Source organism: Micromonospora humi, from assembly GCF_900090105.1.
GTDB classification, from domain to species: Bacteria; Actinomycetota; Actinomycetes; order Mycobacteriales; family Micromonosporaceae; genus Micromonospora; species Micromonospora humi.
In genome coordinates, this window is the sequence record NZ_FMDM01000013.1 from 111,810 (window position 1) to 167,923 (window position 56,114).

Annotated in this window: 50 protein-coding genes and 2 pseudogenes (2 of these 52 cut by a window edge); 30 read left to right on the plus strand and 22 right to left on the minus strand. The window is 74.3% G+C overall.

Features of this window, described 5'->3' with window-relative positions; translation table 11 throughout:
• From GA0070213_RS23310 to GA0070213_RS23335, 6 genes are all read right to left on the minus strand, one after another.
• Positions 1-69, minus strand: partial view of a hypothetical protein gene (locus GA0070213_RS23310; RefSeq protein ID WP_091068783.1) — the 5' portion only. Its footprint begins 627 nt before the window's first position; the window shows 69 of its 696 coding nt (coding positions 1-69); the start codon lies at positions 67-69; the stop codon falls past the left edge of the window.
• A 47-nt stretch (positions 70-116) separates the two neighbouring features.
• Positions 117-296, minus strand: a complete 180-nt coding sequence (locus GA0070213_RS23315; RefSeq protein WP_091068787.1) for a DUF6104 family protein — start codon at positions 294-296, stop codon at positions 117-119.
• Positions 297-360: 64 nt separating this feature from the next.
• Positions 361-4,101: a multifunctional oxoglutarate decarboxylase/oxoglutarate dehydrogenase thiamine pyrophosphate-binding subunit/dihydrolipoyllysine-residue succinyltransferase subunit gene (locus GA0070213_RS23320; RefSeq protein WP_091068790.1), complete on the minus strand. Its 3,741-nt coding sequence runs from the start codon at positions 4,099-4,101 to the stop codon at positions 361-363.
• A 258-nt stretch (positions 4,102-4,359) separates the two neighbouring features.
• Positions 4,360-5,184 (minus strand): ABC transporter permease subunit, encoded by an 825-nt coding sequence (locus GA0070213_RS23325; protein WP_091068794.1) that lies wholly within the window; start codon positions 5,182-5,184, stop codon positions 4,360-4,362.
• Positions 5,181-6,119 carry an ABC transporter ATP-binding protein gene (locus GA0070213_RS23330; RefSeq protein ID WP_091069092.1) on the minus strand — a complete coding sequence of 313 codons (939 nt, stop codon included), beginning with the start codon at positions 6,117-6,119 and terminating at the stop codon, positions 5,181-5,183. The genes GA0070213_RS23325 and GA0070213_RS23330 overlap by 4 nt, the downstream gene beginning before the upstream one ends.
• A gap of 139 nt (positions 6,120-6,258) precedes the next feature.
• Complete coding sequence (locus GA0070213_RS23335) at positions 6,259-6,915, minus strand: hotdog family protein (protein WP_091069097.1); 657 nt, start codon at positions 6,913-6,915, stop codon at positions 6,259-6,261.
• 159 nt (positions 6,916-7,074) lie between these two features.
• On the opposite strand from GA0070213_RS23335, the gene GA0070213_RS23340 reads away from it, so the two are divergent.
• The 8 genes and pseudogenes from GA0070213_RS23340 to GA0070213_RS23375 all read left to right on the plus strand — a co-directional run bounded on the left by GA0070213_RS23340 (position 7,075) and on the right by GA0070213_RS23375 (position 15,661).
• Positions 7,075-7,854, plus strand: coding sequence for a GNAT family N-acetyltransferase (locus GA0070213_RS23340; RefSeq protein ID WP_091068797.1), 780 nt, complete (start codon positions 7,075-7,077; stop codon positions 7,852-7,854).
• An 80-nt stretch (positions 7,855-7,934) separates the two neighbouring features.
• Positions 7,935-8,795, plus strand: a pseudogene (locus tag GA0070213_RS23345) (lysophospholipid acyltransferase family protein); the annotation flags it as partial.
• A gap of 241 nt (positions 8,796-9,036) precedes the next feature.
• Positions 9,037-9,876 carry a DUF4097 family beta strand repeat-containing protein gene (locus GA0070213_RS23350; protein WP_091068801.1) on the plus strand — a complete coding sequence of 280 codons (840 nt, stop codon included), beginning with the start codon at positions 9,037-9,039 and terminating at the stop codon, positions 9,874-9,876.
• Positions 9,873-10,496: a PadR family transcriptional regulator gene (locus GA0070213_RS23355; RefSeq protein WP_091068804.1), complete on the plus strand. Its 624-nt coding sequence runs from the start codon at positions 9,873-9,875 to the stop codon at positions 10,494-10,496. Before GA0070213_RS23350 ends, GA0070213_RS23355 begins: the two co-directional genes overlap by 4 nt.
• Positions 10,497-10,560: 64 nt before the next feature.
• Positions 10,561-11,262 carry a response regulator transcription factor gene (locus GA0070213_RS23360; protein ID WP_091068807.1) on the plus strand — a complete coding sequence of 234 codons (702 nt, stop codon included), beginning with the start codon at positions 10,561-10,563 and terminating at the stop codon, positions 11,260-11,262.
• Positions 11,259-12,803, plus strand: a complete 1,545-nt coding sequence (locus GA0070213_RS23365; protein ID WP_091068810.1) for a sensor histidine kinase — start codon at positions 11,259-11,261, stop codon at positions 12,801-12,803. Before GA0070213_RS23360 ends, GA0070213_RS23365 begins: the two co-directional genes overlap by 4 nt.
• Positions 12,804-12,865: 62 nt before the next feature.
• Positions 12,866-14,377, plus strand: coding sequence for a S1C family serine protease (locus GA0070213_RS23370; RefSeq protein ID WP_091068813.1), 1,512 nt, complete (start codon positions 12,866-12,868; stop codon positions 14,375-14,377).
• A gap of 222 nt (positions 14,378-14,599) precedes the next feature.
• A complete protein-coding gene (locus tag GA0070213_RS23375; protein ID WP_175441462.1) occupies positions 14,600-15,661 on the plus strand; it encodes a glycosyltransferase family 4 protein in 1,062 nt (353 codons plus the stop codon).
• Between the two features lie 7 nt (positions 15,662-15,668).
• On the opposite strand, the gene GA0070213_RS23380 is transcribed toward GA0070213_RS23375, so the two are convergent.
• Complete coding sequence (locus GA0070213_RS23380) at positions 15,669-17,129, minus strand: serine/threonine-protein kinase (RefSeq protein ID WP_091068820.1); 1,461 nt, start codon at positions 17,127-17,129, stop codon at positions 15,669-15,671.
• 176 nt (positions 17,130-17,305) lie between these two features.
• Between GA0070213_RS23380 and GA0070213_RS23385 the strand changes: the two genes are divergently transcribed.
• The 4 genes from GA0070213_RS23385 to GA0070213_RS32575 are packed head-to-tail and all read left to right on the plus strand — an operon-like array spanning position 17,306 to position 23,200.
• Positions 17,306-18,139 carry a patatin-like phospholipase family protein gene (locus GA0070213_RS23385; protein WP_091068824.1) on the plus strand — a complete coding sequence of 278 codons (834 nt, stop codon included), beginning with the start codon at positions 17,306-17,308 and terminating at the stop codon, positions 18,137-18,139.
• Positions 18,139-19,161: a 1-acyl-sn-glycerol-3-phosphate acyltransferase gene (locus GA0070213_RS23390; protein WP_091068828.1), complete on the plus strand. Its 1,023-nt coding sequence runs from the start codon at positions 18,139-18,141 to the stop codon at positions 19,159-19,161. The genes GA0070213_RS23385 and GA0070213_RS23390 overlap by 1 nt, the downstream gene beginning before the upstream one ends.
• A 56-nt stretch (positions 19,162-19,217) precedes the next feature.
• Positions 19,218-19,538, plus strand: coding sequence for a divalent-cation tolerance protein CutA (cutA, locus tag GA0070213_RS23395; protein WP_091068832.1), 321 nt, complete (start codon positions 19,218-19,220; stop codon positions 19,536-19,538).
• A 47-nt stretch (positions 19,539-19,585) separates the two neighbouring features.
• Entirely contained in the window at positions 19,586-23,200 is a 3,615-nt protein-coding gene (locus GA0070213_RS32575) for an SCO7613 C-terminal domain-containing membrane protein (RefSeq protein WP_091068836.1), read from the plus strand.
• A gap of 5 nt (positions 23,201-23,205) precedes the next feature.
• Here the strand turns inward: GA0070213_RS32575 and map are convergent, their stop codons facing one another.
• On the minus strand, positions 23,206-23,988 hold the full coding sequence (map, locus tag GA0070213_RS23405) for a type I methionyl aminopeptidase (RefSeq protein WP_091068840.1): 783 nt from the start codon (positions 23,986-23,988) through the stop codon (positions 23,206-23,208).
• Positions 23,989-24,042: 54 nt separating this feature from the next.
• Here map and GA0070213_RS23410 point away from each other — a divergent pair, with 54 nt between their 5' ends.
• Entirely contained in the window at positions 24,043-24,309 is a 267-nt protein-coding gene (locus GA0070213_RS23410) for a helix-turn-helix domain-containing protein (protein WP_091068843.1), read from the plus strand.
• A gap of 132 nt (positions 24,310-24,441) precedes the next feature.
• On the plus strand, positions 24,442-25,494 hold the full coding sequence (locus GA0070213_RS23415; protein ID WP_091068846.1) for a fatty acid desaturase family protein: 1,053 nt from the start codon (positions 24,442-24,444) through the stop codon (positions 25,492-25,494).
• A gap of 52 nt (positions 25,495-25,546) precedes the next feature.
• Here the strand turns inward: GA0070213_RS23415 and GA0070213_RS23420 are convergent, their stop codons facing one another.
• Entirely contained in the window at positions 25,547-26,317 is a 771-nt protein-coding gene (locus GA0070213_RS23420; RefSeq protein ID WP_091068850.1) for a hypothetical protein, read from the minus strand.
• 177 nt (positions 26,318-26,494) lie between these two features.
• Between GA0070213_RS23420 and GA0070213_RS23425 the strand changes: the two genes are divergently transcribed.
• A complete protein-coding gene (locus GA0070213_RS23425) occupies positions 26,495-27,646 on the plus strand; it encodes an FHA domain-containing protein (RefSeq protein WP_091068853.1) in 1,152 nt (383 codons plus the stop codon).
• 61 nt (positions 27,647-27,707) lie between these two features.
• Here GA0070213_RS23425 and rocD read toward each other — a convergent pair whose 3' ends face one another.
• The 6 genes from rocD to GA0070213_RS23455 form a co-directional block, all read right to left on the minus strand.
• The gene (gene rocD, locus GA0070213_RS23430; RefSeq protein WP_175441463.1) at positions 27,708-28,922 is read right to left on the minus strand and encodes an ornithine--oxo-acid transaminase; all 1,215 of its coding nucleotides are present in this window, start codon (positions 28,920-28,922) and stop codon (positions 27,708-27,710) included.
• Entirely contained in the window at positions 28,922-29,737 is an 816-nt protein-coding gene (ddaH, locus tag GA0070213_RS23435) for a dimethylargininase (protein ID WP_175441464.1), read from the minus strand. Before ddaH ends, rocD begins: the two co-directional genes overlap by 1 nt.
• Positions 29,738-30,154: 417 nt before the next feature.
• Complete coding sequence (locus GA0070213_RS23440; protein ID WP_245716522.1) at positions 30,155-31,111, minus strand: thrombospondin; 957 nt, start codon at positions 31,109-31,111, stop codon at positions 30,155-30,157.
• Between the two features lie 172 nt (positions 31,112-31,283).
• The gene (locus GA0070213_RS23445) at positions 31,284-32,741 is read right to left on the minus strand and encodes an RICIN domain-containing protein (protein WP_091069105.1); all 1,458 of its coding nucleotides are present in this window, start codon (positions 32,739-32,741) and stop codon (positions 31,284-31,286) included.
• Between the two features lie 5 nt (positions 32,742-32,746).
• The gene (locus GA0070213_RS23450; RefSeq protein WP_091068862.1) at positions 32,747-33,490 is read right to left on the minus strand and encodes a cellulose binding domain-containing protein; all 744 of its coding nucleotides are present in this window, start codon (positions 33,488-33,490) and stop codon (positions 32,747-32,749) included.
• Positions 33,491-33,734: 244 nt separating this feature from the next.
• On the minus strand, positions 33,735-34,001 hold the full coding sequence (locus GA0070213_RS23455) for a hypothetical protein (RefSeq protein WP_139128718.1): 267 nt from the start codon (positions 33,999-34,001) through the stop codon (positions 33,735-33,737).
• 151 nt (positions 34,002-34,152) lie between these two features.
• On the opposite strand from GA0070213_RS23455, the gene GA0070213_RS23460 reads away from it, so the two are divergent.
• Both GA0070213_RS23460 and GA0070213_RS23465 read left to right on the plus strand, forming a co-directional pair.
• Positions 34,153-34,650: a hypothetical protein gene (locus GA0070213_RS23460; RefSeq protein ID WP_091068870.1), complete on the plus strand. Its 498-nt coding sequence runs from the start codon at positions 34,153-34,155 to the stop codon at positions 34,648-34,650.
• 25 nt (positions 34,651-34,675) lie between these two features.
• Positions 34,676-35,485 carry an Fpg/Nei family DNA glycosylase gene (locus tag GA0070213_RS23465; RefSeq protein ID WP_091068873.1) on the plus strand — a complete coding sequence of 270 codons (810 nt, stop codon included), beginning with the start codon at positions 34,676-34,678 and terminating at the stop codon, positions 35,483-35,485.
• Between the two features lies 1 nt (position 35,486).
• Here the strand turns inward: GA0070213_RS23465 and GA0070213_RS23470 are convergent, their stop codons facing one another.
• Positions 35,487-36,362, minus strand: coding sequence for an aminoglycoside phosphotransferase family protein (locus GA0070213_RS23470; protein WP_091068877.1), 876 nt, complete (start codon positions 36,360-36,362; stop codon positions 35,487-35,489).
• 99 nt (positions 36,363-36,461) lie between these two features.
• Here GA0070213_RS23470 and GA0070213_RS23475 point away from each other — a divergent pair, with 99 nt between their 5' ends.
• Positions 36,462-36,977 (plus strand): SigE family RNA polymerase sigma factor, encoded by a 516-nt coding sequence (locus GA0070213_RS23475; protein ID WP_091068880.1) that lies wholly within the window; start codon positions 36,462-36,464, stop codon positions 36,975-36,977.
• Between the two features lie 2 nt (positions 36,978-36,979).
• Positions 36,980-38,203 (plus strand): hypothetical protein, encoded by a 1,224-nt coding sequence (locus GA0070213_RS23480; protein WP_091068883.1) that lies wholly within the window; start codon positions 36,980-36,982, stop codon positions 38,201-38,203.
• A gap of 68 nt (positions 38,204-38,271) precedes the next feature.
• Here the strand turns inward: GA0070213_RS23480 and GA0070213_RS23485 are convergent, their stop codons facing one another.
• Positions 38,272-39,642 carry an FAD-dependent oxidoreductase gene (locus GA0070213_RS23485; RefSeq protein ID WP_091068889.1) on the minus strand — a complete coding sequence of 457 codons (1,371 nt, stop codon included), beginning with the start codon at positions 39,640-39,642 and terminating at the stop codon, positions 38,272-38,274.
• Between the two features lie 41 nt (positions 39,643-39,683).
• Positions 39,684-40,832, minus strand: coding sequence for a carboxylate-amine ligase (locus GA0070213_RS23490; RefSeq protein ID WP_091069109.1), 1,149 nt, complete (start codon positions 40,830-40,832; stop codon positions 39,684-39,686).
• A 215-nt stretch (positions 40,833-41,047) separates the two neighbouring features.
• Between GA0070213_RS23490 and lysX the strand changes: the two genes are divergently transcribed.
• The 4 genes from lysX (at position 41,048) to GA0070213_RS23510 (ending at position 47,072) form a co-directional block, all read left to right on the plus strand.
• Complete coding sequence (lysX, locus tag GA0070213_RS23495) at positions 41,048-44,359, plus strand: bifunctional lysylphosphatidylglycerol synthetase/lysine--tRNA ligase LysX (protein WP_245716523.1); 3,312 nt, start codon at positions 41,048-41,050, stop codon at positions 44,357-44,359.
• Positions 44,360-44,402: 43 nt separating this feature from the next.
• Positions 44,403-44,678 (plus strand): DUF6412 domain-containing protein, encoded by a 276-nt coding sequence (locus GA0070213_RS23500; protein WP_091069113.1) that lies wholly within the window; start codon positions 44,403-44,405, stop codon positions 44,676-44,678.
• Positions 44,679-44,828: 150 nt separating this feature from the next.
• Positions 44,829-45,572 carry a YidC/Oxa1 family membrane protein insertase gene (locus tag GA0070213_RS23505; protein ID WP_091068895.1) on the plus strand — a complete coding sequence of 248 codons (744 nt, stop codon included), beginning with the start codon at positions 44,829-44,831 and terminating at the stop codon, positions 45,570-45,572.
• A gap of 75 nt (positions 45,573-45,647) precedes the next feature.
• Positions 45,648-47,072: a carbohydrate-binding protein gene (locus GA0070213_RS23510; protein WP_091068900.1), complete on the plus strand. Its 1,425-nt coding sequence runs from the start codon at positions 45,648-45,650 to the stop codon at positions 47,070-47,072.
• A 69-nt stretch (positions 47,073-47,141) separates the two neighbouring features.
• Here GA0070213_RS23510 and GA0070213_RS23515 read toward each other — a convergent pair whose 3' ends face one another.
• A complete protein-coding gene (locus tag GA0070213_RS23515) occupies positions 47,142-47,804 on the minus strand; it encodes a DedA family protein (RefSeq protein ID WP_091068902.1) in 663 nt (220 codons plus the stop codon).
• Positions 47,805-47,883: 79 nt separating this feature from the next.
• Positions 47,884-48,477 (minus strand): DUF1349 domain-containing protein, encoded by a 594-nt coding sequence (locus GA0070213_RS23520; RefSeq protein ID WP_091068906.1) that lies wholly within the window; start codon positions 48,475-48,477, stop codon positions 47,884-47,886.
• Positions 48,478-48,530: 53 nt separating this feature from the next.
• On the opposite strand from GA0070213_RS23520, the gene GA0070213_RS23525 reads away from it, so the two are divergent.
• Positions 48,531-50,183, plus strand: coding sequence for an alpha-amylase family protein (locus GA0070213_RS23525; RefSeq protein ID WP_091068909.1), 1,653 nt, complete (start codon positions 48,531-48,533; stop codon positions 50,181-50,183).
• 58 nt (positions 50,184-50,241) lie between these two features.
• On the plus strand, positions 50,242-51,000 hold the full coding sequence (gene fabG / locus GA0070213_RS23530; protein ID WP_091068912.1) for a 3-oxoacyl-ACP reductase FabG: 759 nt from the start codon (positions 50,242-50,244) through the stop codon (positions 50,998-51,000).
• Here the strand turns inward: fabG and GA0070213_RS23535 are convergent.
• Positions 50,973-51,439, minus strand: a pseudogene (locus tag GA0070213_RS23535) (hypothetical protein). The gene fabG and the pseudogene GA0070213_RS23535 overlap by 28 nt on opposite strands.
• A complete protein-coding gene (locus GA0070213_RS23540; protein ID WP_091068918.1) occupies positions 51,432-51,827 on the minus strand; it encodes a hypothetical protein in 396 nt (131 codons plus the stop codon). Before GA0070213_RS23540 ends, GA0070213_RS23535 begins: the two are co-directional and overlap by 8 nt.
• A gap of 149 nt (positions 51,828-51,976) precedes the next feature.
• Between GA0070213_RS23540 and GA0070213_RS23545 the strand changes: the two genes are divergently transcribed.
• The 5 genes from GA0070213_RS23545 to GA0070213_RS23565 all read left to right on the plus strand — a co-directional run.
• Complete coding sequence (locus tag GA0070213_RS23545; protein ID WP_091068921.1) at positions 51,977-52,873, plus strand: Gfo/Idh/MocA family protein; 897 nt, start codon at positions 51,977-51,979, stop codon at positions 52,871-52,873.
• Between the two features lie 80 nt (positions 52,874-52,953).
• Positions 52,954-53,583 carry an ECF RNA polymerase sigma factor SigK gene (gene sigK, locus GA0070213_RS23550; RefSeq protein WP_091068926.1) on the plus strand — a complete coding sequence of 210 codons (630 nt, stop codon included), beginning with the start codon at positions 52,954-52,956 and terminating at the stop codon, positions 53,581-53,583.
• Positions 53,580-54,338 carry an anti-sigma factor gene (locus GA0070213_RS23555; protein WP_091068930.1) on the plus strand — a complete coding sequence of 253 codons (759 nt, stop codon included), beginning with the start codon at positions 53,580-53,582 and terminating at the stop codon, positions 54,336-54,338. Before sigK ends, GA0070213_RS23555 begins: the two co-directional genes overlap by 4 nt.
• An 87-nt stretch (positions 54,339-54,425) precedes the next feature.
• Positions 54,426-55,061 (plus strand): fasciclin domain-containing protein, encoded by a 636-nt coding sequence (locus GA0070213_RS23560; protein ID WP_091068935.1) that lies wholly within the window; start codon positions 54,426-54,428, stop codon positions 55,059-55,061.
• Positions 55,062-55,090: 29 nt separating this feature from the next.
• On the plus strand, positions 55,091-56,114 hold the 5' portion of the coding sequence (locus GA0070213_RS23565) for a molybdopterin-dependent oxidoreductase (protein ID WP_091068938.1). Its footprint extends 614 nt past the window's final position; only the first 1,024 of its 1,638 coding nucleotides appear in the window; the start codon lies at positions 55,091-55,093; its stop codon lies off the right edge, out of view.

Sequence of the window (56,114 nt, forward strand, 5' to 3'; positions counted from 1 at the left end):
TCCGACACCGAGGCGCAGGTGGCGTACCGTCACCGCGTCCTGCGGTGGTTTGTGGCTCCGGGGGTTCATACCTCAACAGTGGACGTCACGCAGGGGAACTAGTCAAATGCGAAGCGTCACTCATCGTCCTCGTCGTCGAGGCGGGCCAGCCAGGTGGCGAACCGCTCGACCGGGGTCTCGAACTCCGGGTTCAGGTCGACGAAGTCGCGCAGGCGCTCGCCCAGCCACTCCAGGCTGACCTGCTCGTCGCCCCGGCGCTCGACCAGCTCCTCGATGCCACGGTCGGTGAAGTACACGATCGTCCTCTCGTCGTACGGCAGCGGCCCGCCCCGGTGCCGGGACGGGCCGCTGCCGGCAGTGTCACGGGCGGGGGAGAGCCGCCTCGATCAGCGCGTTCTGCTCGACCTCGTGCATCTTCGCCGAGCCGACCGCCGGGGCGGCGGCGGCCGGGCGGGAGATGCGACGCAGCCGCACCTCGGGCAGGTGCTCCAGCAGGTTGAGCGCGACGAACGACCAGGCGCCCTGGTTGGCCGGCTCCTCCTGGACCCAGGCGAAGTCCTCGGCGTTCGGATACTGCGCCAGCGCGGCGCGGACCTCGTCCACCGGCAGCGGGTAGAGCTGCTCCATCCGGAGGATCACGGTGTCGGTGACCCCCCGCTCCTGCCGGGCCTGGAACAGGTCGTAGTAGACCTTGCCCGAGCAGAGCAGCACCCGCTTCACCTGCTCCGGCGCCGGGGCGCCGGTGTCGGCCAGCACGGGCTGGAAGGTGCCGGTGGTGAAGTCCTCCACCGACGACACGCAGAGCTTGTGCCGCAGCAGCGACTTCGGCGTGAACACCACGAGCGGCTTGCGCTTGGGCGACAACGCCTGACGGCGCAGCAGGTGGAAGTAGTTCGCCGGGGTGGTCGGGATGGCCACCCGCATGTTGTCCTCGGCGCACTGCTGGAGGAACCGCTCCGGGCGGCCGGAGGTGTGGTCCGGCCCCTGGCCCTCGTGGCCGTGCGGCAGCAGCAGCGTGACCGCCGAGCGCTGGCCCCACTTCACCTCGCCGGAGGAGATGAATTCGTCGATCACCGACTGGGCGCCGTTGACGAAGTCACCGAACTGGGCCTCCCAGGCCACCAGCGCGTTGACGTTCTCCACCGAGTAGCCGTACTCGAAGCCCATCGCGGCGTACTCGGAGAGCAGCGAGTCGTGCACGAAGAAGCGGGACCGCTCGCCGTCGGCGGTGAACGTCTTCAGCGGCAGGTAGTCGTCGCCGGTGCGGGCGTCGACGATCGAGGCGTGCCGCTGGACGAACGTGCCGCGGCGCGAGTCCTGCCCGGCGAGCCGGACGGTGACACCGTCGTGCAGCAGCGCGCCGAAGGCGATGATCTCGCCGAAGCCCCAGTCGATGTTGCCCTCGACGGACATCTTCCGGCGCCGCTCCAGCAGCTGCTGGATCCGCTTGTGCGGGGTGAAGCCCTCGGGCAGGTTGACGTGCGCCTCACCGATCGCCTTCACCACCGAGGCGTCGGTGGCGGTGTCGACCTGCGGCTCCGGCTCGTCCTCCCGCTTCGGGCGGCCGAGCTGGCGCGGCGTGGTGGCGGCGTCCCGGGTGGCCTTGAAGACGCGTTCGAGCTGGGCCTGGTAGTCGCGCAGCAGCTCCTCGGCGTCCTCCACGGTGATGTCACCGCGCCCGATCAGCTCCTCGGTGTAGAGCTTGCGGACCGACCGCTTCGAGTCGATGATCTTGTACATCTGCGGGTTGGACATCGACGGGTCGTCGCCCTCGTTGTGCCCGCGCCGGCGGTAGCAGACCAGGTCGATCACGACGTCCTTGTTGAACGCCTGGCGGTATTCGAACGCGAGCCGGGCCACCCGGACCACGGCCTCGGGGTCGTCGCCGTTGACGTGGAAGATCGGCGCCTGGATCATCCGGGCCACGTCGGTGCTGTAGAGACTGGACCGGCTGTATTCCGGGGCGGTGGTGAAACCGACCTGGTTGTTGACCACCACGTGCACGGTGCCACCGGTGCGGTAGCCGCGCAGCTGGGACAGGTTGAGCGTCTCCGCGACCACACCCTGCCCGGCGAAGGCGGCGTCACCGTGCACCGCCAGCGGCAGCACGGTGTAACCCTCCAGCTTGAGGTCGATCCGGTCCTGCTTGGCCCGGACGATGCCCTCCAGCACCGGGTCGACGGCCTCCAGGTGCGACGGGTTCGCCACCACCGACACCTTGACCGCGTGGTCGCCGTCCGGGGTGGTGAACTTGCCGTTCTGGCCGAGGTGGTACTTCACGTCGCCCGAGCCCTGCGTGGAGCGCGGGTCGAGGTGCCCCTCGAACTCGGAGAAGATCTTCTCGTACGGCTTGCCGACGATGTTGGCCAGCACGTTGAGCCGGCCCCGGTGGGCCATGCCGATGACGACCTCGTCCAGCCCGGCCTCGGCGGAGGACTCCAGCACCTCGCCGAGCAGCGGGATCAGCGACTCGCCGCCCTCCAGCGAGAAGCGCTTCTGGCCGACGTACTTCGTCTGCAGGAACGTCTCGAACGCCTCGGCGGCGTTGAGGCGGTTGAGCACGTGCTTCTGCTCGTCGGAGCCGGGCTTCTCGTATTTCCGCTCGACCCGCTCCTGGATCCAGCGCCGCTCCTCCGGGTCCTGGATGTGCATGTACTCGATGCCGACCCGGCGGCAGTAGGAGTCGCGCAGCACGCCGAGGATCGAGCGCAGCTTCATCCGCTGCTGGCCGGCGAAGCCGTTGACCGGGAAGACCCGGTCCAGGTCCCACAGCGTCAGCCCGTGCTGGAGCACGTCCAGGTCGGGGTGCTTGCGGATCTCGAACTCGAGCGGGTCGGTGTCGGCCATCAGGTGACCGCGCACCCGGTACGCGTGGATCAGCTCGTGCACCCGCGCGGTCTTGTTGATCTGGCCTTCGCTGTCGACGGCCACGTCGCGCATCCAGCGCACCGGCTCGTACGGGATGCGCAGCGAGGTGAAGATGTCGTCGTAGAACCCGCGCTCGCCGAGCATCAGCTCGTGCATCACCTTGAGGAACTCGCCGGACTGCGCGCCCTGGATGATCCGGTGGTCGTACGTGCTGGTCAGCGTGATGACCTTGCTGACCGCGTTCTCGGCCAGGGTGGCCTCGCTCATGCCCTGGTAGGGCGCGGGGTATTCCATCGCGCCGACGCCGATGATGGCGCTCTGCCCCTGCATCAGGCGCGGGATCGAGTGCACCGTGCCGATGCCGCCCGGGTTGGTCAGCGAGATGGTGGTGCCGGAGTAGTCCTCCATGGTCAGCTCGTTGCGGCGGGCGCGCCGGACCACGTCCTCGTACGCCTGCCAGAACTGCCGGAAGTCCATCTGCTCGCAGGCCTTGATGGACGGCACCACCAGGTTGCGGGAGCCGTCCGGCTTGGCCAGGTCGATGGCGATGCCCAGGTTGACGTGCTCGGGACGGAGCATCGCCGGCTTGCCGTCGACCTCGACGAAGGAGTTGTTCATCTCGGGGTGCTCGATCAGCGCCCGGACCATCGCGTAGCCGATGAGGTGGGTGAAGCTGACCTTGCCGCCGCGGCCCCGGGCCAGGTGATTGTTGATCACGATGCGGTTGTCGACCAGCAGCTTCGCCGGGACCGCCCGCACGCTGGTGGCGGTCGGGACGGCGAGCGAGGCGTCCATGTTCTGGACGATCTTGGCAGCCACGCCGCGCAGCGGGGTGGTGCCGGCGGCGCTCGCGGCCGGCGCCTTGGCGGCCGGCTTGGCCGGGGCCGCCTTCTTCGTCGGGGCCGGCTCGGCCGCCTTCGCCGCCGGTTTGGCGGCGGGCTTCTCGGCCGGCTTGGCCGGCGCGGCCTTGGCGGGAGCCGGCTTCTCGGTGACCGTGGCCACCGCCTCCTGCTGCTCGGCGGGCTCCGGTGCGGCGGCCGGCTTGGCCGCCGGCTTCTCCGGACGCGGGGTGGCGGCGCCGGGTGCCGGCCGGTAGTCGGCGAAGAAGTCGTGCCAGGCCGAGTCGACGCTCGATGGGTCGGCGAGGTAGCGCTGGTACATCTCCTCGACGATCCACTCGTTCGGGCCGAAACCCGCCAGTGGGTTCTCCTGCGATGTCTGCTGGGTCGACACGGCCGCTAATCGCCTCTTTCACGCGGTTGTGAATGTCACGCGGTGGGCTCCCGCGCCCGGTTCGCCGGGGCACAGGAGACGGATCCCAGGCTACGCCGTGCGATTGCCGCAGGCATTCTCGCCTCCGGCTGGTGGCCCGTTTCACAGAAGATGCCAGAACTTCGGCAAACGCTGCGTGTTCCGCCGACTCCTGCTAGATGACGACGGGCCCCGCCCGGTGACGCAGGGTCACCGGCCGGGGCCCGGTCGGGTCGTGACTCAGGAGATGTCGCGCCGCCGGATGGTCAGCACGCCGATCACGCCGGTCACCACCGCGTAGCCGATCAGCACCGCGGCACCCGCCCAGCGCGGCGGGTTGCCGGGAATCTCGGTGCCGCTGACCATCAGCGTGGAGGCCAGCGACGGGACCAGCAGCTGCAGCTCGTTGATCCAGTCGCCGAACCGCTGCGCCAGCAGCCCGATGGCGATGGCCGCGCCGATGGTGCCGCCCAGGTAGAGCAGGATGCCGGTCACTGTCGCGCCGATCTGGCTGCGGATCAGCACGCCGAGCCCGACGCCCAGCACCGACCACAGCAGGTAGGCCAGCCCGTTCAGGGCCACCGCGCGCCACACCGCCCCGCTGTCGAGCTGCGTGCCGACGTCCGTGGCGTTCAGGATCAGCGGTGCGAAGACCAGGTTGAGCACCGTGGTGACGATCCAGAAGAGCAACGCCAGCACGCCCGCCGCGACCAGCTTGGCCAGCATCACCGCGGTCCGGTGCGGCGCGGTGAGGAACGTGGTGGTCACCGTCTGGTGGAAGAACTCGCTGGTCACCACCACGATGCCGAGCAGCATCACGATGAGCAGGCCGAAGAACTGGCCGTTGGTGTAGAGGTTGGCGGCGATGCTGTCGGCGCTCGAGACCGCCTGGATCTGGTCGGCCTGGTCGGCCGGCACGTCGCCGACGTTCCCGCTGGCCAGGGCGTCGGTCTGCAGCCAGTTGAAGCCCAGCGCGAGCGCCCACAGCGGCAGGCTGATCAGCCCGAAGATCCACCAGGTGCTGGTGGTACGGATCTTGAGCAGTTCGGATCGGACCAGCGTCATCGGATCTCCGCCTTTCCGGCCGTCAGCTCCAGGAAGACCCCTTCGAGGTCGGGACGTTCGGTGGTCAGCTCGTGCAGCTCGACCTTCGCGGCCAGCGCGACGCGGCCCACGGCCGGCGCGTCCACGCCGCTGACCAGCAGCGCGCCGTGCGGGTCGGCGTCCACCGTGGCGGACTGCTCGCGCAGCGCCGCGGCCAGCTCGTCCGCCTGCGGGGTACGCACCCGCACCCGGGCGCCGTGCGTCATCGAGCCCATCACCTGCTCGACCGGCCCCTGCCGGACCAGCTTGCCGGCTGCGATGATCACCACGTCGTCGGCGAGCAGCTGCATCTCGGAGAGCAGGTGGCTGGAGACCAGCACCGTCCGGCCCTCGGCGGCCAGCCCCTTCAGGAAGCCCCGCATCCAGCGGATGCCCTCCGGGTCGAGGCCGTTGGCCGGCTCGTCCAGGATGAGCACCTGCGGGTTGCCGAGCATCGCGGCGGCGATCCCGAGTCGCTGCTTCATGCCCAGCGAGTAGCCCTTGAACTTGCGCTTCGCCGCCGGGGAGAGCCCGACCAGGGCGAGCGCCTCGTCCGCCCGCTCCTTCGGCAGCCCGGCCGCCGCGCAGATCACCCGCAGGTGGTTGATCCCGGTGCGGCCCTTGTGCGCGCTGGACGCCTCCAGGACCGCGCCCACCGTGCGCAGCGGGTCGGCCAGGTCGGCGTACCGGTGGCCGCCGATGGTGGCCGTGCCCGCGGTCGGCGTGACCAGGTTGAGCAACATGCGCAGCGTGGTCGTCTTACCGGCGCCGTTCGGGCCGAGGAAGCCGGTGACCCGGCCCGGCTCGACGGTGAACGACAGGTTGTCGACCGCGCGGACGTTCTTGTACTGCTTGGTCAAGCCGGACACGATGATCTGGCCGGTCGCGGCGTTGGGGCGTGACTGCCCGTCGGACATCATTCTCCTCTCCTGCCCCGGCGCACTGGACGCACGCCGGTGGGACGCCGTTGCGGGGGCGCCCCGCACAGCCTTCCAACCCGCCGCAAGGGGGTCAATCAGGCGGGATGTGTACGCGCCGTCCTCCTCAGGGAGGAGATCACCCGGCCGGCAGCGCGACCCAGGTGGCACGAGCCCGGCCCAGCAGCGCGCCGTCCGGACCGTACAGGCTGGTGTGCACCTCGGCCTTTCGTCCCTCGCGGCCCACCGCGCGGCCGGTCACCACGCACGCGTCGCCGGGCCGTGGCAGCGCCGTGACCTGCGCCGCGATCCGACCCAGCACGTACGGGCGGCCCGCGGAGAGCACCGCCCACCCGCCGGGGCAGTCCAGCGCCGCCCAGACCGTCGCCGGCACCACCTCGGCCGGGGCGCGGAACGGCGCCGCGGTCCGCCCGTCCGGCAGCCGGCCGGGAAAGATCCGCAGGCCGTCCGGGTGGTCCGGGCCGCAGACGAAGCAGCCGGGGAAGGGGTGGTCCACCAGCCCGGGGTACGCCCGCGCGGCGTCCTCGGCGGTGGCCGGGTCCACCGGCGGCACCACCACGTCGACCGGCTCGACCCGGCGTACCTCGGCGACCAGCCGGCCCTGCGGGTCGCGCACCTCGCCGTCGGCGGCGGTCAGCGGGGTGTCCAGCGGCGGCGGCCGGCGCAACGTGACCTCCACCGGCCCCCGGTCGTCGAGCAGCGCGGCGAAGACGCCGGCGCTCCAGCCGCCGTTGCCGGAGCCGTCCGGTCCGTGGAAGCGGGCCTCGACCAGCACGTGCACCTCCGGGTTCACCTCCGCCGGCGCCGTCGCCGCGGTCGCCCGGCAGCCTCGCACATCCGCCGGCCCGGTGCCGCACGCCGCCGCCGACCGGCGTTCACCGGATCGACACCCCTCACCCCGGGCACGGCAACCCGGGGCCCCTACACAGGACCCATGGCCGTTCTGCACGCCGCTGGCGCACCCATCACGACCAGCGGTTACACCCTGCTGATCGCCGACGACCCGACACTGGTCGCGGCCGCGCAACGCCTGCGCCACGAGGTGTTCGCCGGGGAACTCGGCGCCACCCTGCCGCCCGGCGCCGCCGGGCTCGACACCGACGAGTTCGACGCGCACTGCGACCACCTGGTGGTGCTCCGCGAGGACACCGGCGAGGTGGTCGGCACCTACCGGCTGCTGCCCCCGGGCCGCACCGACCGGCGCTACGCCGACGGCGAGTTCGACCTGGGCCCGCTGGCCCCGCTCCGCGACGACCTGGTCGAGGCCGGCCGCTCCTGCGTGCACCCGGACCACCGCACCGGCGCGGTGATCAACCTGATGTGGGCCGGCATCTGCCGCTACCTGCACCTGCGCGGGTCACGCTGGCTCGGCGGCTGCGCCTCGGTGCCGGTCGCCGACGGCGGGGTCGCCGCCGCCGAGGTGTGGGCGCAGGTCACCGACCGGCACCTCGCCCCGCCGCCGCTGCGGGTCACCCCGCGCCGGCCCTGGTTCGCCGAGGCGCCGACCGCCGCCGTCCCCGCCCCGCTCACCCCGGCCGAACGTCGGGCGCTCGTCCCACCGCTGCTCCGCGGCTACCTGCGGCTCGGCGCCTGGGTCGCCGGCGAACCGGCGTACGACAGGGACTTCGGCTGCGCCGACTTCTACGTGCTGTTCTCGCTGGACCGGATGAACCCGCGCCACCTGCGGCACTTCCTCGGTGAGGTGGCACCGTGACGCTGCTCGTGGACGACGCTCACCCGGGCCGGGTCGGCGTCGCCGCTCTCCCGGCCGGGGGCCGCCCGCCCGGCGACGGGCTGTGGCGGCCGGCTTCCGGCTGCGGGCCGTGCTGCCTGCCACCGCCGGCCGCGCCGGACGTGTCCGCCCCGCGCCGGATCGGCCGGCTGCTCGGCGTACTCGGAATGCTCGTGCTCGGTGCCGGTCTGGCCGCGTTGCTGCCGGTGTTGCCGGCGGCCGACCGGCAGGCCGCGTTGCGCGGGTGGGCCCGGCGGACGCTCCGCGTCCTCGGCGTGCGGCTGGTGGTCCGGGGCCGGCCGCCGCGCCGCCGCGCGCTGCTGGTCGCCAACCATGTCTCCTGGCTGGACGTCCTCGCCGTGCTCGCGGTGTCGCCGGCCCGGATGCTGGCCAAGCGGGAGGTCCGGAGTTGGCCGGTGGTGGGCGCGCTGGCCGCCGCGGCCGGCACCGTCTTCGTGGACCGGTCCCGCCCGCGCGACCTGCCGGCCACCGTCGCCCGGGTGGCCGACTCGCTGCGCGCCGGGCATCCGGTGGCGGTGTTTCCGGAGGGCACCACCTGGTGCGGTGCGGCGATCGGCTGCCGCCCCGGCCGCGGCTTCCGCCCGGCGATGTTCGAGGCGGCGGTGAGCGCCGGCGCGCCGGTGGTGCCGCTCACCGTCGCCTACCGGTACGCGGGCGACCCGAGCACGCTGCCCGCCTTCCTCGGCGCGGAGACGCTCTGGGCGTCGCTCCGCCGGGTGCTGGCCGCCCGGGGCCTGACCGTGGCGGTCACCGTCGCCGCCGCCCTGCACCCCGCCGACGGTGCCGACCGCCGCCTCCTGGCCCGCGCCGCCGAGTCCGCGATCCACCGGGCCCCGCCCCCACGGCCACGAACTGGCTGCCTGACCGCACCTTCCGCGCGGCGATCAAGTGCCGCCTCCGGGGCCCGGGCGTGTCGCGCCGGGAAAGAAGTTAGTCCCGAGAGCGGTATACCTCAGGGTCATAATTATGACTCTCAGGCATATCGCAGAAAAGCACACATCGATCCAGGAGTCGTCACGCGGCGTGAGGCTGGCGGGAATCGGGTCGGGAACGCGATACAGTCTTGTTAGGTCGCGATGTATCGCGTTACGCTTCTTCCGCTACTCGACGTGTCGGGCGACACGTCGTCGAGGGGAGGACGCCATGGCCAGTTGGACAGTCGACGGCCCGCAGCGGATCACGCTGGACGAGCCGGTCACCCGGCTGGACGTCCGGCTGGTCAGCGGGCGGCTCAACGTGGTCGGCACGGACGGACCGGCCCGGGTCGACGTCACCCGGGTCAGCCGCCGTCCGCTCGTGGTCGAGTTGCGCGACGGGCGGCTGAGCGTGCGGCACGAGCGGTTCCCCCGCTGGCCGGGCGTGCTGTGGTGGCTCGGTCAGCTCCGTCGCCGGTTCCGCGCCGAGGTGTCGGTCGCCGTGCCCGCCCAGGCGCTGGCCGACCTGCATCTGGTCGACGGCGCGCTGGTCGCCTCCGGGCTGCGCCGGGACACCCGGGTCGACGTCACCTCCGGCCAGGTCACCCTGATGGGGCTGCGCGGCCGCACCACCGCCAAGGTGGTCTCCGGCCCGGTGGAGGCGCTCGGCATCGGCGGCGAGCTCGACCTGGAGACCGTCTCCGGCGAGCTGATCCTGGCCGACAGCGCGCCCGATCGGGTCCGCGCCCACGCGGTCTCCGGCTCGATCACCTGCGACCTGGACAACCCGCGGGGCAGCGAGATCAAGCTCAGCGCCATCTCCGGCAGCATCACCGTCCGGGTCCGCGAGGACAGCGACCTCAGCGTGCACCTGCACACCACCTCCGGGCGGATCACCAGCGGCTTCCCGCAGATCTGCGGCGGCCAGCACGGCTTCGGCGCGGTCAAGGACAGTCACGGGGTGCTCGGCGGGGGCGCGGGTAAGCTCTGGGCGTCCGCGACGTCCGGCAGCATCGCGCTGCTGGCCCGCCCGGTCCCGGACGCCGACGACCCGGAGGACCTGCCGTGACCGCCGTGTTCAGCCACGGGCGGCTCCGGCTCTACCTGCTCAAGCTCCTCGACGACGGGCCGAAGCACGGCTACGAGTTGATCCGCCTGCTGGAGGAGCGCTTCCTCGGGCTCTACGCTCCCAGCGCCGGCACCATCTATCCCCGCCTGCAACGGCTGGAGGTGGAGGAGCTGGTCAGCCACACCGCGGCGGGCGGGCGCAAGGTCTACGCGATCACCGAGGCCGGGCGCGCCGAGCTGCGTCAGCGCGCCGGCGAGCTGGCCACCCTGGAGGCCGACATCAGCGCCTCCGTGGAGGATCTCTCCGCGCTGGCCGGCGAGATCCGCACCGAGGTACGCGGCTCCGCGCGCGACCTGAAACGGGAGCTGCGCGAGGCGACCCGGCAGACCCGGCAGGGTCGCTGGACGACGCCACCGCCGACGGTGCGGCCCGGCGGCGACGGCGGCGGCACCCGTCCCGCCGGGTCACCGCTGCTCGCCGAGTTCGATCAGCGGCTGGCCGCGTTCACCGTCGAGGTCGGCGCGCTGGTGCGGGCCGGTCGGCTCAGCGACAACCAGCTCCGCACCGCGATCCGGCTGCTCGACGGCGCGCTCGACGGGCTGCGGCGACTGCTCCGCTGATCTCACAGGTTGTTTCCAGCTTCCGCCCAGCGCGACCGCAGCCGGAGCACGGATGATGGGTGCCATGGCGGCTACCCAGACCGAGGCCCGACTGCTCGTGGTCGAGGACGACCCCAACATCCTCGAACTGCTCTCCGCGAGCCTGCGCTTCGCGGGCTTCGACGTCGCCACCGCGACCAGCGGCAGCGCGGCGCTGCACGCCGCCAAGGACCACCGGCCCGACCTGGTCGTGCTCGACGTGATGCTGCCCGACCTCGACGGCTTCGAGGTGATCCGGATGCTCCGTGAGGGCGGCACGCGCACCCCGGTGGTGTTCCTGACCGCGCGGGACGCCACCGACGACAAGATCCGGGGGCTGACGCTGGGCGGCGACGACTACGTCACCAAGCCGTTCAGCCTGGAGGAGCTGACCGCCCGGATCCGGGCCGTGCTGCGGCGTACCGCTACCGGCGAGCAGGCCCCGTCCCGCCTCACGTTCGCCGACCTGGAGCTGGACGAGGAGACCCACGAGGTGCACCGGGCCGGGCAGCGGGTGCAGCTCTCGCCGACCGAGTTCAAGCTGCTGCGCTACCTGATGCTGAACGCCAACCGGGTGCTCAGCAAGGCACAGATCCTCGACCACGTGTGGAACTACGACTTCCGCGGTGACGACAACATCGTCGAGTCCTACATCTCCTACCTGCGGCGCAAGGTCGACAACACCCAGCCCCGGCTCATCCACACCCTGCGCGGGGTCGGGTACGTGCTGCGCAAGCCGGCGGCGTGAACGTCCTCCACGACGCGAAGGGCTGGGTACGCGGGATCCCGCTGCGGCTCAAACTGGTCACCGCCGTGCTGGCGCTGGTGGCCGGCGCCCTGCTCGTGATCAGCGTCTCCACCGCGTACTTCCTGCACAACTATCTGGTGGACCGGATCGACGGCGAGCTGGACGACCAGCTCGACCGGGGGGTGAGCATCAGCGGGGCGACCAACAGCAGGTTCCCCACCGACTATCTCGTGGCCCAGTGGAGCCGTAACGACCAGTCCGGCTTCTCCGCCGCCGACCAGCGCCTGAGCCCCAAGGACCTGCCGGCCGGGCTGAACGACCAGAGCTGGTACGACGAGCACGCCAACGGCGAGGCGTTCACCGAGAGCGGGGCCGACAAGCGGGTCCGCTGGCGGCTGATGGTCCGGCAGGACAGCCAGGACTCCTACCGGGTGATCGGGCAGAACCTCACCGAGGTCGACCTCTCGGTGCGGCAGCTGCTCTGGATCGACCTGCTGGCCGGTGGCGCGGTGCTGATCATCCTGGCGTCGGTCGGTGCGGGCATCGTGCGTACCAGTCTCAAACCGCTGGTGGAGATCGAGCGGACCGCGGCGGCCATCGCCGGCGGCGACCTGACCCGGCGGGTGCCCGACCCGGAGGACGGGCGGCCGTGCCCCACCTCCGAGCTGGGCCGGCTCTCCCGGGCGCTGAACGCCATGCTGGCGCAGATCGAGGCCGCGTTCACCGCGCGGGCCGCCTCCGAGGCGGCGGCGCGCAGCGCCGAGGTGGGCGCCCGGGACGCCGCCGCGTACGCGCAGGCGTCCGAGGCGCGGGCCCGCCGCTCCGAGGAGCGGATGCGGCAGTTCATCGCGGACGCCTCGCACGAGCTGCGGACGCCGCTGACCACGATCCGCGGCTTCGCCGAGCTGTACCGGCAGGGCGCGGCGCGGGCGCCGGAGCAGACCGCCGACCTGCTGCGCCGCATCGAGGACGAGGCGTCCCGGATGGGGCTGCTGGTCGAGGACCTGCTGCTGCTCGCGCGGATGGACCGGGAGCGGCCGATCGCGCTGGCCCCGGTGGAGCTGCCGGTGCTGGCGTCGGACGCGGTGGAGGCGGCCCGGGTGGTCGACCCGGAGCGGCGGATCGAGCTGGAGCGGGAACCGGGCGCCGGCCCGCTGGTGGTGCTCGGAGACGACGCCCGGCTGCGGCAGGTGATCGGCAACCTGATGACCAACGCGCTCACCCACACCCCGTCGGACGCCGCGGTGACGTTGCGGCTGCGTTCGGAGCCGGGGAACCTCGCCGTGGTGGAGGTGGCGGACACCGGCCCCGGTCTCACCCCGGAGCAGGCGGAACGCGTCTTCGAGCGGTTCTACCGGGTGGACGCCGCCCGGACCCGCCGGGCCGGCGGCCCCACCAGCACCGGCCTCGGCCTGGCCATCGTCGCCGCGCTGGTGGCGGCGCACCACGGCACGGTGGAGGCGGTGGAGACGCCGGGCGGCGGGGCGACGTTCCGGGTGAAGCTGCCGCTGCTGCCCGAGACGCCCGAGCCGGGCGAGTGACTTACAGAAAACATTCAGGCGGATTCCAGGCTGGTGACAGTGCGACGGGGAAAGCTGTACGCATGACCGACCACGAGACCGAGCCGCAGCGGTCGCCGGCACCTGCCGACGCCGAGCCGTCGCACCACACCGCCGAGCTGCCCCGCGCCCAGAGCGGGACATCGGACTCCACCCCGGCCGCCGCGTCGGTTCCGGCCGACTCCCCGGCCGCCGGAACCACCGCGCACGCCGACAGCCCGTACGCGCCCGCGTCCGGCGCGCCGGCCGGCCCCTACGGCCCGCCGGCCGCGACCCCGGCCAGCCCCTACGCGCCGCAGTACCCGGTCTCCGGGCAGCCGCAGCAGCCGCACCCCTGGTACGGGGGGCAGCAGCACGGCGGCTGGGCCCCGCAGGGCGGCGCCGGCCACCCGGCGGCGCAGCAGGCCGGCGGGCCGGTGCCGACCTACCAGGCGCAGCCCGGGTATCACCAGCACCAGGCCGGCCAGCCGGTCCCGGCGTGGGGCCAGCCGCAGCCGGCCCGGCCGAGCCGGGCCGGCAAGTTCATCGGCGCGGGCGCGCTGGCGCTGGCCCTGATGCTCGGCTCGGGCGTGGCCGGTGGCGCGCTGGCGCTCGCCCTCGACGGCGACGGCGGCGGGATCACCCGCTCCTACTCCGCCGCTCCGGTGATCAACAGCGCCGACCTGCCCAAGATCGCGGCCTCCGTCCAGGACAGCATCGTCACGATCATGACGGGCAGCGGTGAGGGCTCCGGGGTGATCCTCAGCGCCGACGGGTTCGTGCTGACCAACAACCACGTGGTCGCCTCCGCCGACGGCGACACGGTGAAGGTGGTCTTCGCCGACGGCAAGACCGCCACGGCGAAGATCGTCGGGACCGACCCGAAGACCGACCTCGCGGTGGTCAAGGCCGCCGACGTCAGCGGCCTGCAGGCGGCGAAGTTCGGCGACAGCGACGGCATGCAGGTCGGCGACCAGGTGCTCGCGCTGGGCAGCCCGCTCGGCCTGCAGGGTTCGGTGACCGCCGGCATCCTCAGCGCCCGCGACCGCACCATCTCCGCAGGTGAGGGCGGCCAGCAGCAGCAGAGCCCGCAGGGCGCCAGCTCGATCTCCGGCCTGCTGCAGACCGACGCCCCGATCAACCCGGGCAACTCCGGCGGCGCGCTGGTCAACACCCGGGGCGAGGTGATCGGCATCAACACCGCGATCGCCACCGCCGGGCAGGGCAGCAACGGCAACATCGGCGTCGGCTTCGCCATCCCGAGCAACAAGGCCAAGGACGTGGCCGAGAAGCTCCAGCGCGGCGAGAAGATCAGCCACCCGTCGCTCGGGGTCAGCGTGAACGCCGCCGAGGACGGCGGCGCGCTGGTCGCCGCGGTGACCCCGGGCAGCGCCGCCGAGAAGGCCGGGCTCCAGCGGGGCGACGTGATCACCAAGTTCGGTGACACGGCGGTCAACGACTCCAACGATCTGGTCGGCGCCGTGCAGGCCGGCAAGGTCGGTGACCGGGTCGAGATCCAGTTCAAGCGAAACGGATCCGACGAGAAGGCAACCGTGACGCTCGCCGAGACGTCATAGTCCACGAGACCTGCCTCCCTCCCGGGGCGGTGGGCGACGGAGCCAAGGGGGTTGGCTCCGGCGCCCGCCGCCCCTCTTCGTCTCACCGGTCCGCCGTTTACCGCGTGCCGGCTCGGGAACCCGTCGCCGATCGGGTACGCCGGGGTACCAGCGGGGGAGGGACTCGTGGCCGTGAACCAGCCGCCGCCGGAACGGGCGCGGGCCGGGCCCCTCCGGATCGCGATGGTGGTGCCGCCGTGGCTGTCCGTGCCGCCACCCGGCTACGGCGGGCTGGAGACCCTGGTGGCCGGGCTGGTCGACGCGCTGATCGACCGTGGGCACACGGTGACGCTGTTCGGCGCCGGCACCGAACACGGCACCGCCGCCGAGTTCGTCTCCACCTGCGCCGAGCTGCAGTACGACCGGCTGGGCGAGTCGCTGCCCGAACTGGCCCACCTGGCCCACGTCGACCGGCTGGTCGACCCGGCGCACTTCGACCTGGTGCACGACCACAGCACCATCGGCCCGCTGGTCGCCGGCCGGCGCCGCGTCCCCACCGTGGCCACGGTGCACGGGAACCCGGTCGGCGAGTACGGCACCGTGCTGAGCAACACCGACCGGGGGGTCGGCCTGATCGCGATCTCGCACGCCCAGCGCCGGGCCAACCCCGGCCTGCCCTGGGTCGGCACGGTCCACAACGCGATGCCGCTGCGGGACTTCCCGCGCAAGCGGGCGCCGGGGCGCGGGCCGGTGCTCTGGCTCGCCCGGTTCAGCCCGGACAAGGGCCCCGACGTGGCGATCCGGGCCTGCCGGGCGGCCGGGTTGCCGCTCGTCCTGGCGGGCAAGTGCAACGAGCCGGCCGAGCGCCGCTATCTCGACGAGGTGGTCGAGCCGATGCTCGGCGACGACGTCGGCCTGGTGGTGAACGCGGACCGCGAGGTCGTGCTGCGGCTGCTGCTCGACGCCCGCTGCCTGGTCATGCCGATCCAGTGGGCCGAGCCGTTCGGCATGGTGATGGTGGAGGCCATGGCGACCGGGACGCCGGTGGTGGCGTTGCGTCGCGGGGCGGTGCCGGAACTGGTCCGCCCCGGTGTCACCGGGCTGGTCTGCGACCACGCCGAGGAGTTGCCGGCCGCGCTGCGTGCGGTGGCCGACCTGGACCCGGCGGACTGCGTCGCGCACGTGGCGCAGAACTTCTCGGTGGAGCGGATGGCCGCCGACTACGAGGCGGTCTACCGGGGCTTCCTGGCCGGGCGGGCGACGGCGGAGGGTTCCCGGGCGGTCGCCCCGCTCGTCGCCCGGTGACCGCCGCTCAGGTGCGTCCGGCCACCAGCGCCGCCGCCGCGGCGTCGAGCTGCCGCGCGTACCCGGGGGTGATGCTGCCCTCGCGCCGACGCTCGACGATCTTGCCGCGGAGCCGTTCCACGGCGGTGGTCACCGCCCCCTCGTCGCTCGCGGCCACCGCGTTGCGCAGCAGGTTGCGCAGGTCCACCCCGACGTCCTCGCGGATCTGACCGTCCGCCAGCCCGGCCTCGATCAGCCCGTCCACCCGCTCGGCCGGGTCGGCCGCGTCGACCGCCGGCGGAGTCGGGGCGGCGGTGCTCGGCGCGCCGCTCGGCTCGGCCGGCGCCGGGGCGGTCGGGTCCTCGCTCGCCGGCGGCGCGTCGGTGGGCGCCTCCACCGGCCCGGCGGTCGGCAGCACCCGCGGGTCGGACGTCCGGTCCGGGACCAGCGTCGGCGCCAGCAGCGCGGTGGCGGCGACCAGTACCACGCCGGCGCCCGCCAGCAGCAGGGTCCGCCGCCGCTTCGGCGCGGCCGCCGCCGGCCGGGTCGGCGGCCCGGGTGGCGTGGCCGCCGACGGCGCCGGCCGGGTGGGCGCGGACGTCAGCGCGGGCAACGTCATCGTCGGCGCCAGCATGGTGGTGGCCTGCGGGTCGGCGGGCAGCAGCTGGTCACGCAGCACGGCCGCGACCCGGTGCGCGGTGGGCCGCTGCCGCGGGTCGCGGGCCAGGCAGCGCAGGCAGATGTCCGCGACCGGCCGGGGCAGGCCGGGTACGCCGTCGAGCGTGGGCGGCGCGCTCTCCGCCAGCGCGGCGCTGAGCTGCTCCCAGGTGTCCGCCGGATAGGGCGGTTGGCCGGTCAGCGTCTCGAAGAGCAGCACGCCCAGCGAGTAGACGTCGGTGGCCGGCTGGGCCGGCGCGCCGTCCAGCCGCTCCGGCGCCACGTACGCCGGGGTGCCGAACGTGCCGCCGTCCTCGTCCTCGTCCGGCGCGCCGACCCGGGTGGCGATGCCGAAGTCGAGCACCTTCGCCCCCACGCCGGTCATCATCACGTTGGCCGGGGTGACGTCCCGGTGCACGATGCCGAGCCGGTGCGCCGCGGCCAGCGCCTCGGCCACCTGGGCGCCGGTCTCCACCGCCGCCGGCCAGGGCAGCGGGCCCTCGGTCAGCCGGTGCTCCAGCTCCTCGCCGCTGAGCAGCTCCATCACCACGAACGAGGTGATCGAGCCGTCCGGGGCCACCGTCTCGCCGTAGTCGTGCACGGCGGTGACGTGCGGGTGGTCGAGCTGGGCGGCCGAGCGGGCCTCCTCGCGCACCATGTCGCGGAACCGGGCGTCGGCGGCGAGCGAGGGGGCGAGGACCTTCACCGCCACCACCCGGTCGAGGACCTCGTCGCGGGCCCGCCAGATCACCGACATGCCGCCGGCGCCGATCCGGTCGATGAGCCGGTACCGCCGGGCCAGCAGACGGCCGGCCTGGAGTGTCGCCTTCACCTCGCACCTGCCCTGGGCTCGGGAGCGCTACCAGGTTGCGGGAATGTGTCCGGCCTGTCAACGCCCGTCCGATCTCCGGTGGCGCTGCGCGCCGCCGCGATGGCGCGGTGTTACCGGACGTCCGGCCTCTCGGCGCGGGCGGGCCGGCACGCGGGCCGCGTGCCAGGATGAACGGCATGGCAGGCGGTCCGGTGGCGTTCGTGCTCGGCGGCGGGGGAGTGCTGGGCGCGGTCGAGGTGGGCATGCTGCGTGCGCTGTTCCGGGCCCGGATCCGCCCCGACCTGGTGCTCGGCACGTCGATCGGCGCGGTCAACGGCGCCCTGGTCGCCGCCGACCCGACCGAGGCGGTCACCGACCGGCTGGTCCGGCTCTGGGCCTCCCCGGAGGCGAGCGAGGTCTACGGCGACTCGGTCGCCCGGCAACTGCGCCGCTTCGCCGCCCGCACCCACCTGCACTCGCCGCGCCCGCTGCGCCGGCTGCTGGAGGGCGAGCTGGGCGAGGCGACCACGTTCGCCGACCTGGCCGTGCCGTTCCGCTGCTGCGCGGCGAACATCGAGCGCGCCGCCGAACACTGGTTCACCGCCGGTCCGGTGGTGCCGGCGGTGCTCGCCTCCGCCTCGGTGCCCGGGCTGCTGCCGCCCGCCCAGATCGCCGGCCAGCACTACATCGACGGCGGGGTGGTCAACTCGATCCCGGTCGGCGAGGCGGTGGCGGCCGGGGCGACCCGGATCTTCGTACTCCAGGTGGGCCGGATCGAACGTGAGCTGAGCCCGCCGCGCCGGCCCTGGGAGATCGCCCAGGTCGCGTTCGAGATCGCCCGGCGGCACCGGTTCGCCCGGGAGATGGCGGCGCTGCCCGACGGCGTCGAGGTGCACGTGCTGCCGACCGGTGGGCTCGACCCGCGCGACGACAGCCCCTGGGCCTACCGGGACATGGCGGCGGTGGGGCGGCGGATCAGCCGGGCGTACACCGCCTCCCGTCGCTACCTGGACACCGCGCTGGACCGCTGATGCCGCTGCCACCCCGCTGGCTCCGCCGGCTGCTGCTCGCGCCGGGTGTCGTGCTGCTCGCCGTCGCCGTGGTGATCACGCTGCCGGGCTGGGCACTGCTGGCGCTGGCCGCGTCGCCGCTGGTGCCGGGGCGGCTGCGCCCGCTGCGGCTGCTCTGGATCGGCGCCGTCTACCTGGTCTGGGACGCCGCCGCCCTGCTCACCCTCTTCCTGCTCTGGCTGGCCTCCGGGTTCGGTCGGCACAAGCGGTCGCCGGCCTTCCAACGGGCCCACTACGTGGTCGCCGGCCGCTTCCTGCGGGTGCTGTTCTGGCAGGCCCGGTGGACGCTGCGGCTGAGCATCGACGTGGTCGGCACCGACCCGGACACCGCGCTGCCCGGCCGACCCGAGCTGGTGCTCTGCCGGCACGCCGGGCCGGGCGACTCGTTCATCCTGATCCACGCGCTGGTGAACTGGTTCCACCGGGAGCCCCGGATCGTGCTCAAGGAGAGCCTCCAGTGGGACCCGGCCATCGACGTGCTGCTCAACCGGCTGCCCAACCGGTTCATCGCGCCGGGCCCGGACGGCCGGGAGTCGGCGGTGCGGCAGATCGCGCATCTGGCCACCGGTCTCGACGACGACGACGCCTTCGTGATCTTCCCGGAGGGCGGCAACTTCACCCCGTCGCGCCGGCTGCGCGCGATCGCCCGGCTGCGCGCGCTCGGTCTGGAGCGGATGGCGTTGCGCGCCGAGCGGATGCAGCACGTGCTGGCGCCGCAGCCGGGTGGGCTGCTCGCCGCGCTCGACGCCGCGCCGGACGCCGGGGTGATCTTCGTGGCGCACACCGGCCTGGACCAGATGCTCACCGTCGCGGACGTGTGGCGGGAGCTGCCGATGGACAAGCGCATCGTGATGCGGTTCTGGTCGGTGCCGCCGGAGGAGGTCCCCACCGGCGAGCAGGAGCGCATCGACTGGCTGTTCGACTGGTGGGCCCGGATCGACAGGTGGGTCGCGGCGAACCGGAACGGCACGGCCGACGACTGAGCGGCTTTCGCGCCCGGTTCGGGCGTGGCGGCCCGACCGCCGCGTAGGGTGCGCTGGTGGAGCAGATCTGCGTGGTGACGACGGTGGTGGACGCCCGCCGGGTGGCGGACGTGCTGGCGGCCGCGGCCGTCGCCGGCCGGCTGGCGGCGTGCGCCCAGGTCGGCGGGCCGCTGGACAGCACCTACTGGTGGCAGTCGGCGATCCAGACCACCGCCGAATGGTGGGTCCGGTTCAAGACCACGCCGGACCGGGTGGACGCGCTCGTCGACCAGCTCCGGGCCAACCATCCGTACGAGGTGCCGGAGATCCTGGTCAGCCGGGAGGACAGCGGCAACCCCGACTACACGGCCTGGGTGCGCGAACACACCCGACCCTAGGTACGCCTACTCTGTCCGCCCACCGCGCCGTCGGTGAGGCTGGCGGGGTGGAGAACACCGGCTACCCCTGCCCCGGGTGCGGCGCACCGGCCGACCTCGCCGTCGGCTGCCGCGCCTGCGGTCGCCCGCCCTGTCCGCCCGCCGCCGAGGTGGTGCGGCTGGACCGGGAGATCGCCGCGTTGACCCCGCGGGTGGACGCGGCCCGGCTCGCGTACCAGGAACTGGCCGGCCGGCTGTCCACGGTCCGGCAGCGGCGGGCGGCGCTGGCCGCCCGGATCCGGGCGGAGATCCCCGCCCCGCGCCCGACCGCCACGCCGGTGCCGGTGCGGCCGGCGCCGCCCGCTCCCGTCCCGGTGCGCCCCGGCGGCGCGGAGACCTCCACCCGGGCGGTGCAGGGCCTGCTCTTCGTCCTCGGTGGACTGCTGCTCGGCACCGCCGCGGTGGTCTTCACCGCCGTCGCCTGGGCGGCGTTCGGGGTGGCCGGCCGGGCACTGATCCTGCTGGCCGTCACCGTGCTGGCGCTCGCCGCGCCGCTGGTGGCCCGCTCGCGCGGCCTGCGCGGCACCGCCGAGACGATCGCCGCGGTGGGGTTGCTGCTGGTGCTCCTGGACGGGTACGCGGCCTGGTCGGTGAACCTGTTCGGGGTGGCCGGCTGGCCGGGCAGCCGGTACGCCGCGCTGGTGGCGGCCGGGACCGCGGCGGTGGCGGCCGGGTACGCGCGGCTCAGCCGGCTGACCGCGCCGTGGTTCGCGGCGTGGCTGGCCGCGCAGCCGGTGCTGCCGCTGGCGGCGGCGGGTGCCCGGCCGACGGCGGCCGGGTGGGCGCTGGTCCTGACCGCGCTGGCGCTGGGTGACCTCGTGGTGGTGGTCGCCCTGCGCCGGGTCGCCGGCGCCGCGTCGCGAGGGGGCGACGCGGCGCCGGCCGGTCCGGCGGTGCGGGCCGGGGTGGTGCTCGGCTGGTCGGGACACGGTGCGGCGCTGGCCCTGGCGGCCGGTTGCGCGCTGGTGCCGCTGGCCGTGGGCCGTGCCGCCGGCACCGCGTTGCTCGCCGGTGCGCCGCTGCTGATGGTGGCGCTGGCCCTGGTCGCGGGCGCGTTCGCGGCCGGCGGTCGGGTGCTGCGCGCGGAGGCCACCGGGCTGCTGGTGCCGGTGCTCGCGGCCGCGCTGGTGCGGCCGGTCGCCGCCGAGCGTCCCGGGCTGCTGCTCGTCGCGGCCGGGCTGGTGGTGGCCGCGCTCGCCGGTGCGGTCCGCGTGCTGCCGACCCGGCTGCGCACCGGGCCCCGGCTGGGCGCGTTCACCGTGGCGGCCGGCCTGGGGGCGGTCGCCGTGGTGTTGACCGGGCTGGTCGCCGCCGCCACCGTGATCGCCTCGTTCCCGGCCTGGCAGGGTGGCCGGGCGGTGCCGGCTCCGTCCTGGGGCTGGCAGTTGCCGCCGGCGCTGCTGTTCGCCGCCGCTGCGGTGGCGCTGCTGGCGCCCCGGGCCACCCGGCCGCTGGTCGGGGTGCTGGCGGCCGGGCTGACCGCCCTCGCCGTGCCGGCCGTGGTGGCCGTGCCCTGGCCGGTGGTGCTGGTCGCCGACCTCGCGGTGGCCGCCGCGTTGCTGCTGGTCGCCGTGCTCCGGCCGCGCCGGGGCCCGGTCACGGTGGTGGTCGCCGCGTCGACCGCCGGGCTGCTGGTCGGGCACGCGTTGCTGGTGGGCTGCGCCGCTCCGGCCGGGGCCGGGGCCGTGCTCGCGGTGACCGTTGGGCTCGGCGTGACGGCAGCCGCGCGGGGCCGGCGCGGGTCGGGGGCGCAGCCGGTGGTCGCCGGTGTCGCGCTGGCCGTGGCGCTGCTCGCCGTGCCGGCGGGGGTGGTCGTCGCGCTGTTCGGCCTGGGCGCGCCGCCGTGGTGGCAGCTTCGGGGCGGGGCCGCCGCCGTCGTGCTGCCGGTGGTCGCCGTCCTCGCGGTCCGTCGCGGGTGGCCGGACCTGAGCGGGTACGCCTCGGCGGGGCTCGCGGTGGCGCTCGCCGGTATCGGCTTCGGGCCGCTGGTCGTGCCCGGCGGGGAGCCGGTGGGGCTCTACGCGGTGGCGGGAGCGCTGCTGGCGCTCGCGGCCGGTGGCGGCGTCCGCCCGCCGCTCGCCCCGCGGGTGGTGGGCGTCGCGCTGGCCGGACTGGCGGTGCTGGCCGCCGTCCCGGCCGCGCTGGCGGTGCTGGGGGCCCTGCCGGTGCGGCCCTGGTCGGGCGCGCCCACGGTCGCGGCGGTCCCGGTGGGAGCGGGGCGCGCCGGGCTGGTGCTGCTGCTCCTGGGGGTGGTCGCGGCGGGGTATGCCCGGGCGGGCGGCGCTGCTCCGGGGTCCGTCCGGGGTTCCGGTTGGCGGTGGCCGGCGCTGGCCGGGCTGCCCTTCGTGGGCGTGGCGCTGCCGGTGCTGCTCGCGGCCGCCGGCGCGCCCTGGCCGGTGGTGCCGGCGGTGGCGTTCGGGACCGGGCTCGGCGCGCTGCTGACGGCCGCCGTCGCCGGCGCGTCGACGGTCGGGGTCTCGGGCGCGTCGGCGGTCGGGGTGGCCGGCGCGCGTCCGGCCGGCTCCTCGGTGGAGCGTGCGGCCAGGGCGTCGGGTGTGCGGGCGGTGGCGGTGCTGGTGCCGCTGGGGGCGGTGCTCGGCGGGTTCGGGTTCGGTGGCCTGCTGGCCACCCGCGCCGGGACGCTCGCCGGGCTGGGGGCGCTGGTGCTGGCCGGCATCGTGGTGGGGATCGCCGGCCGGTCGGCAGCGGTCCGGCTCACCGGTTGGCTGGCCACCGTGTCCGCGGCCACCGGTTTCGCGGTCACCGCCCCGCTGGCCGCCGGCCTGCCCCTGCGTACCGCCGCGTTCTCGGTCCTGGCCGTCGCCGCCGCCACCCTGCACGCGGCCCCGTCCCTGCGGTCCACCGGTCGCCTCGTCGATCTTGGACCTGTGGTGGTTGACGAAAGCAGCAACCCCGACAACCTGGGCGCCGCAAGTCCAAGATCGACGAGCCGGCGGTGGGGGGCTTCGGCGGTGCTGGAGGGTGTGGCGCAGGGGGTGGCCGTACTCGCGGTGCTGCTTGCGGGTGGGGCGCTGCGGTATGCGGCGGCGGTCTGCGTGCTGTGGGGGGTGGCGGTGGCGGTGCGGGTGGTGCGTCGGCGGGAGACATCGGGCGGGCGGACCGGTCTGGCGGCGGTCGCGGCCGGCAGCGAGCTGCTCGGCGGTTGGCTGCTGCTGGCTGCCGGTCAGGTGGCGGTGCTGGAGGCGTACACGGTGCCGGCGGCGCTGCTCGCCCTCGGCGCCGGCCTGCTGGCGCTGCGGCACCGGCCGGGGCTGACCAGCTGGTTGGCGCTCGGCCCAGGGCTGGGCGCGGCGCTGCTGCCCAGCCTGGTCTCGGTGCTGGCGGCGCCGGATTCGCAACCGCTGCGGCGGCTCGCGCTCGGCGTGGTGGCGCTCGGCGTGGTGTTCGGCGGGGCGGTCCGGCGCTGGCAGGCGCCGGTCGTGCTGGGCGCGGCGACGCTGGTGCCGTTGGCGTTGCACGAGCTGGCCCGGGGATGGGACCTGCTGCCCCGGTGGATCTTCCTCGCGCTGGGCGGGCTGCTGCTGATCGGCCTGGCGGCCACGTACGAGCGGCGGCGGCGTGACCTGGCCCGGCTGCGTGCGGCCGTCACCCGGCTGGGCTGACCAGGTCAGGAGCGCTGGGCGTCGGGGCGGCGGGTCAGCACCCGGGGGCCGGCCTCGGTGACCGCGACCGTGTGCTCGGAGTGGGCGGTGCGGGAGCCGTCGGCGGAGCGGATCGTCCAGCCGTCGTCGTCGACCCGGATCTTGTCGGTGCTGCGGCACAGCCAGGGCTCGATGGCGATGGTGAGGCCGGGGGACAGCTTCATGCCCCGGCGGGGGCGGCCGCTGTTGGCGACGTGCGGGGCCTCGTGCATGGTGCGGCCGATGCCGTGGCCGCCGAACTCGCCGTTGACCCGGTAGCCGTAGGAGTGGGCGACCTCGCCGATCGCGGCGGAGACGTCACCGAGGCGCCCGCCGGGCTGGGCGGCGGCGATGCCGGCCTCCAGCGCCACCTCGGTGGCCTCGATCAGCTTCAGGTCGGCCGGGTCGGGGGCGCCGACGACGAAGGAGAGCGCCGAGTCGGCGGCCCAGCCGTCGATGGTGACCGCCATGTCGATGCTGAGCAGGTCGCCGTCGCGCAGCACGTAGTCGTGCGGGAGGCCGTGCAGCACCGCGTCGTTGACCGACAGGCACAGCACGTTGCGGAACGGGCCGCGGCCGAACGAGGGGGAGTAGTCCCAGTAGCAGGATTCGGCGCCGCGTTCGGCGATCCGGCGGCGGGCGTGGTGCTCGATGTCCATCAGGTTGACGCCGACCGCGGCGACGCCGCTCAGCTCGGCGAGCAGCTCGCCGACGAACTGGCCGGTGACCGCCATCCGGTCGATCTCGTTGGTGGACTTGAGCTCAATCACGGTATTTTTATACCACGCCCGGTCGGGGCGCTCCCGGAGGGATATCCTGCTGCCATGGTTCGCCAGCCACTGACGCCCGAACAGATCGCCGCGGGCCGGCGTCTCGGTGCCGCGCTGCGCTCCGCGCGGGCCGGCCGCAGCCTCGTCGAGGTGGCCCTGGCGGCCGGCATCTCGCCCGAGACGCTGCGCAAGATCGAGGCGGGTCGCCTGCCCGCCCCGGCGTTCGGCACCGTGGTCGGTCTCAGCCGGGCCCTCGGCGTCCCGCTCGCCGACCTGGCCGACGTCTGGATCGCCGACCTGCCCGCCCGTCAGGCGTCCTGACGGCGGGGTAGGGCCAGCACCACCTCCGACCCGGGGGCTGACGGGATTACTAAGCGCTATTCATCTCGCCAAGATTGGTGACGGAGAGTCGCCTACCGGAGTGCGGCTCGCGGCACCGGGGGGCGACACCGGATGAGTTCTTCGACCTTGACGGCGCCGGACGCCCGGCGGGGCAGCGACTACGCGCGCCTGTCCCGCCGGGTCGCCGAGGCGGGGCTGTTCGACCGGCGACCCGGCCGGTACGCGGTCCGCATCGCGCTCACCCTGGGCGCCTTCCTGGCCGGCTGGGTGCTGGTGGCGGCCGTCGGCGACTCCTGGTGGCAGGTCCCGCTGGCGGCCGTGATGGTGGTGGCCACCACCCAGGTCGCGTTCCTCGGGCACGACGCCGGGCACCGGCAGATGTTCCGCCGGCGCGGGCCGAGCGAGGCGGCCGGCCTGGTCGCCGGCAACCTCGCGGTGGGGCTCAGCTACGGCTGGTGGGTGGACAAGCACAACCGGCACCACGCCAACCCGAACCACGCCGACGAGGACCCGGACGTCGGCGCGGGCGCGCTGGTCTGGACGTACGAGCAGGCGCTGGCGACCCGGGGCCTGAGCCGGTGGATGGCCCGCCGGCAGGCGTGGCTGTTCTTCCCGATGCTGCTGCTGGAGGGGCTGGCGCTGCACGTGGCGAGCGTCCGGGCGCTGACCGGCCGGGAGCCGGACGGCCGGTGGCGGGTGCCGATGCGACACCGGGCCGTGGAGGCGCTGCTGCTCGCCGCGCACGGCGTCGGCTACGTCGGCCTGCTGCTGGCGGTGATGTCACCGGGCAGGGCACTGGTGTTCGCCGCCGTGCACCAGGGGCTCTGGGGCCTCTACATGGGATGCGCGTTCGCCCCGAACCACAAGGGGATGCCGATGCCCACCGCCGACGACCGGCTCGACTACCTGCGCAAGCAGGTGCTCACCGCCCGCAACGTGCGTGGCGGGCGCCTCGTCGACCTGGCGCTGGGTGGCCTGAACTACCAGATCGAGCACCACCTGTTCCCGAACCTGCCGCGCGCCAACCTGCGCCGGGCCCGGCCGCTGGTCCGGGCGTACTGCGCCGAGCAGGGCATCCCGTACGCGGAGACCGGGCTGGTCGAGTCGTACCGGCAGGGCCTGGCGCACCTGCACGACGTGGGGCGACCGCTGCGCGCGGGGTGAGCGCGGCGGGCCGGGCGGGGGCGTCGGGGGGACGTCCCCGCCCGGTGTGGGCTCAGGCGCCGGCGCCGGAGAAGGCCTTCGCGATCTCCGCCGGGGCCTCCACGGTGTCGCCGGCCGCCGGGCGGCTCAGCTTGACCGGCGCGCCGAAGTCGGAGTAGGACGCGGTCATCGTGCCGTAGGACGCGTTGATCGGCGTCATGTCCATCGTGAACGTGGTGAGCCGGCCCTCCGCGTCCACGGCGGCGGTGAACGGCAACGCCTTGGCCTTGTCACCCGCGGCGGCGAGCGCCCTGGCGTCGACGCCGGTGCGGGTGTAGTCGAGCGTGCCGGAGAACGCCCGGTCACCGTCGCGCCGCACGTCGACCACGGCCGAGAGCAGTTTCTTCACGCCGCCCGGGTCGTCGACCGGCATGATGCCCTTTCCGGTCGCCATGTGCATCCACTTCTTGCCGCTGCCGAGCCGCTCACCGAGCGCGCCGTCGAACCTGACCCAGGTGTCCTTGCCGATCACCAGCGTGCTGGCCTTGCCGAAGACGGGCAGGTCCAGGGTGGCCTGCATGGTGCGGGCCGTCGGGTCGGACACGCCGGAGGCGGTGATCATCGCCGAGTCCAGCTTGACCCGCATGCTCTGCTCGTTGAGCCGGGCGATGGCGGCGGTCAGTTCCCCGGCCGCGTCCGCCGCCGGGGTCGCGGACGTGGCAGTGGTCGTGGCGGGCCGGTCGGCGGACGTGGCCGTGCCGGGCCGGTCCGCGCATCCGGTCGTGCCGAGGCCGAGCACCGCGACGAGCGCGACCCCCGTGGTCGCCAGCCGTCGTGTCGTCATCTGTGGTGATTCCTCCGGGAGGGGCGGGGCCCGGCCGGGCGGCCGGACCGGCGCTCAATGTAGCGGTGCGTACCCGGTGACCGGTGCCCCTTCCCGGCGTACGCGGAAAGCCGCCGGTGCGGGCGGCCGGTAGGGTCGTCGCATGGTGGACGGGCACGACACGGTGCGGAGCGCGGCATGAGATTCGAGATCAGCAAGGTGCTGGACGCCATCGAGGGGCGGGTCAGCACCGATCCCTCGCTGGCGCGGGCCGTGGTCGACCTGGCCGAGGTGATCCGGTGGCAGAACCTCGACGGCGGCCGGCCGGCCAGCCTGTTGCGGCTCGGGATGGTGATCGACGCGCTGTCCCGACAGATCGGCGAGGACAGCGTCCAGGTCTACGCGATCGTGCACCGGGCGCTGCTGTCCGACGCCGACCTGACCTCGAACGAGCGGATGGTGGTCCGCCGCTGGGCCGACGACGGCCTGGTCGAGGTGCTCGACCAGCCCGGCGACCGGATGCTCGAGGTGGCCGACCTGCTCGGCCTGCCGGTGCTCACCCGGGCCCGGCTCGACGGGCTGATCGGCAGGTACCCGTGGATCGGCCAGGCCGGTCGGGTGCTCGCCCCGGTTCCCGGCGCCGGCGGCCCGGTCTTCATCGCGCACGTCGGCGGCGGCCAGGACCCGGCCACCGGCAGCCGCTCGCCCGCCGGGGTCAAGCTGCTCTCCCGGCAGTGGCGCTGCCCCGAGCCGGGCTGCGCGCTCTTCGGCGGTGGCGGGGGCGGCGGCGCGTTCGCCGACCTGGCCGGGACGGACCGGGGCCCGTCCGAGCAGCCGCCGCCCACGCTGCGGACCGGCGCGCCGACCTGCCCCCGGCACGGCGCACGCCTCTCCGACGCCGGTCAGCGCCCGCGTAGCGAGGTGCTGGCGGTGCGGATCGGGGGGTTGGTGCGGCGACGGTTCGTGCTCACCGAGACCGAGCCGGTGGCGGTCGGGCGGGCGCCGGACGGGCCCGGCGCGGTGCAGCTCGGCCAGTGGCTCAACGACGAGGCCCGGCGCTGGATCAGCCGCAGTCACGTCCGCTTCGACCTGGGGCGCGGGGGCGAGGTGGTGGTCACCGACACCAGCACCAACGGCTCCGGCGTACGCCCGGGCGGGTCGATGGTCGAGGCGGAGCGCATCCCGCTGCCGCCGCAGCAGTCCCGCACGCTCGGCGAGGGGGACCTGATCGAGCTCTACCCGGGCGTGCAGGTCGGGCGGGCCGCCGAGACGGCCAGCGACGCGACGTACACCCCGAACTCGGTGATGGCCGAGGCGCCGACCATGGCGATGCGGCTGCCGCGTCCCTGACCCGCACGCGAGAAGGGCGCCGGGACCGTCGTGGTCCCGGCGCCCTTCTTCGGGTACGAGGTCAGCCGGCCAGCACGGCGGCGAGCTGCGCCACCGCGTGGTCGATCTCGTCCTCGGTGATCACCAGCGGCGGGGCGAGCCGGATGGTGGAGCCGTGGGTGTCCTTGGCCAGCACACCCCGCTCCATCAGCCGCTCGCATGCCTGCCGGCCACTCATCAGCGCCGGGTCGATGTCGACGCCGGCCCAGAGGCCGCGGACCCGGACGGCGACGAGGCCCTTGCCGAGCAGCGCCTCCAGACCGGCCTTCAGCCGCTCGCCCAGCTCGGCCGAGCGGCGCTGGAACTCGCCGGTGGCGAGCAGCCGGACCACCTCGGTGGCGACCGCGCAGGCCAGCGGGTTGCCGCCGAACGTCGAGCCGTGCTGGCCGGGCTGGAGCACGCCCAGCACGTCACGGTTCGCGGCCACCGCGGAGACCGGCACGATGCCGCCGCCGAGCGCCTTGCCCAGCAGGTACATGTCCGGGACGACGCCCTCCAGGTCGCAGGCGAACGTCGCGCCGGTGCGGCCCAGGCCGGACTGGATCTCGTCGGCGACGAACAGCACGTTCCGCTCGGTGCAGACCTCGCGGACGCCGGGCAGGTAGCCCTCCGGCGGCACCACGACGCCCTGCTCACCCTGGATCGGCTCCAGCAGCACGGCCACCGTGTTCTCGTCGATCGCCGCGGCCAGCGCGTCCAGGTCGCCGTAGGGGACCACGGTGAAGCCCGGCGTGTACGGCCCGAAGTCGGCGCGCGCGTCCTCGTCGGTCGAGAAGCTGACGATCGTGGTGGTGCGGCCGTGGAAGTTCCCCTCCGCCACCACGATGTTGGCCTGGCCCGGGGCCACGCCCTTGACCTGGTAGCCCCACTTGCGGGCGACCTTGATGCCGGTCTCCACCGCCTCGGCGCCGGTGTTCATCGGCAGCACGAGATCCTTGCCGCACAGCGCGGCCAGCTCGCGGCAGAAGTCGGCGAACTGGTCGTGGACGAACGCGCGGCTGGTCAGCGTGAGCCGGTCGAGCTGCGCGTGTGCGGCCTCGATCAGCTTCGGGTGCCGGTGGCCGAAGTTCAGCGCCGAGTAGCCGGCCAGGCAGTCCAGGTAGCGGCGGCCGTCCACGTCGGTGAGCCAGGCGCCCTCGGCCGACGAGATCACCACGGGCAGCGGGTGGTAGTTGTGCGCCGTGTGGCGCTCCGCGTCCCGGACCGCGGAGGGCGTCCGCAGCATGTCGTCGATGATCACTTGATCGCCTTTCCCTGACGGAGTCGCAACGTGCAGCACTTCGGTCCGCCGCCGGCCTTGCGCAGCTCGGACAGGTCGATCCCGATGGTCTCGTAACCCCGGTCGCGCAGCTTCGCGGCCAGGTCGGTGGCCTGCGCCGGCAGCACCACGTGCCGGCCGTCGCTGACCGCGTTCAGGCCGAGCACCTCGGCGTCGGCCATGGTGGCGTGGATCGCGTCCGGGAAGAGCCGGCGCAGCACCGCCCGGCTGCCCGGGGAGAACGCCTCCGGCAGGTAGGCCACGGTCCGCTCGTCGAGCACGGTGAGCGCGGTGTCCAGGTGGTAGAAGCGGGGGTCCACCAGCTGCATGGTGACCACCGGGTAGCCGAAGACCTCCTGGAGCTGCGCGTGCGAGGCGTGCGCGGTGCGGAACCCGGTGCCGGCGAGCAGGTGGTCGCCGACCAGCAGGACGTCGCCCTCACCCTCGTTGACGTGCTTCGGGTCGTACATCTCGAAGCCGGCGGCCTCGAACCAGGCCCGGTAGGCGGGCGCCTCGTCGGCGCGCTGCGGGTCGCGGAACTGCACCGCCATCGCCTTGCCGTCGATCACCGTGCCGCCGTTGGCCGCGAAGACCATGTCCGGCAGGCCGGCGACCGGGTCGATCAGCTCGACCTCGTGACCCAGGTCGAGGTACGTCTGGTGGAGCTGCTCCCACTGCCGGATGGCCAGGTCGGGGTCGACCGGGGCGGTGGGGTCCATCCACGGGTTGATCGCGTAGTCGACGGCGAAGTACGTCGGCCGGCACATCAGGAGGCGCTGGCGGGTGGCGTCCATCGTCATGTGGTGCTCCCAGGGTCGGGCGCGCCCGGCCACGGTCGGCCCACGGGCTGGCGCCGTGCTCCAACCGTATGCGGCCGGGGGCGTCGACTTCCACCGTGGGAAGTTGCGTTGAGCAGCAGATCGTTGCGTCTACCGGCTCGGTCCCGGCCGATCGTTGCGTTCAGGCGTTCTCCAGCCGTACGGCTTCCTCGGCTGGCCTTCTCGCGGGCCTCCCGCGCCTCACGCGCCGGGCTCGCCACCTCGCCGCCTGGGCGGCGAGGGCTGGCCGGTCGAGCTCGGGAAACACTTCGGGGGCGGCGAATCGCCGCCCCCGAAAGAGGTGTTGCCCGGCCGGTGAACCACCGGTGCTGCCCGGTGAACCACCGGAGCTTGTCGGGCTGCCGGTCGCTGCCGGCGATCGGAACAGTGCCCTCAGAACCGATCGACAAACTGTGAATCAAGCCACTCACGGAACCGGCCCGCCCAGTCGCCGTCCGTGGTCGGCCAGTCGAACTGGCCGGTCATCGCCACGATGCCGAGCACCACGGCGGCCAGGCCGACCATGATGCCGATCAGCGCGTCGGTCTTTCCGGCCACGTGCCGGCGGCGGGTGGCGATCAGGCCCAGCACCGCCAGCACCGCACCGATGGCGCCGAGCCCGATGCCGTAGCCGGCCAGCGTGCCGGAGAGCACGAAGAGCGCGCCGGCCACGGACACGATCAGGCCGAGCGTGGCGAGCAGGCTGGCCCGCGGCTTCTTCGTCAGCTCCGGGTCGATCTCCCGGTCGGGTCGGCCGTCCCGGTCGAGGTCGACGGGCCGGTCCGGTCGGCCGTCCCCGTCCAGGTCGACGGGCCGGTCGGGTCGACCGTCCCGGTCCCGGTCGAGGGGGCGGTCCGCGTGGCCGGCCCGGTTCAGGTCGACGGGGCGGTCCGGTCCGCCGTCGCGGTCCCGGTCGACGGGGCGGTCCGCGAGGCCGTCGCGGTCCAGGTCGACGGGGCGGTCCGGTCGGCCGTCCCCGTTCAGGTCGACGGTCTGCTCCCGGGTCGGGTCCGGGTCGACGGTCCGCGCGTTGCGGCCCAACGGCCGGCTGGTCGCCGCCCGGGCCGCGGCGGCCCGCTGTGCCGCCCGCCGCTCCGCCTCACCGGTCCGCGGCACGGTCTCGACGTGCCCGCCATCGACCGGCCCGGCGGCCGGCGCCCGGCCCGCCTCGGTGACCTGCGCAGCCTCACCGGCCCGGCCGGTGTCGGCGGCCCGTTCCGCCTCGGTGGCGGTCGCGTCGCTGCGGTACGTGGTCCGCGCCGCGTCGCGGTCGGTGACCACCGGTTGGCCGGCCGTTCCGTCCGCGACCGGGTTCTCGTCGCGGGCGTCCACGACTCCGTCGCCGTTCACATCGGTACTGCGCGCCGGAGACTTCCGGCGGGACAAAATGTTCACCTTGGCACCTCCTGATGCAGGCGCGGAGGCCGCGCATGACACGCAGGAGGTACCCAGGCGGGCAGAAGTCGACACCCGTCGACGGAACGCGGCCCGCCCGTCCGGCGGGCCGCGTTCCGGTCCGCCGTCAGGACTGGGTCCGCGACCACTGCTGGTTGGTGCCGCTGCCACAGGTGAGCTGCTGGACGTCCGCGCCGTCGCCGGTGCCGGCGTTGACCACGTCCAGGCACTTGCCGCTGTGCCGGGCCCGGAGCTGGAACCAGCCGCCGGTCGCGGCCCACTGCCACTGCTGGTTGGCGCCGCTGCCGCAGGTGTACTGGATGATGTTGGCGCCGTCGGCGGTGGACGCGTTGGCGACGTCGAGACACTTGCCGCTGTTGGCGTTGACGAGGCGGTACCAGCCGCCGCCGGCGTCCTGGAACTCCCACCGCTGGTTCCCGCCGCCGTTCCAGGACCACTGCTTGACCTCGGCGTTGTTCGCGGTGGAGCCGTCCATCACGTCCAGCACCCGGCCGCTGTGTCGCGCGGTCACCCGGTAGGAGGTGGGCGAGCTGCCGGTGACCGTCCCGGTGGCCGTGTCGACGGTGACGGACGGATACCAGGTCAGGCTCATGCTGGTGGCGGTCGGGAAGGTGATCGGCAGCCACACGTACTGCGAGTCGTTGACCGGCCCGCCCCAGGCGCCCGCCCACCGGTCACCCAGATAGAGGTAGCTGGTGGTGGACGTGCCCTGGATCGGCAGCACGAAGGCCGGCTGGGAGTTGAACGTGGTGCCGTTGCCCACGTCGGTCCAGCCGCTCCACGGCCCGGAGATGCTCGACGCGGTGGCGTACCGGGCCTGGTTCGGGCTCCAGCCCGTCGCCGCCGACGTCAGCAGGAAGTAGGTGCTGCCCCGCTTGAACATCGCCGGCGCCTCGCGGGTCGCGCCGGCCCAGAAGTTGCCCACCAGGCCGGCCACGTCGAGGTAGTCCGAGGTGAGCCGGTAGATGTGCAGGTCGCGGTTCTCGTTGGCGGCCGAGATCATGTACGCGGTGCCGTTGTCGTTGTAGAGCGTGATGTCCCGCGACATGTGCTGCCCGAGCGGCCGGAAACTGCCGTGGTAGGTGTAGGCGCCGTCCACGGTGGCCGACGAGGCGACTGCGGCCCGCGCCTCGTTGTAGTCGGACCCGTTCTCCTTGTGCATCCACATCACGAACCGGCCGGTGCCGGCGTTGTAGATGACCTTCGGGCGCTCGATGTTGGCCCGTTGCAGCTCGGCGGCCGACGACTGGGTGAGCACGTTGTTGCGGAACTCCCAGGTGCGCAGGTCGGCGGAGCGGTAGACGGAGACCGCCCGGAACGTGTTGTCCGGGTTCCGGTTCTCGCCGAACCAGTAGTAGTAGTTGTCGACCTTGAGCACGCCGCCGCCGTGGGCGTGCACCACCGCGCCCGTGGTGTCGGTGAACTGCGTGCCGTTGGTGACGGTCACCGGTGCCGCCACCGCGCCCGAGCCCGGCCCGAGCACCGTCGCGGCGGCCACGGTGAGCGCCGCCAGGACCGCCCGCAGGCGCCCGCGCCCGCCCGTCCGATCCGCCGGGAAACGCATGCCGCTCACCGTCCGCAGATCGGCGTGATGCCCGCGGACGCGCTGCTGGCCGCCACGAGTACGCCGAACGTCGTCGAGGCACCCGGCGCCAGCGTCCCGTTCCAGGAGGCGTTGCGGACCGTGACGTTCTCGCCGGCGCGCTCGGCCACCCCGCCCCAGATCGACTCGATGCGCTCGTCCCCGGACCACTGCCAGGAGACGAGCCATCCACCGGTCGACTCCGTGCCGGTGTTGCGCACGGTGACCGTGGCGATGAAGCCGCCGTACCACCGGCTGTCGATCCGGACCGTCGCGGCGCACGTCGACGTGGACAGCGTCCGCGCCGGGCCGCCGATGACGTACGGGTCCCGATGCCCCTGGGTGTCGCTGAACCGGAACCAGTAGTCGGTGTCGGGCGTCAGCCCCGCGACGGTCACCGTCCCGGAGCGTTCCGGCTTCGAGACGGCCTCGGCCACCGGGTCGCGCCACGCGGTGGCGTCCTCGCGGCTGGCGAAGAGCGTGACGACCATCGGCGGGTCGTAGCCGCAGGGCGGGCTGAGCAGCATCCAGTAGGTGATGGTGAGGCTGGTGGCGGTGGTCCCGGTCACCTGCCCGCTGACCGGCAGCGCCGGCAGGCACGCCAGCGTGGGCGTGGGGGTGGGCGCGGGTGTCATGGCGGGGGTGACGGGCGGCTGGGCGGCTCCGGCCGAGGTGGCGAGGCCGGTCAGGGTGAGGGCGGCGGCCACTGCCGCGCCGAGGGTACGGATCATCTGCGCTCCTGAGCTGAGCTGCGGCCCCGCGGCGGCGGTGGGTGGCGTTCAGCCGCCCGGGCGGCGCGACGGCGGCACGGCGGACTGCCGGAGAGGACTGCCCAGCACCGGATGCCGGAGCACCCCGCGCGTCACTCTCCTGCTGGCATCGAACGGCTCGCGCCGGCTCCCGAGCGCGACCGCAGACAGTCTGTCAGTCGACAGACGTCGATTCAACGACGTCCCGCGACGCGGTCCGGCCTGGCTAGTCGGGGGCGATGCCGTGGGAGCGGAGGATCTGGCGGACGCGCTCGCGTGTGTAGCCGGTCACCCGCACGATGTCGACCTGACGCATGCCGCCCTGCGATGCCTCCACGATGGCGGTGGCGAGCCGGTCGCGGGCCTCGGTGACCTTCTCCCGATCCTCGGCCGCACGCTGGGCGGAGGCGGCGGCGGTCGCCTGCGCCATGTGAAACGCACGCACCGCATCCGCTAGTCGGTTGGCCATGCTGTAGATGATCTCACTGGCCAAATGAGGGGTGTTTTTCGCGATAGAGTTTGGCCGATCAATCGACCTTGGCAAGGCCAACTTCTTACTGGTAATTTGGCATTACGTCAGGCGGCCCTCGGTCAGCGATTGCGGCGCTGGCCGAGGGCCTTGATCGCCTACGAGGAGGCGACCCGTGAGCACCCTACCCACGCTGCCCACCTGCGGGGCACCGGCGACCGTGCGGATCGAGCTGTACACGGTCGACTCCCTGGACGCCTGCGCGTACACCTGCACGGCGCACACCCCGCAGGCCACCGCCGCGATCGGCGGAGCCGGGCTGGCGGCGTACCCCTCGGGTCTGGAGCCCGGGGTGTCGCGGCCCTGCGGGCACGTGCACGTCTTTCCGACCGGCGCCCTCGCCGCGGACCCGGACCACCCGCGCTGGTGTGACCGCGACGGTTGCCGGCTCCGGGGCCGGCACCGCTCCCGGGCCCGCCAGGTCGACACCAACCGATCGGAGGCGTCCGCCGTCGAGGTGGGGTTGGTGCGGGCGTTGCACGCCGGCGCGGAGACGATGGTGACCCTGGGCGGCGAGGCCACCGTACTGGCGCTGTCGATCGGGCAGGCGCGGGTGCTGCGGTACCGGCTGGCCCACCTGCTCGACCTGGCGGTGGCCAGCCGGCAGAGGTGAGCGGGGCTGGCTACCCTTGGCACCTGTGCCAGAGGGACACACCATCCACCGCCTCGCGACCCGCCACGCCGAGCTGTTCGCCGGCGACAAGGTGCACGCGGACAGCCCGCAGGGCCGCTTCGCCGACGGCGCCGCGCGGCTCACCGGCACCGTCCTGGACGGCACCGAGGCGTACGGCAAGCACCTGCTGCACCACTACGCCGGTGAGCTGACGTTGCACGTACACCTGGGGTTGTACGGGAAGTTCGCCGACGGGCCGGGTGAGCCGCCGGCCCCGGTCGGCCAGCTGCGGCTGCGCCTGCACAGCGACCGCAACTGGCTGGAGCTGCGCGGCCCGACCGCCTGCGAGCTGCTCACCCCGCCCGAGGTGGCGGCGCTGCGCGCCCGGCTCGGCCCCGACCCGCTGCGTGCCGACGCCGACCCGGACCGGGCGTACGCGCGGATCCGGCGCAGCCCCACCCCGCTCGCCGCGCTGCTGCTGGACCAGTCCGTGGTCGCCGGCACCGGGCTGATCTTCGTGACCGAGGCGCTGTTCCGGGCCGGATTGCCGCCGCTGCTGCCCGGCCGGGAACTCACCCCGGCCGGCTGGGTGGAACTCTGGGCGGACCTGGTGGCGCTGATGACCGTCGCGGTCGAGCGCGGCCGGATCGACACCGTCCGCGACGCCGACCTGCCCGAGGCCACCGGTCGGGCACCGCGCGTCGACAGGCACGGCGGCGAGGTGTACGTCTACCGCCGCCCCGGCGCGCCCTGTCACGTCTGCGGCACGGCGGTGAGCCGGGGCGTGCTGGCCGGACGCAACCTCTACTGGTGCCCCACCTGCCAGGCCGGCTGACTCACCGCGCGTCGAGCAGCCAGCGGGCCGCCTCGACGTTGCCGGGGAAGACCTGGTCGCCGCCGACGCTCCAGGCCACCGTCTGCCCGACCGCCCAGCCGCGCACCCGTTCCCGGTCCAGGCCCAGCTCGGCGCTGAGCCGGTCGAGCCGGTGCCGCACCGCCGCCGGGGAGTGCCCCAGCTCCGCGCCGCGTACCAGCGGGACCACCGCGAACTCGCGCTCGCCGACCAGCGGCTTCGGGTCGATCACCAGCCAGGGCTCCCGGCCGGCCGCGAGCACGTTGCCGGCGTGCAGGTCCTGGTTGACCAGCACCTGCTCACCCTGGCTCGGCGCGAGGTCGGCGAGGAACCCGAGCGCGGCGTCCAGCAGTCGCCGCTCGTACGGTCGGTTGGCCCGCCGCCAGTTGCCGGGCATCCGCTCCGCCCAGCCGGCCGCCTCCTCGGCGAGCGGCGTGAACGGCGGGCCGGCCGGCACCCCGAGCCGGGGCAGCAGTCCGACCGCCGCGTCGAGCGCGGCGTCGGCCGGGAGCGTGTGCAGCGGCGTGCCCGGGTCGCAGCGTTCGACGAGCAGCGCCCGGAACCCGGCGTCGTGGGCGAGCAACCGGATCGCGCCCCGGCCGGCCCAGTGCGCCAGCGCGGTCGCCTCGTGGACGCTGTCGTCGTCCGGGTACTGGAGCTTCAGCACCGCCCGCGTCCCGTCCGGCAGCTCCGCCGGCAGGGCCAGCGAGGCGAACGCGTAGTCGAACGGTGGCCCGACGGCGGTCAACTCCCACCGCGCGACACACGCGGCCAGCCGGTCGGGCAGCTCCGCCAGCCACGCCCGCCCACCCGGCGCCCGCTCGGTCCACCGCAACCCCTCGGGGATCTCCCATCGCATCCGCCCATCCTGCCCGCGCCCGAAGGTGTCCGGGGGGCGCGTGCAACCCGGACGGGCGGGACGCCGTCTGGAAGAGCGAACCCCCATGGAGGTAGCCGGATGTCGGAGACGGCGGACCAGGAATACGTGGCGTACGTGACCGCGCGACTGCCGGCGCTGCGCCGACTGGCGTACGCGTTGTGCGGTGACGCCGACCAGGCCGACGACCTCGTGCAGGAGACCGCGACCCGGCTCTACCCGCGCTGGTCGCGACTCGGCGAGGTGGACCGGTTGGACGCCTACGTCCGGACGGTGCTGGTGCGGCTGTTCCTCGACAGCCGCCGGCGCGGCTGGTGGCGGGTCCACCTGTTCGGTGGGCCGCCGGACGTCCGCTCCACCGAGGACCGGGGCGTCGAGGACCGGACCGTGCTGCGGGACGCCCTCGACCGGGTGCCACCCCGCCAGCGGGCGGTGCTGGTGCTGCGTTTCCTGCACGACCTCCCGGTCGAGGAGGTGGCCCGCACGCTGGGTTGTTCGCCCGGCACGGTGAAGAGCCAGACCTCGCACGGTCTGGCGGCGATGCGACGACTGCTCGGTGACCGGGAGCTGGCCGGTCGGACCGGAACGGAGCGGTGACCATGACGATCGACGAGAAGCGCGTCGCGGATCTGTTGCGACTGCTGGAGGACGAGCCCGACCGGCCCTCCCGGATCGACCTGGGCCGGGCGATCCGGGAGGCCCGCCGCCGGAGGCGGAACCGACGGGTGGGGACGGCCGGGGCCGCCGCGCTCGGGGTGCTGGCGTTCGCGGCGCTTCCGGTGGCGCTGCACCAGCGGCCGGACGCCGGCGCGCCGGAGCCGGCCGTGGTGAGCGGTGCGCCGACCCCGGCACCGACCAGCCCGTCCCCGCGCCCACCGGTCTGTACGGCTGAGTTCCTGTCCGCGCCCACCGGGCGGAGCCTGGTCACCGGCGGCGACCCCAGCGGCCGATGGCTGGTGGGGAGGCTGTACCCCGGTGGCCTCAGCTACCCGGTCGTGCTCTGGCACGACGGCAAGCCCCAGAAGATCAAGCTGCCCGGCAGCGACCAGCGGATGCTCGACGTCAACCGGCACGGGCTCGCGGTCGGGGAGACCTTCGTCGCCGACCGGTCGCAGGCGTGGGCGGTGCGGGCCGGACGAGCGAGTCGGCTGTCGGGCAGCGGCGTGGCGGGCGCGACGGCGGTGAACGACGCCGGCCGGATCGTCGGCTTCCGCCAGGTCGGGGAGCGGCAGCTGCCGGTCGTCTGGGAGAACCTCCGGAGCGAGGCGGTGGACCTGCCGCTGCCCGGCCCCCGTTGGGAGGGGACGGCGGTCGCCGTCGGCGAGGACGGCACCGTCGTCGGCAAGGTGTCCGACGGGCCGTCGGGCGACATGCGGGCGGCGGTCTGGCGTACCGGCGCGAGCCGCCCGGAGCTGCTGCCGCTGCCGTCCGTTCCGGATGGGACCGCGTTCCAGTTCGCGCCGGGCTCGATGGCCGGCGACTGGGTCATCGGCACCGCCTACCGCGAACTCGACCCGGGCCGCGTCCGCAGCGGATGGCAGCTGTATCCGACCCGGATCAATGTGCGCACCGGAGAGAGTGTGGCGCTGGCGGAGCCGTTCCACGCGGAGGTGGGCAACGACCGGGGGTGGCTGGCCGGTGAGTCGGGCCGCCAGGTGGCCGTGCTGCACACCGGGGCGGGGTTGCTCATGCTGCCACGGCCGGGCGGTGGCGGTGCGGCGGTCGGTGCGGTGGCCAGCATGAGCGACGACGGGCAGGTGCTCGGCGGCCAGGTGGACCTCGACGGCGGTGGGTTCCGGGCGGTGCGCTGGACCTGCCGCTGACGGCTCCGCGCCGGAAGCGTCAAGAGGGGGCCCCTCCTATGCAGAAGACGTTAAGAGGGGGCCCCTTCTTACCTCGACAGGGCGTCGACGGCCTTGCGGGCGGCGATCAGCACCGGATCCCAGACCGGGGCGTACGGCGGCGCGTAGCCCAGGTCGAGCGCGGTCATCTCGTCCACCGTCATGCCGTTCCACAGCGCCACGGCCAGCGCGTCGATCCGCTTGGCCGCCTCGGACCAGCCGACGATCTGCGCGCCCAGCAACCGCCCGCTGGGCCGCTCGGCGATCAGCTTCACGGTCATCTGCCGGGCCCCCGGGTAGTAGCCGGCCCGGTTCGTCGACTCGGCGGTCACCGTGACGAATTCGAAGCCGGCCTCGACGGCGTCGCGCTCCCGCAGGCCGGTGCGCCCCACCTCCAGCTCGCAGACCTTGGTGACGGCGGTGCCGACCACGCCGGGGAAGGTGGCGTAGCCGCCGCCGATGTTGATTCCGGCGACCCGGCCCTGCTTGTTGGCGTGCGTGCCGAGCGGGACGTGCACCGGCATGCCGCTGACCCGGTGCAGGGACTCCACACAGTCGCCGGCCGCCCACACGCCGGGCACCCCGGGCACCCGCATGCGGCGGTCCACCCGGATCCCGCCGGACGGCCCGAGCGGCAGCCCGGCCGCCTCGGCGAGCGCGGTGTTGGGGCGTACGCCGAGGCCCAGCACCACGACGTCGGCCGGGATCGGCCCCTCGTCGGTGACCACCGCGGCGATCCGGCCGTCGCGTTCGGTGAGGCCGGTGACCGTCATGCCGGTGCGGATGCTGATGCCGACCCCGCGCATCGCCTCGGCCACCAGCTCGCCCATGTCCGGGTCGACGGTGGCCATCGGCTGCGCGGCCTGCTCGACCAGTTGGACCGTGAGCCCGCGCTGCACCAGCGCCTCGGCCATCTCGACGCCCACGTAGCCGCCACCGACCACCACCGCGTGCCGGGGCCGGGGCTCGTGTTCGAGCCAGTCGAGCAGCGCCGCGCCGTCGTCGAGCGTCTGCACGCCGAACACGCCGGCCACCTCGTCACGCGCCCACTCCGGCTGCACCGGGGTGGCGCCGGTCGCGTACACCAGGGTGTCGAAGCCGGCGCGGACCTCGCCGCCGCCGTCCAGGTCCCGGGCGACGACCTCGCGGCGGTCCAGGTCGATGGCGGTGACCTCGTGGCGGGTCCGGACGTCGATGTCGTACTCGTCGCGGAAGGCGTCCGGGGTCCGGGCGACGAGCTGGTCGCGTTCCGGCACCAGGCCGCTGATCCAGTAGGGGATGCCGCAGGCCGAGTAGGAGGTGAAGTGCCCCCGCTCGAACGCGACGACGTCCAGCTCGGCGCGGCCCCGGCGGCGCCGCGCCTGGGAGGCCGCCGACATGCCGGCGGCGTCCCCGCCGATGACGATCATCCGTTCCGCCACGCCGCTCATCCTGTCACGCCGCCCGTTCGCGGCGGGGCAGCTCAGCCACGGGTCTGCCGGGCCACGTCGGCGACCACGTCGACCAGTTCGCCGGTGCGTTCGAACACCGCCCGCTGCCGCGCCGCGCCGCTGCCGTGCCGCCGCAGCCCGCCCAGCAGGTCGGTCACCCGGTCCAGGTCGCCGTGCCGGTCCAGCTCCGGGCGGAGCCGGTCGACCAGCCGGTCCAGCAGCTCCCATGCCGGGCGCAGCTCGCCGTCGTGCAGGTCGACGCCCTGGCCCTCCAGCCCGTCGTGGGCGGCCCGCCAGTGCGCCGCGACCAGCAGGTGGTGGTCGGTGTTGACGGCCGGGCGGCCGGCTTCGATGTCGGTCAGCGCGGTCGCGACGAGCCCGCGCACCAGCGCGGCCACCAGCACCGCGTCGTCCACGGACGGGCAGACGTCACCGATCCGGAGCTCCACGGTCGGGTACTTGGCGGAGAGCCGGGCGTACCAGTAGAGCATTCCCTCGTCGAGCATCACGCCGCTGGCGATGAGCTGCCGGATCAGCCGCTGGTAGTGCTCGTGCGACTCGAGGTAGGGGGTCGGCGCGACGGACGGCCAGCGTTCCCACTCGATGGAGCGCCAGCTCGCGTAGCCGGTGTCCGCGCCCCGCGCGAACGGGGAGTTGACGGTGACCGCCTGGAGGATCGGCAGCCAGGGCCGGACGTGGTTGAGCACCTGCACGCCGGTGTCCGGGTCGGGCACGCCGACGTGCACGTGCATGCCGTTGTTGCCGGGGCCGGGCACCAACAGCCGGAACCGCTCGATCATCCGGTCGAAGCGGGGCTTGTCCACCACCGGCGGCACCGGCCCGTCGACCGGCCCGGTGCCGATCGCCAGCAGCCGTACGCCGGCCCGCTCGGCCGCGTCGGCCAGCTCGGCGCGGAGCATGCCCAGCGAGTGGCGGATCGAGGACAGGTCCAGCCCGGGCGGGCTGCCGATCTCGATCTGGCTGGTCTGGAACTCGCGTTCCACCTGACCCCGCAGCTCGGCCGGCACCTGCTCCATCACCAGCTCGACGGCGGGCACGGCGGTGCCGGTGTGCGGGTCGGCGAGCAGGAACTCCTCCTCGACGCCGACCGTCAGCAGGTCCGTCCCGCCCGGCGCGGCGTCCCGTTCCCGCTCCGCCACTGGGCCGCTCATCGTCACCACCGTCTCCTCCCGACCGGTCACGGCACCGTGCCGTGTGGTCGACGCCCCTGTTACCCACCGTGTCGACGCCCGGAAACGCACCGGACGGCGTGTCGGCCCGATTCGCCCGCTCGCGTTCGGCCGCCGGGTGGCCGCCGAGGGCCGTCGCGCACCGGGAACGCGGGTCTACGATGAGCCGGCCCGGCGGGCCGCCGCCGGCGGCGGAGGAGGTCGCGGTGACGGGGAACGGCACGTCGCGGACGGTGACCGGGGTGCGTGCCCAGGTCCCGCGCGGTTTCGCGATCCTGCTCGCGGCGGTCGCCGCGGTGTGCGCGCTCGCCGCGTTGAGCAGCGCCGTCGCCGCCGACGTGCAGCCGGTCCGCACCGCCATCGACGCGCTGCTGGTCCCGGCGCCGGCCAACCTGGCGTACGCGGTGTTCCTCGGCGTCCTGGCCGCCGCGGCCCGGCGGCGCAAGCGGCTGGCCTGGTGGGTGCTGCTGGTCTACTTCAGCCTCACGCTCGTGGTCGGCCTGACGGCCGGCGGGCTGCTGCTGATGGTGGGCGCCAACGAGCTGAACCACGCCGCCGGCCAGCGCCTCTTCGGCACCCTGGAGACCATCGGCGTCTGGGTCGGCATCGCGTTCGCCGGCGCCGCGGTGGCGCTGCTGGTCGCCGCCCGGCGGGAGTTCTACGCCCGGGTCCGGCCGGGCAGCACATGGCGGGCGTTGGGCGTGCTCGCCGGCCTGGCCGTCGCCTTCGTCGGCCTGGGCTACCTGCTGCTCCTGGTCGAGCCGGGGAGCCTGCACACCTGGTCGGACCGGCTCGGCTACGCGGTGGAGAAGGTCTTCGGCGGGGCGGTCACGCTGGACGTGACCCGGCGGGGGCAGGCGCCCGGCTGGGTCAACCTGTTGCTCGGCGCGTTCGGCGCGACCGCGTTCCTGGCCGCCCTGTTCACCCTGGTCCGCTCGCAGCGGGCCAACGCGGTGCTGCACGCCGGCGAGGAGGAGCGGATCCGGGAGCTGCTGGCCCGGCACGGCGAGCGGGACTCGCTCGGCTACTTCGCCACCCGGCGGGACAAGGCCGCCGTCTTCTCGGCCAGCGGCAAGGCCGCGCTCACCTACCGGGTGGTCAACGGCGTCAGCCTGGCCAGCGGTGACCCGGTCGGCGACCCGGAGGCGTGGGGCCCGGCCATCGAGGCGTGGCTGGAGCACTCCCGGGCCTACGCGTGGACGCCGGCGGTGCTGGGCGCCAGCGAGGCCGGCGCGCGGGCGTACCGCCGGCACGGCCTCAAGGTGCTCCAGCTCGGCGACGAGGCGATCCTGCTGACCCGGGAGTTCGACCTGGACGGGCGGGACATGCGGCCGGTCCGCCAGGCGGTGCACCGGGTCGAGCGGGCCGGCTACACCGCGCTGGTCCGCCGGCACGCCGAGATCCCGCCGGAGGAGATGGCCCAGGTGGCCGCGTTGGCCACCTCGTGGCGGGACACCGGGCACGAGCGTGGTTTCTCGATGGCGCTGGGCCGCCTCGGCGACCCGGCCGACGGCGACTGCGTGCTGGTCGAGGCGCGTGACGGCGCGGGGCAGGTGCGCGGGCTGCTGTCGTTCAGCCCGTGGGGCACGCGCGGGGTGTCGCTGGACCTGATGCGCCGGGACCGGACCGCCGACAACGGGGTCACCGAGTTCATGGTGGCCGCGTTGCTGGCCGCCGGCCCGCGCCTCGGCGTCGACCGGGTGTCGCTCAACTTCGCCGCGTTCCGCTCGGTGTTCGAGCAGGGCGCCCGGATCGGCGCCGGCCCGGTGATCCGGGCCTGGCGGCACACCCTGCTGTTCTTCTCCCGCTGGTGGCAGCTCGAGTCGCTCTACCTGTCCAACGCCAAGTACCAGCCGCACTGGACGCCGCGTTACCTCTGCTTCGCCGAGCGCCGGGAACTGGCCCGGGTGGGTCTCGCGGCGGCCGCCGCCGAGGGCTTCCTGGCCCTGCCCGGCGGCCGGCCCACCCCGCTGCACGGGGTGCCGCCGGCCGGCGGCGGGGTCGGCTACGTGCCGCCGGCCGCCGCCGCGGTCCGGGCCGTCCCGCCGGAGCCGCCCGCCGTCCGCCTTCCCGAGCAGATCCGGGTACGCCTGGCCAAGCTCGACCGGCTGCGGGCCGAGGGCGTCGACCCCTACCCGGTGGGCTATCCGCGCACGGCGAGTTGTGCGGCGGTGCGCGCGCGGCACGCCGGCCTGACCCCGGACACCGGCACCGGCGAGACGGTGGCGGTGGCCGGGCGGGTGCTGCTGGTCCGCGACCACGGGCGGCTGCTCTTCGTCACCGTGCGTGACGGCAGCAGTGACCTTCAGCTCCTGCTGGAGCACGACCTGGACCGGTGGCGGTCGAGCGTCGACATCGGCGACCACGTGGGCGCGACCGGCGAGGTCTACGCGACCCGGCGCGGCGAGGTGTCGGTGCGGGTGGCGAGCTGGGAGCTGACCGCCAAGTGCCTGCGCCCGCTGCCGGACAAGCACCACGGGCTGGCCGACCCGGAGGCGCGGGTCCGGCAGCGCTACCTCGACCTGGCGCTGGACCCGGCGGCCCGGGAGATGCTGCGGGCGCGCGGCGCGACGCTGCACAGCCTGCGTGCCGGGCTGGCCGGGCGGGAGTTCCTGGAGGTGGAGACGCCGATCCTGCAACGGGTGCACGGCGGCGCGAACGCCCGCCCGTTCGTCACCCACATCAACGCCTACGACCTGCGGCTGAGTCTGCGCATCGCGCCGGAGCTGTATCTGAAGCGACTCGCCGTGGGCGGGATCGAGCGGGTCTACGAGCTGGGCCGGGCGTTCCGCAACGAGGGCGTGGACGCCACCCACAACCCGGAGTTCACCGTCCTGGAGGCCTACCAGGCGTACGCCGACTACCACGACATGCGCGAGCTGGCCCGGGAGCTGATCGTGGCGGCGGCCACCGCGGTGCACGGCGAGCCGGTGGCCCGTCGGCCGGGTGGCGAGCTGGTCGACCTGGGCGGCGAGTGGCGGGCGGTCACGGTGCACGAGGCGATCTCGGCGGCGCTGGGCGAGGAGGTCACCGCCGACACCGAGCTGGCGACCCTGCGCAAGCACTGCGACGCGGCCGGGGTGCCGTACGACCCGCGGTGGACGGCCGGCGCGGTGTTGCTGGAGCTGTACGAGCGGTTGGTCGAGGCGCGCACCGAGGCGCCCGCGTTCTATCTGGACTTCCCGACCGAGGTCTCGCCGTTGACCCGCCAGCACCGGCGCGACCCGCGGCTGGCCGAGCGCTGGGACCTGGTGGCGTACGGGATGGAGCTGGGCACCGCCTACACCGAGCTGGTGGACCCGACCGAGCAGCGGCGGCGGCTGACCGCGCAGTCGTTGCAGGCGGCCGGTGGTGACCCGGAGGCGATGGAGTTGGACGAGGACTTCCTCACCGCGCTGGAGTACGCGATGCCGCCGACCGGTGGCCTGGGGCTGGGCGTGGACCGCCTGGTGATGCTGCTGACCGGCCGCTCGATCCGGGAGACGCTGCCCTTCCCGCTGGTCCGCGAGTCGTCCTGACCGCGGGCGTGACACGGGGTTCTAGGGTGGGCGTGTGGTGGGGATGCTGGGGCTGCTGACCGGGACGTGGGCGTACGCCCTCGCCCTGGTCGCGGACCGGCCGGCCGGGTTGCTGGCCGGCGCGGCGGTGGCCGCCGCGCTGCTGCTGGCCACGGTGCTCGCGCTGCGGGTGCGGGCGCTGCCCACCCCGCCGGGCGCCCGGCGCGCCGCCTCGGTGCGCGCCCGCGCCCGCAGCCGGCGGATGCCGCGGCAGGTCGACCCGGACGCGCCGGGCCGTCCACGCCCGCGCGCACCCGGGCTGCGCCCCTCGGCCGCCTGACCGCTCCCGCCGGGAAGCACCCGCACGCGTCACGGACGCACTCGGGGGTGACCGTCGCGGGTGGTGCGCGGCCGATTCCGTCGTCATCCGTCCCGCCGTGCCGCGCCGTCGCGCGCCCGGGGCATCCGGAATCGTCCGAGGGGTCCGCCCATGCTCGCCTTCGCACCGTTGCACGCCGCGGCCTCGGCCGCCGCGGCCGTCGTCACCTGGCTCGCCGATGCGCTCGTCCCGCTCACCGGCGGCGCCGCGACGGCCGCCGCCATCGTCCTGTTCACCGCCGCCGTCCGGCTGCTGATCTCACCGCTCACGCTGGCCCAGGTCCGCGGGGAGCGGCGCCGCGCGGCGCTCGCCCCCGAGATCCGCGAGCTCCGGCGCCGGTACGCCGACGATCCGACCCGGTTGCAGAGCGAGCTGTTCGCGCTCTACCGACGGGCCGGGGCCGGCCCGGTCGCGGGGTGCCTGCCGGCGCTGGTGCAGGCGCCGTTCTTCCTGGTCATGTACCGCGTCTTCGCCACCGGTGACGGCGCGCCGGAGCTGTTGGGGGAGCGGCTCGCCGGCGTACCGCTGGGGTGGCACCTCGGCGACGGGCTGACCGGTGGCGTGCCGGTGGTGTTCGGGGTGCTGCTGGCCGCGCTGCTGGCGTTGGCCTGGTGGTCGTCGCGGCGGGCGCGCCGGCTGGCCGCCGCCACCGGCACGGTCGGCGGCGCGCCGGCCGACGGGCCGGGCGCGGCGGTGCTCGGCCGGCTGCTGCCGCTACTGCCGTTCGGCACCGTGCTGGTGGCGCTGGTGGTGCCGCTCGCGGCGGTGCTCTATCTGGTCACCACCACCGCGTGGACCGCGCTGGAGCAGGGTCTGCTGCGGCGGCCGCAGCCGGCGGCCATCGACAAGCGTTGACAAATGCGGGGGCGGGCGCGTAGAAATCGCCTCAGAGAGCGCTCTCCGCCCCGTCCCCGCAGAGAGGCACCCCGCATGAACCCGATCCCGGCGGCCCCGGCCGCCCCCACCACCATGTCCCGGTCCCGCCGCCGGCTCGGCCTGACCGCGGCCGTGCTGGCCGGCACCACCGCGCTCGCCGGCGTCTCGATGACCGCGCAGGCGGCCGTCCCGACCCCGCCCTCCGGGTGGAGCCTGGTGTGGAGCGACGACTTCACCGGCGCGGCCGGCACGCTGCCCTCGTCGGCCAACTGGATCGTCGACACCGGCACCAGCTATCCGGGCGGTCCGGCCAACTGGGGCACCGGCGAGATCCAGACCTACACCTCCAGCACCGCCAACCTGGCCCAGGACGGCGGCGGCAACCTGCGCATCACCCCGCTGAAGGACTCCGCCGGCCGCTGGACCTCGGCGCGGATCGAGACGGTACGCAGCAACTTCAAGCCGCCGAGCGGCGGCGTGCTGGCGATCGAGGGCCGGATCCAGATGCCCGATGTGACAGGCGCGGCGGCGGCCGGCTACTGGCCGGCGTTCTGGGCGCTCGGCTCGCCCTACCGGGGCAACTACCAGAACTGGCCGGGCATCGGCGAGTTCGACGTGATGGAGAACGTCAACGGGATCAACTCGGTGTGGGGCGTGCTGCACTGCGGCGTCGCGCCGGGCGGCCCGTGCGACGAGTTCAACGGTCGCGGCGCGTCCCGGGCCTGCCCGGGCAGCACGTGCCAGTCGGCGTTCCACACCTACCGGTTCGAGTGGGACACCTCGGTGAGCCCTCAGCAACTGCGCTGGTACGTCGACGGGCAGCAGTTCCACACCGTCACGCAGGGCCAGGTCGGCGAGCCGTACTGGACCCAGATGACCAGCCACGCCGGCTACTTCCTGCTGCTCAACGTGGCGATGGGCGGCGGCTTCCCGGACGGGGTCGCCGGTTCGGCCACGCCGACCGGGTCGACCGTCTCCGGTCGGCCGATGCTCGTCGACTACGTGGCGGTCTACTCCCGGGGCGGTGGCGGCAACCCGTCGCCGACGCCGACCACGCCGCCGCCCGGCGGGGTGCGCAACGCGTACGCCACCATCGAGGCCGAGTCGTTCAACGCGCAGAACGGCGTGCAGGTGGAGACGTGCACCGAGGGTGGGCAGGACATCGGCTGGCTGGCCAACGGCGACTGGGCCCGCTACGACAACGTGGACTTCGGCTCGACGCCGCCGCGCGACTTCGTGGCCCGGGTCGCCTCCGGCGCGGCGGCCGGGGTGAGCGGCCTGGTGGAGGTGCGGGTGGACAGCCCGACCGCGACCCCGATCGGCAGCTTCGCGGTCGGCAACACCGGCGGCTGGCAGACCTGGCGGTCGGTGCCCGGCAACGTCGGCGCGGTGACCGGCCGGCACACCGTCTATCTCACGTTCAGCAGCGGCCAGCCGGCCGACTTCGTCAACGTCAACTGGTTCACGTTCCGCCGCTGAGGTGTAAGGCGGGGGCCCCGCTTAACGCATTCGGATGTGGCGGGGGCCCCGCTTAACACGTCGCCGCGGTCAGCGCCCGGTGGTCACCGACTGCCGGGCGCGCCGCCGGCGTACCTTCTTCGCCGCCCAGCTCACGATCATCACACCGAAGATGGCGAAGATCGCGTAGTTGAACCACTGGCTGTAGCGGTCGACGTCCTCCCAGCGCGACCCGAGGAGGAAGCCGGCACCCACGATCAGCGTGTTCCACACCCCGCTGCCGAGCGTGGTGAGCAGGATGAACTCGCCCAGTGGCATGCGGTTCGCGCCGGCCGGGACCGAGACCAGGCTGCGCACCACCGGCACCACCCGGCCGATCAGCACCGCCCAACGGCCGTGCCGCTCGAACCAGCGGTCCGCCTTCTCCAGATCCTCCAGGTCCACCAGCGGAATGTGATCCAGCCAGCGCTTGAGCCGGTCCTCGCCGAGCGCCGCGCCGAGCCAGTAGAGCACCAGCGCGCCGAGCAGCGAGCCGGCGGTCGCCGCCAGCACGATCACCACCACGTTGAACCGGCCCTCGGCGGAGAGGTAGCCCGCCATCGCCAGCACGATCTCGCTCGGGATCGGTGGGATGATGCTCTCCAGCGCCACCAGCAGCGCCACGCCGACCGCGCCCAGCGAGTCGATCACGCTCGCCACCCACCCGGTCAGCCCGGTGAACTGGTTCGGATCGACGTTCTGGGCCAGGGCCATGGGCGGTCCTTCCACACGGGGGCCGGAGATCCGGCACTAGTACCCGTGCGAGGGGTGCTCACACCCGGCGGTGACCGGGCTAACCCTCCGGGTGCAGCGCCGCGTCCGCCGGCCCGCGCCGCCAACCGGTGAAGCGGACCAGCAGGCCGCCGTGGCTGGGCGAGCAGCAGTACGGCCCGGCCGTCGCCTCCGCCGCCGGGTCCAGCGGGGCCACCCGCACCAGCCGCCACGGCTCGTCGTCCACCCGGGCCCGGACGGTCAGCGCGTCGCCGGCCCGGCTCACCCGGACCGTCACGTCCCGCCCCGACCAGTCCGGCACCGGCGCCACCGACCAGTCGGAGAACTCGTCGGTCACCACGGCGCCGACCTGCGGCGACCCGTCGCTGACCTCGACGCCGGCCTTGGTCCACCGCCGCTCGTCCACCCGCACCAGCACGCCGGCCTGGTCGAACTGGGCGGCGTAGTCGAGCCGGAAGGAGACCTCGACGGCGGTGTCCACCGGGAACGGGGCCAGCAGCGCGGAGCCGTCGTCGTGCACGAAGCCGTAGCTGGTGCGGCGCCAGAAGTCGCTGCCGCCCCGCGGCTCGACCAGGAGCCCACCGTCGACGGCGTCGGCCCGCTCCGGCGGGTTCAGCCACCTGCCGGCGGACCAGTCGGAAGCCTCCTCGTTCATGGGGGCACGGTACCGGGTTTGCCGGCTCGCGGGTTCGGAGAAGTAGTCCCCGCATGGGTGACAGGTGGTATCAGGAGGCGGTCGTCTACTGCCTCGACGTCGACACGTACGCGGACTCCGACGGCGACGGGGTGGGTGACTTCCAGGGGCTGATCGGCCGCCTCGACTACCTGGCCCGGCTGGGGGTGACCTGCCTGTGGCTCAACCCGATCCATCCCTCGCCCAACAAGGACGACGGATACGACGCGACCGACTTCTACAACGTCGACCCGCGGCTCGGCACGCTCGGCGACTTCGCCGAGCTGCTGCACCAGGCGCAGAACCACGGCATCCGGGTGATCATCGACCTGGTGGTCAACCACACGTCGGACCAGCACCCCTGGTTCCAGTCCGCCCGCTCCTCGCCCGACTCGCCGTACCGCGACTGGTACGTCTGGTCCGACCACGAGCCGGCGGACCGGCACCAGGGCATGGTCTTCCCCGGCGAGCAGCACGAGACCTGGACCTACGACCGCACCGCCAAGGCCTGGTTCTACCACCGCTTCTACAAGTTCCAGCCGGACCTCAACATCGAGAACCCGAAGGTCCGCGCGGAGATCAAGAAGATCACCTCGTTCTGGCTCCAGCTCGGCGTCTCCGGCTTCCGGATGGACGCCGTGCCGTTCATCATCGAGAAGACCGAGCCGGGCAACCCCAACGCGCCCAAGGACTTCGACTACCTCACCGACCTGCGCCAGCACGTGCAGTGGCGGCGCGGCGACGCGGTCCTGCTGGCCGAGGCGAACGTCGAGCCCGACCAGCTGCCCGTCTACTTCGGCGACGGCAGCGGCTCCGGCAACCGGATCCACATGCTCTTCGACTTCATGCTCAACGGCCGGCTGATGCTGGCGTTCGCCCGGGAGGACCCGGAGGCGATCATCGACGCGCTGCGGGACACCCCGAAGCTGCCCACCGGCGGGCAGTGGGCCACGTTCCTGCGCAACCACGACGAGATCGACCTGTCCCGGCTCACCGCCGACCAGCGCAACGACGTGCTGGCCACGTTCGGGCCGGACGAGAACATGCAGCTCTACGGCCGGGGCATCCGCCGCCGGCTGGCCCCGATGTTGGGCAACGACCGCCGGCACATCGAGCTGGCGTACGCGCTGCAGTTCTCGCTGCGCGGCACGCCGGTGCTGCGCTACGGCGAGGAGATCGGCATGGGGGAGGACCTGTCGCTGAAGGGCCGTGACGCGATCCGTACCCCGATGCAGTGGTCCTACAAGGACAACGCCGGCTTCTCCACCGCCGAGCCGGAGAAACTGGTCCGCCCGGTCATCGACAAGGGCGAGTACGGCTACCAGCAGGTCAACGTCACCGCGCAGCGCAAGGACCCGCGCTCGTTGCTGGGCTGGTTCGAGCGGATGATCCGTACCCTGCGGGAGGCCCCGGAGGTCGGCTCCGGCAGCACCACGCACATCGACGTGCCGGTGCCGGCCGGGGTGCTCGCGCACCGCGCCGACGGGCGGACCGGGACCATGGTCTTCCTGCACAACCTCGGCACCGAGGACGTGGAGGTCGACCTGAGCACGCTGGCGCCCGAGGCGGACCTGCCGATCGACGTGCTCAGCGACCGCAACTACGAGGACGTGGGCAAGCTCGACCGGCTCAAGCTCGCCGGCCACGGCTACCGCTGGATCCGGCTGTGCCGGGGCGGGGCCCTGTAGGCGGACGCGACGGCGGGTTAGGCTCCTTCGATCGACCCCAAGTTACCGGGAGGTAATCATGTCGGAGGAGCCCCGCGTCGCCATCGTGACCGGAGCCGCGCGCGGCATCGGCGCGGCCACCGCCCGCCGGCTGGCGGCCGACGGCATGGCCGTCGCCGTGGTCGACATCGACGAGTCCGCCACCAAGGAGACCGTCGACGCGATCGCCGCCGCCGGCGGCCGGGCGCTCGGCGTCGGCGCCGACGTGGCCGACCGGGCCCAGGTGGAGGCCGCCGTCGAGCGGGTCGCCGCCGAGCTGGGTGCGCCGACGGTGCTGGTCAACAACGCCGGCGTGCTCCGCGACAACCTGCTGTTCAAGATGGCCGACGCCGACTGGGACACGGTCATGGCCGTGCACCTGCGCGGCGCGTTCCTGTTCAGCCAGGCCGCGCAGAAGCACATGGTCGAGCGGAAGTGGGGCCGGATCGTCAACCTCTCCAGCACCTCGGCGCTGGGCAACCGGGGCCAGGCGAACTACGCCGCCGCCAAGGCCGGCCTGCAGGGCTTCACCAAGACGCTCGCCATCGAGCTGGGCCCGTACGGCGTGACCGTCAACGCGGTCGCGCCGGGCTTCATCGTCACCGACATGACCGCGGCCACCGCGGCCCGGATGAAGGTCGACTTCGCCGCGCTCCAGGAGCACGCCGCAGCCGAGATCCCGGTGCGCCGCACCGGCCGCCCGGAGGACGTCGCGCACACCATCTCGTTCCTGGCGAGCGAGGGCGCGTCCTTCGTCTCCGGTCAGGTCATCTACGTCGCCGGCGGCCCGAAGGACTGACCGCTGCCCGGCGCGGCCCCGCTCAGGCGGGGTCGCGCCGGGTGCGCCAGAGCCAGAGCAGGCCGAGCACCGGCAGCACCAGCGGGACGTAGCCGTAGCCGCTGCCGAAGCCGGACCAGACCGTCTCGTCCGGGAACAGCTCCCGGTCGACGATGCTCAGCAGGCCCACCGCGAGCACCCCGACCAGCTCGACCGAGCAGCACGCCAACGCGACCCGGCGGCCGGCGTGCCCGGCCCGGGCCAACCCGACCGCCGCCACGATGTAGATCAGCGCGGCGAGCGCGGAGAGCAGGTACGCCACCGGCGCCTCGCCGAACTTCGTGGCGATCTGCAACCCGGCCCGCGAGGTCGCGGCGATGGCGAAGACGATGTAGACCGCGATCAGCAGCCGGCCCGGCCCCCGGTTCGTGGCGCGCTCCGGCGCCTTCGTCTCAGCCACCGACGACCTCCCAGGTCTGCTGCAACCGCACCACCACGACCGGCGTGACCAGGCAGATCGCGCAGACGATGGCCGAGCCCCAGCGGGTCGGCTCCATCCGGGCCAGCACCCAGGCCAGCGGCGGCAGGCACACCAGCGTCACCAGGTAGCCGAAGAACGCCCCCGGCTCACCGGGCCGGTCGCCGCCGCCGAGCGCCACGAGCGCCACCACGGTCAGCGCCAGCAGCGCCAGCTCCACCACGGCCAGGCCGGCGAACTGGATCCGGTCCGGCGGGCGCTGCCGCACGGCCGCCACCAGGGCCCAGACCGCCACCGCCAGCGAGAGCACGATCGCGAGCGTGGCGAGCCACCCGTCCACCGGCGAGCCGGCCGCCGCCGCGCTGGTCATCGACGCAGTGTCGTTCACCGGCCCAGCCTACTAATCCTCGTAGTAGTGGCTCTGCGCGCGGGTCGGGGCGCGCCGGGCGGGCCGGGCGACTAGCGTGGATCACGGTCCCGGCGGACGCCGGCGGCCGACGACGACGCCAGGGGGTCGCGGTGCGGTTCGGGTTGTTCGGCACCGGTCACTGGGCGGCGGAGACGCACGCCGCCGCCATCGACGCCCACCCCCGGGCCCGGTTGGCCGGCGTCTGGGGGCGGAACCCGGCGAAGGCGGAGGCGCTGGCCCAGCGGCACGGCGTGCCGGCCTTCACCGACGTCGACGCGCTGCTCGCGGCGTCCGACGCGGTCGCCGTGGCGCTCCCGCCGGACGTGCAGGCCGACATCGCGGTGCGGGCGGCCACCGCCGGGCGGCACCTGCTGCTGGACAAGCCGCTGGCACTCGGCCTCGCGGACGCCGACCGGGTGGTCGACGCGGCCCTGGCGTCCGGGGTGGCCTCGGTGGTCTTCTTCACCCAGCGCTTCCACCCCAACGTCACCGGCTTCCTCGCCTCGACCGCGGCGGCCGGTGGCTGGCAGCACGCCCGCGCCACCATGTTCGCCTCGATCTACCAGCCCGGCAACCCGTACGGCGACTCGCAGTGGCGGCGCGACCGGGGCGCGCTGTGGGACATCGGCCCGCACGCGCTGTCGTTGATCCTGCCGGTGCTCGGCCGGGTCACCCGGGTCGCCGCGATGGACGGGCCGAGCGGCCTGACGCACCTGCTGCTCACCCACGACGGCGGCGCGACCAGCTCGCTCTCGCTCACCCTCGACGCGCCCGCCGAGGCGGTCACCCGGGACTTCGTCTTCTTCGGCCCCAACGGAGTCGAGAGCGCCCCGCCGGGCGACGGCAGCGTGCTCCAGGCGTTCGGCGCCGCGCTCGACCAGCTCCTGGCGGAGGTGGACGCCGGCACCCGCGACCACCGCTGCGACGTCCGGTTCGGCCGGGAGGTGGTGGCGGTGCTGGAGGCCGCCGAGACCGCCCGGGCGCAGGGGCGCACGGTCGAGGTGTAGGAAATCGCGGCCATCCGGGGCGGCGTCGGCTCCGAATGCCTCCCGTGCTGGCAGAGGGAGCGGGCGGAAGGCGGGACCGGATGACCCACGGCGACAGCGCCGGTGACGTGCCGGGGCGGTCGAGGTTGCACGCCGTGCCCTCGGCCGCCCCGGACCAGCGGGCGGAGACCGACGACCTGCTGCGGGCGGTGGCACGCGGCGACGAGGCGGCGTTCGAACGGCTCTACGGCCTCGTCTCGCCGCGCGTCCACGGGCTGGTGCGGCGGGTGCTGCGCGACCCGGCCCAGGCCGAGGAGGTCACCCAGGAGGTACTGGTCGAGGTGTGGCGCACCGCCGCCCGCTTCGACCCGGCCCGGGGCTCGGCCACCGCCTGGGTCTTCACCATCGCCCACCGCCGGGCCGTCGACCGGGTCCGGTCCGAGCAGGCCGGCGTCGAACGCACCCGCCGGGTCGCCGCCGGATCCGCCGAGACGCCGTACGACGAGGTGGCCGAGGAGGCGGCGGCGCGGCTGGAGCGGCAGCAGGTGCGGCACTGCCTGGACGCGCTCACCGAGGTGCAGCGTGAGGCGATCACGCTTGCCTACTACGGCGGGCACAGCTACCGCGAGGTGGCCGGCCTGCTGGAGACCGCACTGCCGACCGTGAAGACCCGCATGCGGGACGGGCTGATCCGTCTGCGCGACTGCCTGGGAGTGGAGCTGACCCGATGACCGACATCCACGCGCTCGCCGGGGCGTACGTGCTCGACGCGGTGGACGACGTCGAGCGGGCCGCGTTCGCCCGGCACCTGGACGGCTGCGAGAGCTGCGCGCTGGAGTTGGCCGAGTTCCGTGAGACGGCCGCCCGGCTGGCCGACTCGACCTGGTCCGTACCCCCGCCCGCGCTGCGCACGGCGGTGCTGGCGGAGATCCGGCGTACCCCGCAGGAGCGGCCCGGTCCCGCGGGTCGCTCCGGGGCTGCCCGGGCCGGGGCCTGGCGGCGCCGGCTGGCGGTCGCGGCCGCCGCCGTGCTGCTGGCCGGCGGCGTCGGCGCGGCCACCTGGGTGGCCCAGGAGCAGCGGGTACGCGACGCGCGCACCGAGGCCGGCGCGGCCCGGGACCAGGCGGGCGCGGCCCGTGACGAGGCGGCCCGGATCCGAGCGGTGCTGACCGCCCCGGACGCGGTGGTGCGCACCGACGCCGTGCCGGCGGGCGGCCGGGTCACCGTGGTGGCGTCGGCGAGCCGGGACGAGGGGGTGGCCCTGGTGGACGGGCTGGCCGCGCCCGCGCCCGGTCGGGCCTACCAGCTCTGGCTGATCGAGGGTACGAAGGCCACCTCGGCCGGGGTGCTGCCGGCCGGCCGGGGAGGCGGCACGAAGCTGCTCTCGGGTGTGCGCGGCAAGGGCCTGTTCGGGGTGACCGAGGAACCGGCGAGCGGGTCGGTGGCACCGACCATGACACCGCTGGTGGCGTTCGCGATCACCTGATCTTTCTCGACGGCCGACCCATCCGGACGGCGGTGAGCACCGAATCCCCTTCAGACCGACATTGAGTCACTTGAAGGGATTCACCCGATGCGCCCCATGAAGCTCACCGCCGTCGCCCTCGCCGCCACGCTCAGCCTCGGCCTCGCCGCCTGCGGCGGGAACGACGACGACAGCGGCGCCGCCGCGCCGGCCAGCAGCGCCCCGATGAGTTCCGCGCCGGCCAGCAGCGCGCCGGCGATGGCCGACGGCCAGTTCGGCCCCGGCTGCGCCGCCGTGCCGACCGACGCGTCGAACCCGGGCAGCTTCGCGGCCATGGCCCAGGTGCCGGTGGCCACCGCCGCCTCCGGCAACCCGCTGCTGAGCACGCTGGTCACCGCCGTCAAGCAGGCCGGACTCGTCGACTCGCTGAACAGCGCCCAGGGGCTGACCGTCTTCGCGCCCAGCAACGACGCGTTCGGCAAGCTGCCCAAGGCGGACCTGGACAAGGTCCTCGCCGACAAGAAGATGCTGACCGACGTGCTGACCTACCACGTGGTGGAGGGCAAGCTCGGGCCGGACCAGCTCGCCGGCGCGCACAAGACGCTCCAGGGCGGCGAGGTGACGGTCGCCGGCAGCGGCACCGAGTTCACGGTGAACGGCAACTCCATGGTCGTCTGCGGCAACGTGCAGACCGCCAACGCGACCGTCTACATCGTCGACTCGGTCCTGATGCCGAAGTCCTGACGCCCGACCGACGGTGAGGGGAGTAACCGATGACCCGCCGTACCCTGGCGGCCGCCGGAACGGGCCTGCTCGCGGCGGCCGCCGGGGTGGCGGTCGCGGAGCTGTTCGCCACCGCCGTCCGCCCGCGGGCGGCGCCGCTGGTCGCGGTCGGCGGCGCCGTCGTGGACGGTGCGCCCACAGCCGTCAAGGAATGGGCGGTACGCACGTTCGGCACCTACGACAAGCCGTTGCTGCTCGGCGGCATCGCGTTGGCGCTGGCGCTGCTGGCCGCGCTGACCGGGATCGCCGCCCGCCGCCGCCCGGCGCTGGGCCTGCTCGGGCCCGCGGTGCTCGGGGTGGCCGGCGTCGCCGCCGCGCTGACCCGCCCCGACGCCCGCCCGGTCGACGCCCTGCCGGCCCTGGCCGGCGCCGCCGTGGCCGCCGCCCTCCTGCGCTGGCTGCCCCTGCCCGGCCTGCCGGCCGCCCCGAACCCCCCGGACGCCGCCCCCGACCCGGTGGGGGTGGGCCGGGCGGCGTCCGGGGCCGGTCCCACCGGTCCGGGTGGTCCCGCCGGTCCGGCCGGTTCGGGTGGTCCCGAGGGCGCGGCGCCGGCGAACGGGCCGACGCGGCGGCTGGTGGTGCGCAACGCGGCGCTGGTGGCGGCCGGCACCGTGCTGGCCGGGGCCGGGACGGCGGCGCTGCGCCGGCTCGACGTGGCCGACGCCGCCCGGTCCCGGGAGACCGTCCGGCTGCCCGCCCCGGCCTCCCCGGCCCGGCCGACGCCGGCCGGGGTGGCGCCCGGGTTCCGCACCCCCACCGCCGACTTCTACCGGGTCGACACCGCGCTCACCGTGCCCCGGCTGGACGTGGACGCCTGGCGGCTACGGGTGCACGGCATGGTCGAACGGCCGATCGAGCTGAGCTTCGCCGACCTGCTCGACCGGGGCCTGATCGAACGCGACATCACACTGAGCTGCGTGTCCAACGAGGTCGGCGGCCCGTACGTGGGGACCGCCCGGTGGCTCGGCGCACCGCTCGCCCCGCTGCTGCGCGACGCCGGCATCCGGGGCGGCG

Excerpts from the sequence above, each read along its gene's own strand:
- GA0070213_RS23325 (WP_091068794.1), bottom strand. The coding sequence starts at position 5,184 with ATGACGCTGGTCCGATCCGAACTGCTCAAGATCCGTACCACCAGCACC.
- GA0070213_RS23330 (WP_091069092.1), bottom strand. The coding sequence starts at position 6,119 with ATGTCCGACGGGCAGTCACGCCCCAACGCCGCGACCGGCCAGATCATC.
- GA0070213_RS23340 (WP_091068797.1), top strand. The coding sequence starts at position 7,075 with ATGGCCGTTCTGCACGCCGCTGGCGCACCCATCACGACCAGCGGTTAC.
- GA0070213_RS23350 (WP_091068801.1), top strand. The coding sequence starts at position 9,037 with ATGGCCAGTTGGACAGTCGACGGCCCGCAGCGGATCACGCTGGACGAG.
- GA0070213_RS23360 (WP_091068807.1), top strand. The coding sequence starts at position 10,561 with ATGGCGGCTACCCAGACCGAGGCCCGACTGCTCGTGGTCGAGGACGAC.
- GA0070213_RS23370 (WP_091068813.1), top strand. The coding sequence starts at position 12,866 with ATGACCGACCACGAGACCGAGCCGCAGCGGTCGCCGGCACCTGCCGAC.
- GA0070213_RS23375 (WP_175441462.1), top strand. The coding sequence starts at position 14,600 with ATGGTGGTGCCGCCGTGGCTGTCCGTGCCGCCACCCGGCTACGGCGGG.
- GA0070213_RS23385 (WP_091068824.1), top strand. The coding sequence starts at position 17,306 with ATGGCAGGCGGTCCGGTGGCGTTCGTGCTCGGCGGCGGGGGAGTGCTG.
- GA0070213_RS23390 (WP_091068828.1), top strand. The coding sequence starts at position 18,139 with ATGCCGCTGCCACCCCGCTGGCTCCGCCGGCTGCTGCTCGCGCCGGGT.
- GA0070213_RS23410 (WP_091068843.1), top strand. The coding sequence starts at position 24,043 with ATGGTTCGCCAGCCACTGACGCCCGAACAGATCGCCGCGGGCCGGCGT.
- GA0070213_RS23415 (WP_091068846.1), top strand. The coding sequence starts at position 24,442 with ATGAGTTCTTCGACCTTGACGGCGCCGGACGCCCGGCGGGGCAGCGAC.
- GA0070213_RS23420 (WP_091068850.1), bottom strand. The coding sequence starts at position 26,317 with ATGACGACACGACGGCTGGCGACCACGGGGGTCGCGCTCGTCGCGGTG.
- GA0070213_RS23425 (WP_091068853.1), top strand. The coding sequence starts at position 26,495 with ATGAGATTCGAGATCAGCAAGGTGCTGGACGCCATCGAGGGGCGGGTC.
- ddaH (WP_175441464.1), bottom strand. The coding sequence starts at position 29,737 with ATGGACGCCACCCGCCAGCGCCTCCTGATGTGCCGGCCGACGTACTTC.
- GA0070213_RS23445 (WP_091069105.1), bottom strand. The coding sequence starts at position 32,741 with ATGCGTTTCCCGGCGGATCGGACGGGCGGGCGCGGGCGCCTGCGGGCG.
- GA0070213_RS23450 (WP_091068862.1), bottom strand. The coding sequence starts at position 33,490 with ATGATCCGTACCCTCGGCGCGGCAGTGGCCGCCGCCCTCACCCTGACC.
- GA0070213_RS23470 (WP_091068877.1), bottom strand. The coding sequence starts at position 36,362 with ATGCGATGGGAGATCCCCGAGGGGTTGCGGTGGACCGAGCGGGCGCCG.
- GA0070213_RS23475 (WP_091068880.1), top strand. The coding sequence starts at position 36,462 with ATGTCGGAGACGGCGGACCAGGAATACGTGGCGTACGTGACCGCGCGA.
- GA0070213_RS23480 (WP_091068883.1), top strand. The coding sequence starts at position 36,980 with ATGACGATCGACGAGAAGCGCGTCGCGGATCTGTTGCGACTGCTGGAG.
- GA0070213_RS23500 (WP_091069113.1), top strand. The coding sequence starts at position 44,403 with ATGCTGGGGCTGCTGACCGGGACGTGGGCGTACGCCCTCGCCCTGGTC.
- GA0070213_RS23505 (WP_091068895.1), top strand. The coding sequence starts at position 44,829 with ATGCTCGCCTTCGCACCGTTGCACGCCGCGGCCTCGGCCGCCGCGGCC.
- GA0070213_RS23510 (WP_091068900.1), top strand. The coding sequence starts at position 45,648 with ATGAACCCGATCCCGGCGGCCCCGGCCGCCCCCACCACCATGTCCCGG.
- GA0070213_RS23515 (WP_091068902.1), bottom strand. The coding sequence starts at position 47,804 with ATGGCCCTGGCCCAGAACGTCGATCCGAACCAGTTCACCGGGCTGACC.
- GA0070213_RS23520 (WP_091068906.1), bottom strand. The coding sequence starts at position 48,477 with ATGAACGAGGAGGCTTCCGACTGGTCCGCCGGCAGGTGGCTGAACCCG.
- GA0070213_RS23525 (WP_091068909.1), top strand. The coding sequence starts at position 48,531 with ATGGGTGACAGGTGGTATCAGGAGGCGGTCGTCTACTGCCTCGACGTC.
- fabG (WP_091068912.1), top strand. The coding sequence starts at position 50,242 with ATGTCGGAGGAGCCCCGCGTCGCCATCGTGACCGGAGCCGCGCGCGGC.
- GA0070213_RS23540 (WP_091068918.1), bottom strand. The coding sequence starts at position 51,827 with ATGACCAGCGCGGCGGCGGCCGGCTCGCCGGTGGACGGGTGGCTCGCC.
- sigK (WP_091068926.1), top strand. The coding sequence starts at position 52,954 with ATGACCCACGGCGACAGCGCCGGTGACGTGCCGGGGCGGTCGAGGTTG.
- GA0070213_RS23555 (WP_091068930.1), top strand. The coding sequence starts at position 53,580 with ATGACCGACATCCACGCGCTCGCCGGGGCGTACGTGCTCGACGCGGTG.
- GA0070213_RS23560 (WP_091068935.1), top strand. The coding sequence starts at position 54,426 with ATGCGCCCCATGAAGCTCACCGCCGTCGCCCTCGCCGCCACGCTCAGC.